The 56,196-nt window shown below is 72.2% G+C and carries 50 protein-coding genes and 1 pseudogene (1 of these 51 only partly in view); 16 read left to right on the forward strand and 35 right to left on the reverse strand.

From position 1 onward, the window contains the following. The first annotated feature begins 118 nt into the window (after positions 1–118). Positions 119–2,633, forward strand: a pseudogene (locus tag ACFYPA_RS34895) (FtsX-like permease family protein). 255 nt (positions 2,634–2,888) lie between these two features. On the opposite strand, the gene hsaA reads toward ACFYPA_RS34895, so the two are convergent. The 4 genes from hsaA to ACFYPA_RS34915 all read right to left on the reverse strand — a co-directional run bounded on the left by hsaA (position 2,889) and on the right by ACFYPA_RS34915 (position 8,204). Then, positions 2,889–4,055 carry a 3-hydroxy-9,10-secoandrosta-1,3,5(10)-triene-9,17-dione monooxygenase oxygenase subunit gene (gene hsaA, locus ACFYPA_RS34900; RefSeq protein WP_389136568.1) on the reverse strand — a complete coding sequence of 389 codons (1,167 nt, stop codon included), beginning with the start codon at positions 4,053–4,055 and terminating at the stop codon, positions 2,889–2,891. A 29-nt stretch (positions 4,056–4,084) separates the two neighbouring features. Continuing rightward, positions 4,085–5,668 carry a FadD3 family acyl-CoA ligase gene (locus tag ACFYPA_RS34905; protein WP_389136571.1) on the reverse strand — a complete coding sequence of 528 codons (1,584 nt, stop codon included), beginning with the start codon at positions 5,666–5,668 and terminating at the stop codon, positions 4,085–4,087. A 76-nt stretch (positions 5,669–5,744) separates the two neighbouring features. Then, positions 5,745–6,539: an SDR family NAD(P)-dependent oxidoreductase gene (locus ACFYPA_RS34910; RefSeq protein ID WP_359315544.1), complete on the reverse strand. Its 795-nt coding sequence runs from the start codon at positions 6,537–6,539 to the stop codon at positions 5,745–5,747. A gap of 105 nt (positions 6,540–6,644) precedes the next feature. Beyond that, entirely contained in the window at positions 6,645–8,204 is a 1,560-nt protein-coding gene (locus ACFYPA_RS34915) for an FAD-dependent oxidoreductase (RefSeq protein WP_359086111.1), read from the reverse strand. Positions 8,205–8,379: 175 nt separating this feature from the next. Between ACFYPA_RS34915 and ACFYPA_RS34920 the strand changes: the two genes are divergently transcribed. Next, a complete protein-coding gene (locus tag ACFYPA_RS34920) occupies positions 8,380–8,991 on the forward strand; it encodes a TetR family transcriptional regulator (protein ID WP_389136575.1) in 612 nt (203 codons plus the stop codon). 36 nt (positions 8,992–9,027) lie between these two features. Here ACFYPA_RS34920 and ACFYPA_RS34925 read toward each other — a convergent pair whose 3' ends face one another. From ACFYPA_RS34925 to ACFYPA_RS34990, 14 genes are all read right to left on the reverse strand, one after another. Next, positions 9,028–9,969: a 3-oxoacyl-ACP reductase gene (locus tag ACFYPA_RS34925; protein ID WP_359086115.1), complete on the reverse strand. Its 942-nt coding sequence runs from the start codon at positions 9,967–9,969 to the stop codon at positions 9,028–9,030. A gap of 98 nt (positions 9,970–10,067) precedes the next feature. Continuing rightward, the gene (locus ACFYPA_RS34930; RefSeq protein ID WP_389136577.1) at positions 10,068–10,883 is read right to left on the reverse strand and encodes a 2-keto-4-pentenoate hydratase; all 816 of its coding nucleotides are present in this window, start codon (positions 10,881–10,883) and stop codon (positions 10,068–10,070) included. After that, the gene (locus ACFYPA_RS34935; RefSeq protein ID WP_389136580.1) at positions 10,876–11,763 is read right to left on the reverse strand and encodes a MaoC/PaaZ C-terminal domain-containing protein; all 888 of its coding nucleotides are present in this window, start codon (positions 11,761–11,763) and stop codon (positions 10,876–10,878) included. Before ACFYPA_RS34935 ends, ACFYPA_RS34930 begins: the two co-directional genes overlap by 8 nt. Continuing rightward, entirely contained in the window at positions 11,760–12,941 is a 1,182-nt protein-coding gene (locus tag ACFYPA_RS34940) for a lipid-transfer protein (protein WP_389136582.1), read from the reverse strand. The genes ACFYPA_RS34935 and ACFYPA_RS34940 overlap by 4 nt, the downstream gene beginning before the upstream one ends. Beyond that, a complete protein-coding gene (locus ACFYPA_RS34945; RefSeq protein ID WP_359086121.1) occupies positions 12,938–13,384 on the reverse strand; it encodes a MaoC family dehydratase in 447 nt (148 codons plus the stop codon). Before ACFYPA_RS34945 ends, ACFYPA_RS34940 begins: the two co-directional genes overlap by 4 nt. Further along, on the reverse strand, positions 13,381–14,499 hold the full coding sequence (locus ACFYPA_RS34950; RefSeq protein ID WP_389136584.1) for an acyl-CoA dehydrogenase family protein: 1,119 nt from the start codon (positions 14,497–14,499) through the stop codon (positions 13,381–13,383). Before ACFYPA_RS34950 ends, ACFYPA_RS34945 begins: the two co-directional genes overlap by 4 nt. Continuing rightward, complete coding sequence (locus tag ACFYPA_RS34955) at positions 14,499–15,470, reverse strand: MaoC family dehydratase N-terminal domain-containing protein (RefSeq protein ID WP_359086125.1); 972 nt, start codon at positions 15,468–15,470, stop codon at positions 14,499–14,501. The genes ACFYPA_RS34950 and ACFYPA_RS34955 overlap by 1 nt, the downstream gene beginning before the upstream one ends. Next, positions 15,467–16,633: an acyl-CoA dehydrogenase family protein gene (locus ACFYPA_RS34960; protein WP_389136587.1), complete on the reverse strand. Its 1,167-nt coding sequence runs from the start codon at positions 16,631–16,633 to the stop codon at positions 15,467–15,469. The genes ACFYPA_RS34955 and ACFYPA_RS34960 overlap by 4 nt, the downstream gene beginning before the upstream one ends. A gap of 43 nt (positions 16,634–16,676) precedes the next feature. After that, entirely contained in the window at positions 16,677–18,332 is a 1,656-nt protein-coding gene (locus ACFYPA_RS34965; protein WP_359354741.1) for an AMP-binding protein, read from the reverse strand. A 264-nt stretch (positions 18,333–18,596) separates the two neighbouring features. After that, entirely contained in the window at positions 18,597–19,358 is a 762-nt protein-coding gene (locus ACFYPA_RS34970; RefSeq protein WP_359315521.1) for an SDR family oxidoreductase, read from the reverse strand. 14 nt (positions 19,359–19,372) lie between these two features. Further along, positions 19,373–20,020 (reverse strand): PaaI family thioesterase, encoded by a 648-nt coding sequence (locus ACFYPA_RS34975; protein WP_359086130.1) that lies wholly within the window; start codon positions 20,018–20,020, stop codon positions 19,373–19,375. Next, a complete protein-coding gene (locus ACFYPA_RS34980) occupies positions 20,017–20,907 on the reverse strand; it encodes a MaoC/PaaZ C-terminal domain-containing protein (RefSeq protein WP_389136592.1) in 891 nt (296 codons plus the stop codon). The genes ACFYPA_RS34975 and ACFYPA_RS34980 overlap by 4 nt, the downstream gene beginning before the upstream one ends. Before the next feature lie 2 nt (positions 20,908–20,909). Next, a complete protein-coding gene (locus ACFYPA_RS34985) occupies positions 20,910–23,096 on the reverse strand; it encodes an acyl-CoA dehydrogenase (RefSeq protein ID WP_389136595.1) in 2,187 nt (728 codons plus the stop codon). Between the two features lie 10 nt (positions 23,097–23,106). Further along, positions 23,107–24,267: a steroid 3-ketoacyl-CoA thiolase gene (locus ACFYPA_RS34990; RefSeq protein WP_359086135.1), complete on the reverse strand. Its 1,161-nt coding sequence runs from the start codon at positions 24,265–24,267 to the stop codon at positions 23,107–23,109. A 508-nt stretch (positions 24,268–24,775) separates the two neighbouring features. On the opposite strand from ACFYPA_RS34990, the gene ACFYPA_RS34995 reads away from it, so the two are divergent. Beyond that, positions 24,776–25,936, forward strand: a complete 1,161-nt coding sequence (locus tag ACFYPA_RS34995; protein ID WP_389136599.1) for a Rieske 2Fe-2S domain-containing protein — start codon at positions 24,776–24,778, stop codon at positions 25,934–25,936. Beyond that, on the forward strand, positions 25,936–26,208 hold the full coding sequence (locus ACFYPA_RS35000; RefSeq protein ID WP_389136602.1) for a ferredoxin: 273 nt from the start codon (positions 25,936–25,938) through the stop codon (positions 26,206–26,208). The genes ACFYPA_RS34995 and ACFYPA_RS35000 overlap by 1 nt, the downstream gene beginning before the upstream one ends. 62 nt (positions 26,209–26,270) lie before the next feature. Here the strand turns inward: ACFYPA_RS35000 and ACFYPA_RS35005 are convergent, their stop codons facing one another. The 8 genes from ACFYPA_RS35005 to ACFYPA_RS35040 are packed head-to-tail and all read right to left on the reverse strand — an operon-like array spanning position 26,271 to position 35,552. Continuing rightward, entirely contained in the window at positions 26,271–27,746 is a 1,476-nt protein-coding gene (locus ACFYPA_RS35005; RefSeq protein WP_359354769.1) for an FAD-dependent oxidoreductase, read from the reverse strand. Further along, positions 27,743–28,672 (reverse strand): VOC family protein, encoded by a 930-nt coding sequence (locus tag ACFYPA_RS35010; RefSeq protein WP_359086142.1) that lies wholly within the window; start codon positions 28,670–28,672, stop codon positions 27,743–27,745. Before ACFYPA_RS35010 ends, ACFYPA_RS35005 begins: the two co-directional genes overlap by 4 nt. A 40-nt stretch (positions 28,673–28,712) precedes the next feature. Further along, positions 28,713–29,897, reverse strand: a complete 1,185-nt coding sequence (locus ACFYPA_RS35015) for an acyl-CoA dehydrogenase family protein (protein WP_389136605.1) — start codon at positions 29,895–29,897, stop codon at positions 28,713–28,715. Between the two features lie 8 nt (positions 29,898–29,905). Continuing rightward, positions 29,906–30,961, reverse strand: coding sequence for a 4-hydroxy-2-oxovalerate aldolase (dmpG, locus tag ACFYPA_RS35020; RefSeq protein ID WP_359086146.1), 1,056 nt, complete (start codon positions 30,959–30,961; stop codon positions 29,906–29,908). 28 nt (positions 30,962–30,989) lie between these two features. Beyond that, a complete protein-coding gene (locus ACFYPA_RS35025) occupies positions 30,990–31,898 on the reverse strand; it encodes an acetaldehyde dehydrogenase (acetylating) (protein WP_389136608.1) in 909 nt (302 codons plus the stop codon). Positions 31,899–31,954: 56 nt separating this feature from the next. Then, positions 31,955–32,992 (reverse strand): 2Fe-2S iron-sulfur cluster-binding protein, encoded by a 1,038-nt coding sequence (locus tag ACFYPA_RS35030; protein WP_389136611.1) that lies wholly within the window; start codon positions 32,990–32,992, stop codon positions 31,955–31,957. Then, the gene (locus ACFYPA_RS35035; RefSeq protein ID WP_389136613.1) at positions 32,989–34,686 is read right to left on the reverse strand and encodes an FAD-binding protein; all 1,698 of its coding nucleotides are present in this window, start codon (positions 34,684–34,686) and stop codon (positions 32,989–32,991) included. Before ACFYPA_RS35035 ends, ACFYPA_RS35030 begins: the two co-directional genes overlap by 4 nt. Then, a complete protein-coding gene (locus ACFYPA_RS35040; RefSeq protein ID WP_389136616.1) occupies positions 34,683–35,552 on the reverse strand; it encodes an alpha/beta fold hydrolase in 870 nt (289 codons plus the stop codon). Before ACFYPA_RS35040 ends, ACFYPA_RS35035 begins: the two co-directional genes overlap by 4 nt. Positions 35,553–35,854: 302 nt before the next feature. Here ACFYPA_RS35040 and ACFYPA_RS35045 point away from each other — a divergent pair, with 302 nt between their 5' ends. Next, positions 35,855–36,418, forward strand: a complete 564-nt coding sequence (locus tag ACFYPA_RS35045) for a flavin reductase family protein (RefSeq protein ID WP_389136618.1) — start codon at positions 35,855–35,857, stop codon at positions 36,416–36,418. Positions 36,419–36,534: 116 nt separating this feature from the next. Here the strand turns inward: ACFYPA_RS35045 and ACFYPA_RS35050 are convergent, their stop codons facing one another. Beyond that, a complete protein-coding gene (locus ACFYPA_RS35050) occupies positions 36,535–37,365 on the reverse strand; it encodes an IclR family transcriptional regulator (RefSeq protein WP_359315806.1) in 831 nt (276 codons plus the stop codon). 252 nt (positions 37,366–37,617) lie between these two features. Here ACFYPA_RS35050 and ACFYPA_RS35055 point away from each other — a divergent pair, with 252 nt between their 5' ends. From ACFYPA_RS35055 to ACFYPA_RS35070, 4 genes are all read left to right on the forward strand, one after another. Then, positions 37,618–38,223: a TetR family transcriptional regulator gene (locus ACFYPA_RS35055; RefSeq protein WP_359086157.1), complete on the forward strand. Its 606-nt coding sequence runs from the start codon at positions 37,618–37,620 to the stop codon at positions 38,221–38,223. Positions 38,224–38,366: 143 nt separating this feature from the next. Then, complete coding sequence (locus ACFYPA_RS35060) at positions 38,367–39,971, forward strand: MDR family MFS transporter (protein ID WP_359315500.1); 1,605 nt, start codon at positions 38,367–38,369, stop codon at positions 39,969–39,971. A gap of 175 nt (positions 39,972–40,146) precedes the next feature. After that, complete coding sequence (locus tag ACFYPA_RS35065; protein WP_389136623.1) at positions 40,147–42,312, forward strand: prolyl oligopeptidase family serine peptidase; 2,166 nt, start codon at positions 40,147–40,149, stop codon at positions 42,310–42,312. A gap of 73 nt (positions 42,313–42,385) precedes the next feature. Beyond that, positions 42,386–42,841: a Rieske (2Fe-2S) protein gene (locus tag ACFYPA_RS35070; RefSeq protein WP_359315494.1), complete on the forward strand. Its 456-nt coding sequence runs from the start codon at positions 42,386–42,388 to the stop codon at positions 42,839–42,841. Here the strand turns inward: ACFYPA_RS35070 and ACFYPA_RS35075 are convergent. After that, the gene (locus ACFYPA_RS35075) at positions 42,825–43,502 is read right to left on the reverse strand and encodes a cysteine hydrolase (RefSeq protein ID WP_389136626.1); all 678 of its coding nucleotides are present in this window, start codon (positions 43,500–43,502) and stop codon (positions 42,825–42,827) included. The two genes, ACFYPA_RS35070 and ACFYPA_RS35075, sit on opposite strands and share 17 nt — an antisense overlap. A 113-nt stretch (positions 43,503–43,615) precedes the next feature. Here ACFYPA_RS35075 and ACFYPA_RS35080 point away from each other — a divergent pair, with 113 nt between their 5' ends. Continuing rightward, positions 43,616–44,092, forward strand: a complete 477-nt coding sequence (locus ACFYPA_RS35080; protein ID WP_389136629.1) for a pyridoxamine 5'-phosphate oxidase family protein — start codon at positions 43,616–43,618, stop codon at positions 44,090–44,092. Between the two features lie 12 nt (positions 44,093–44,104). On the opposite strand, the gene ACFYPA_RS35085 is transcribed toward ACFYPA_RS35080, so the two are convergent. Beyond that, entirely contained in the window at positions 44,105–45,025 is a 921-nt protein-coding gene (locus ACFYPA_RS35085; RefSeq protein ID WP_389136632.1) for a LysR family transcriptional regulator, read from the reverse strand. A 74-nt stretch (positions 45,026–45,099) separates the two neighbouring features. On the opposite strand from ACFYPA_RS35085, the gene ACFYPA_RS35090 reads away from it, so the two are divergent. Further along, the gene (locus ACFYPA_RS35090; RefSeq protein ID WP_389136634.1) at positions 45,100–46,227 is read left to right on the forward strand and encodes a DMT family transporter; all 1,128 of its coding nucleotides are present in this window, start codon (positions 45,100–45,102) and stop codon (positions 46,225–46,227) included. Positions 46,228–46,271: 44 nt separating this feature from the next. On the opposite strand, the gene ACFYPA_RS35095 is transcribed toward ACFYPA_RS35090, so the two are convergent. After that, positions 46,272–47,603, reverse strand: a complete 1,332-nt coding sequence (locus ACFYPA_RS35095; protein WP_389136637.1) for an aminotransferase class I/II-fold pyridoxal phosphate-dependent enzyme — start codon at positions 47,601–47,603, stop codon at positions 46,272–46,274. Between the two features lie 35 nt (positions 47,604–47,638). On the opposite strand from ACFYPA_RS35095, the gene ACFYPA_RS35100 reads away from it, so the two are divergent. Then, entirely contained in the window at positions 47,639–48,334 is a 696-nt protein-coding gene (locus ACFYPA_RS35100; protein ID WP_359354805.1) for a pyridoxamine 5'-phosphate oxidase family protein, read from the forward strand. 57 nt (positions 48,335–48,391) lie between these two features. On the opposite strand, the gene ACFYPA_RS35105 is transcribed toward ACFYPA_RS35100, so the two are convergent. From ACFYPA_RS35105 to ACFYPA_RS35115, 3 genes are all read right to left on the reverse strand, one after another. Then, positions 48,392–49,348 (reverse strand): DMT family transporter, encoded by a 957-nt coding sequence (locus ACFYPA_RS35105; protein ID WP_389136640.1) that lies wholly within the window; start codon positions 49,346–49,348, stop codon positions 48,392–48,394. A gap of 585 nt (positions 49,349–49,933) precedes the next feature. Next, positions 49,934–50,968: a DMT family transporter gene (locus ACFYPA_RS35110; protein ID WP_389136643.1), complete on the reverse strand. Its 1,035-nt coding sequence runs from the start codon at positions 50,966–50,968 to the stop codon at positions 49,934–49,936. Between the two features lie 150 nt (positions 50,969–51,118). Next, positions 51,119–51,652 (reverse strand): Clp protease N-terminal domain-containing protein, encoded by a 534-nt coding sequence (locus ACFYPA_RS35115; protein ID WP_389136646.1) that lies wholly within the window; start codon positions 51,650–51,652, stop codon positions 51,119–51,121. Positions 51,653–51,895: 243 nt separating this feature from the next. On the opposite strand from ACFYPA_RS35115, the gene ACFYPA_RS35120 reads away from it, so the two are divergent. Next, positions 51,896–52,108 (forward strand): hypothetical protein, encoded by a 213-nt coding sequence (locus ACFYPA_RS35120; protein WP_359086179.1) that lies wholly within the window; start codon positions 51,896–51,898, stop codon positions 52,106–52,108. Between the two features lie 60 nt (positions 52,109–52,168). Then, entirely contained in the window at positions 52,169–52,600 is a 432-nt protein-coding gene (locus tag ACFYPA_RS35125; RefSeq protein WP_359086181.1) for an SRPBCC family protein, read from the forward strand. Between the two features lie 97 nt (positions 52,601–52,697). On the opposite strand, the gene ACFYPA_RS35130 is transcribed toward ACFYPA_RS35125, so the two are convergent. Then, entirely contained in the window at positions 52,698–53,306 is a 609-nt protein-coding gene (locus ACFYPA_RS35130; RefSeq protein WP_389136650.1) for a PadR family transcriptional regulator, read from the reverse strand. Between the two features lie 166 nt (positions 53,307–53,472). Between ACFYPA_RS35130 and ACFYPA_RS35135 the strand changes: the two genes are divergently transcribed. After that, the gene (locus ACFYPA_RS35135; protein ID WP_359086185.1) at positions 53,473–54,294 is read left to right on the forward strand and encodes a PhzF family phenazine biosynthesis protein; all 822 of its coding nucleotides are present in this window, start codon (positions 53,473–53,475) and stop codon (positions 54,292–54,294) included. 73 nt (positions 54,295–54,367) lie between these two features. On the opposite strand, the gene ACFYPA_RS35140 is transcribed toward ACFYPA_RS35135, so the two are convergent. Further along, a complete protein-coding gene (locus ACFYPA_RS35140; RefSeq protein ID WP_359086187.1) occupies positions 54,368–55,147 on the reverse strand; it encodes a type II CAAX endopeptidase family protein in 780 nt (259 codons plus the stop codon). Positions 55,148–55,331: 184 nt separating this feature from the next. Between ACFYPA_RS35140 and ACFYPA_RS35145 the strand changes: the two genes are divergently transcribed. Then, positions 55,332–56,196, forward strand: the beginning of a protein-coding gene (locus tag ACFYPA_RS35145; protein ID WP_389136654.1) for a substrate-binding domain-containing protein. The gene runs 923 nt beyond the window's last position; the window shows 865 of its 1,788 coding nt (coding positions 1–865); the start codon lies at positions 55,332–55,334; its stop codon lies off the right edge, out of view.

The raw sequence follows: 56,196 nt of genomic DNA on the forward strand, positions 1-56,196 counted from the left end.
TGCTCTTCCTCACCGACGGCACCTTCGCCGGCTCCCTCGAACACGGCACGGCCGAACAGATCGCGGCCCACATGACCACCCTCACCTCCCGTACCCACGCGCTGGCAGGGGTCGCTGCGTGAGTCGCCTTGCCCCCAACGGCCTGGCCCGTGCGGCCGTCCGCTTCAGACCCGCGTCGTTCGCCGGCACCTTCGTCGCCCTGATGATGGCGGCGCTGATCGTCTCCGCCTGCGGCATCCTCCTGGAGACGGGCGCCCGCGCATCGGTGCCGCCCGAGCGCTACGCGAAGGTGCCGGTCGTCGCGGCGGCCGACCAGTACGCCCGCCTCGTCACGGGCAGCGGCGACAGCCGCTCCGAGTCGGCGAACCCGCTGCCGGACACCGCACGCGTGGACATCGCGCTGACCGCTGACCGGCAGGGCGGCCCGCGTACCGGGCGCGGAGACGGCGGTGCCCGACTTCACCTTCCCGGTGCGCCTGGGCGAGGACGCGCTGACGGGCCACGGCTGGGGTGCGCACGCCTTCACCGGCGCCGCGCTCACTTCCGGAACGGCGCCCGGGACCGGCGAGGTCGTGCTCGACGCCGCCGCCGCACGGGCGGCGAAGGCCGGCGTCGGCGACACCGTCACGCTCGAAACCGCCTCCGGACGAGCCGGCTTCCGCGTCTCCGGGCTGGCGCGGCCCGGAGCAGGCGACGGCGCGGCCGAAGGCGCCACGGGCTGGTTCACCGACGCCCAGTCGCCCGTGCTCGCCGGGCATCCCGGCAGGGCCGACGCCATCGCCGTCCTGGCGAAGGAGGGGGCGGCCCCCGCGGACGACGCGGCCCTCGCCGCCGGCGTGCGGAAGGCGCTCGCCGGCACCGGTGCCGAGGTGCACACCGGCGACGGTCGCGGCGCCGTCGAGGACCACGGCCTCGCGTACGCCAAGGAAACACTCACCGGGCTGGGCGGCTCCTTCGGCGGGATCGCCGCCCTGGTCGCCGTCTTCACGGCATCCGGCACGGTCGCGTTGTCCGTCGCCCAGCGCGCACGGGAGTTCGCGCTGCTGCGCGCGGTCGGCGCCACCCCGCGGCAGATCCGCCGCGCGGTCGCCTCCGAAGCACTGCTCGTCGCGCCACTGGCCGGACTGATCGGCTGCCTGCCGGGGATCGGGCTCGCGCGCTGGTGGTTCGCCCAGCTGAAGGACCGCGGGGCCGTCCCGGGCCCGGTGGACCTGCACGTCTCCTGGATCCCGCTCGTCGTCGCCGTGGGAACGGTGCTGCTGACCGCGCTCACCGCAGGCTGGGCGGCCGGACGCCGGCCGGCCAGGATCAAGCCGGGGCAGGCGCTGGCCGAGGCGTCGGCGGAGCGGCTGCGGCCCGGCGTGGTCCGTACCGTGCTGGGCGTGGGCGCCCTCGTCGGCGGCGGATTCTTCACGGTCTTCGCCGCCCACTCGGCCGGGGACGACGCGGCCAATGCCGCCCTCGGCGTCGTCATGCTCTTCATGCTCGCCGTCGCCCTGCTCGGTCCTCTGGTGGCGCGGCTGTGCGCGGAGCTGTTCGGTCTGGCGCTGCGCGGCAGCGGCGCCGCGGCCGGGCTCGCCGCCGCCAACTCCCGTACCAACGCCCGTCGGCTGGCCTCCGCCATCACCCCGATCGTGCTGGCCATGGCCTTCGCGTCCACGCTCGCCTTCATGCACACGAGCGAGAGCCATGTGGCGGCGAAGCAGTTGCGCGCCGGCGTCATCGCGGACCATGTCGTCACGCACCCCGCCGGGCTGTCCGCCGAAGCCGTGGGCCGGGCCTCCCGCGCCCCCGGCGTCGACGCGGCCGTGGGCCTGCTCGACACGCAGGTACTCGTGCCCGTCGGGTCGGGCGGCGACCGGTGGCTGCAGAGCTCGTCGGCCCAGGGCGTGTCGGGTACCGGCGCGCGACTCGGACAGGTGCAGGACCTCGATGTGCGCAGCGGCAGCCTGGACCGGGTCGGCGAGGGCCGGATCGCCATCGACCGGACGCTCGCCACGTCGGCGAAGGCCGAGGTCGGCGACAAGCTGCCGATGTACCTCCCGGACGGCACCAGGACCAGCCCCGAAGTCGTCGCCGTGTACGGGCGAGGGCTCGGCCTGGCGGCCGTGACCATGGACCGCTCGTCGCTGGCCGGCCATGTGACCTCGGGCTTCGACACGACACTGCTGGTACGCGGCGGGGAGGCCAAGGATCTCGCCACGCTGGGCACGGTCACCGAGGCTTCCGGCTACGCGGTCGAGGAGACCACCGACCGCGAACTCAACGCCTGGGCCAACTACATGATGGCCGGGGTCCTGGGCGGGTTCGCCGCCCTCGCCGCCGCCAACACCCTCGTCATGACCGTTCTCGACCGCCGCCGCGAACTCGGCATGCTCCGTCTGGTCGGCGCCACCAGGCGCCAGGTGAGGGACATGCTGCGGTGGGAGGGCATGCTGGTGGCCGTGGCCGGCATCGTCCTGGGCACGGCCATCGCCGCGGCCACCCTGGTCCCGATGATGCGCGGGCTGACCGGCGAGGCGCCCTACGTGCCCCCGCTCGCGTACGCGTCCTTCGCCGCAGCCGCGGTCGGTCTCTCCCTGCTCGCCGTCACCCTGCCGGCACGTGCGGCGCTCCGCGAAGGGCAGGGCTGACGGGGGCGTGCGGTGCGGGGAAGCTGTCACGGTGGCTGCGGGCCCGGCCCGTACCTCCCGATGGCCGTGACCGGTGTGGCTTGGAATCGGAGGAGTGGAGGAACCCGACCGCGCAACCGGTCGCGCACCTCAGGAGGCCCACCTGCCACGGCACGGTGAGCAGCGTCGACGCGACGAGCATCACGCCCTTCAGGTACGAGTGGGCCGTCAGCTGTCTCGCCGCCCTCACGACATCGGGTTCTCCGCCGGGTCGCCTCAGACCAGGTTGTCCTCGACCGTCAGGCCGAAGGCTCCGCGCCCGTACATGGCGAGGGCGCGCTCCACGTCGTTGGCGACGTGGACGCTCCCCGCGTGGGCGTCGCGCCAGGCGCGCTCGACGGGGTTGCCGCGCCGCAGCGCGTTGCCGCCGGCGGTCTTGAAGAGGAGGTCGATCGCTGCGACGGCCCGTTCGGTCCCCCGGACCTGGTCGCGACGGGTGCGCAGCCGCAACTCCATGGGGATCTCCCTGCCGGCGGCCGCGAGTCCGGACAGTTCGCGCATGTTGCGGTCCATCTGGAGCACGGTCGCGTCGATGTCGGAGGCGGCGCGCGCGATGGCGACCTGGGCGAACGGGTCCTCGGCGAAGCTGCCGCCGCCCAGACTGAGCCGCACCCGCTCCTTCATCCGCGACACGTACGACGCGTAGCCGCCGGAGACGGCCCCGAGCACCGGTGCGGTGACGGCGCTGGTGAAGATCGCGCCGAACGGCAGCCGGTACAACGGCCCCGGGTTGATCTGCTGTCCCGGCACCTTCAGCTGCGCCTGCTCGTAGTTGCGGAGCACCCGGTGGGCCGGCACGAACGCCGACTCGATGACGATGTCGTTGCTGGCCGTTCCGCGCAGCCCGACCACGTCCCACATGTCCTCGATGCGGTAGTCGGTCCGGGGCACCAGGACGGTGAGGAAGTCCACCGGCCGTCCCTGCGCCCCGACGACGAGCGCACCGAGCAGTGCCCATGACGCGTGCTCGCAGCCCGACGAGAAGCTCCACCGGCCGGTGAGCTCGTAGCCTCCGTCGACGGGGGCGAGCCGGCCCACCGGGGCGTACGACGAGGAGACGCGTGTGTCCGGGTCCTCGCCCCACACGTCCTGTTGGGCCTGTTCGGGGAACAGGCCCAACTGCCAGGGGTGGACGCCCAGCACGGACGCCACCCAGCCCGTGGAGCAGCACACCGCGGAGATCTCCCGCACGACCGTGTAGAAGTCGACCGGGTCACCCTCCAGGCCTCCGAACCGGGCCGGTTGGAGCATGCGGAAGACACCGGCCCCCGCCAGCTCGCGCACCGTCGCATCCGGGATGCGCCGCGCCTCGTCGGTGGCGGCCGCCCGCTTCCCGATGGCCGGCAGCAGACCGCGCACCGACTCCAGAACCTCGTTGTCCATCTGTCCGTACCTCCATGCCCCGGTCGGGCTCAGATCGTTCGCAGGGCTGACTTGTCCACCTTGCCGGTGGGGTTGCGCGGCAGGGCCCCGAGGACGACGACCTCACGCGGGACCTTGAAGTTGGCCAGCCGCTCACGACAGTGGCCGATCAGGACGTCGGGGTCGGGCTCGGCGCCCGGACGCGGGGTGACATAGGCGCGTCCGACCTCTCCGAGCCGTGCGTCGGGGACTCCCACCACGACGGACTCGGCGACGGCTTCGTGTCCGGCGAGCACCTGCTCGACCTCGGCCGGGTAGACGTTGAATCCGCCGACGACGAACATGTCCTTGAGCCGGCCGGTGATGACCAGGTTGCCGCGGGCGTCGAGGTGCCCGACGTCCCCGGTGGCCAGCCACCCGTCCGCGTCTACGGCCTCGGAGTTCGCAGCCGGGTCGTCCATGTAGCCGAGCATCACGTTGTAGCCGCGCACCAGGATCTCGCCGTCCTGGCCGGCCGGCAGCACGGCACCGCCGGGCCCTGCCACCCGTACCTCGACACCGTCGATGGGGCGGCCCGCGGTCAGGGCGACGGTCTCGTCGTCGTCGTCGGTGGAGCACGCGGACACGGTGCCGCAGCTCTCGGTCAGTCCGTAGGCGGTGAGTACCTCGGGGAAGAGCTCGGCGCGCAGCCGTCGGACGAGGGCGACCGGTACGACCGCCGATCCGGTGACCGCGAGCCGCAGGGACGACAGGTCGAAGAGGTCCCGGCCGGGCGCGTCCAGCAGTTCGGTGTAGATCGTGGGCGGGCCGGGCAGGACGGTGATGCGCTCGGCCTCGACGGTGTGAAGCGCCCGCTGTACGTCGAAGACCGGGTGCAGGACCATGGTCGCGCCCCGCAACAGGCAGGCGAGTACCCCCGCCTTGTAGCCGAAGCAGTGGAACAGCGGATTGATGATCAGATAGCGGTCGTCGCCGGTCACACCGGTCCGGCTGCTCCAGGCCCGGTAGGTGGTGAGGTTTTGCCGGTGCGTGCTCAGGGCGCCCTTGGCGCGGCCGGTGGTGCCCGAGGTGAAGAGCAGGTCCGAGGGGTCGTCGGGGCGCACGGCGGCAGCGCGGGCGTTGGCTTCCGCGTCGGACACGCGGGAACCGTGCTGGAGGAATTCCTCCCAGGGCAGACTCCCGGAGGACGCGGTGGCGTCGAAGGTCACCACCCGTTCCAGAGTGGCCGGGGGGAGCGCCGCCCCTCCTTCGTCCCCGGTGGCCAGCATGGCCAGGTAGTCCTTGCCGAGGAAGCCGTTCTCGACGAACAGCAGCCGTGCGCCGCTGCGTTCCAGGAGCCGGCGCGCTTCGGCGCCCTTGTAGCGGGTGTTGACGGGAACGAGCACCGCCCCGGCCGAGGTGGCGGCGAGCGCGGCGACCACCCAGTGGTGACTGTTGGGCGCCCACAGGGCGATCCGGTCGCCGGGCCGCGTACCGAGGGCGATCAGCGACTTCACAGCCGACTGGACCCGGGCGCGCAGTTGCCCCCAGGTCAGCCGTACGTGACCGTCCACGACCGCCTCCCGGCCGGGATGCCGGCCGGCGGCGAGACCGAGGGCTCCGGGGATCGTGAGGGGGTGCTCTGTCTCGCTCATCTGCTCTCCGGGAGGGTGCGGGCCGCGCTCAACACGCGCACGGTGGACGGCTACCGATGCGGGCTGCCGATCGGCATCAGGAGGACGGCGGCAGCATCTTCTTGGACGCCTCGTGAGCACCGAGGACCAGTTCGGCGCGGGGGAAACCACTGCGCTTTTGCGCCGCCCCGGCATTGCCGCCGGCCACCAGGACGGGGCCGTCGGCCAGGTGTTCCAGCCCTTCCCGGGCGACGTCGTCGGGCTCCGCGACGCGCAGTCCGGGCAGGTCCATCCGCAGTCCGGCACGCTCCATGGCGGGGGTCCGGGTCACGCCGAGGACGAGCTCCAGGACGTGCACTCCGTACGGCCGCAGTTCGAGCCACAGGCCTTCGGCGAAGACCCGGCTGAAGGCCTTGGCCGCCGAGTAGACGCTGATCTGTGCCTGTCCGAGGTATCCGGAGAGCGAGCCGACCAGCATGATGCCGCCCCGGCCCCGTTCCTTCATCCGGGCGCCGAAGTGGTGGGTGAGGGCGAGCTGCGCGGTGATGTTGAGGTCCAGGACGCCCTGGACCCGCGTCAGGTCTCCGGTCACGAACTCGTGGCCGTAGCTGTTGGCTCCCGCGTTGAAGATCAGCAGGCCGACCTCGAGGCCGTCGGTGACCGCGCGGACGGCGTCCAGGGCCCCGGGGTCGAGCAGGTCGAGTTCGAGGGTGCGGACCTCGACGCCTTTGGCGCGCACCTTCTCGGCGGTCTCGTTCAGGGGGCCCGGCTTGCGGGCGATGAGGACCAGGTTGATGCCGGCGTCGGCCAGCTGGTCGGCGAACGAGGCGCCGACTCCCTCGGAGCCTCCGGCGACGACCGCCCAGGGCCCGTACAGGTTCTTGTCGATCATCGAGTACCTCTCTTGTCCTGGCCGCCGCGGTGCCGCGACGGTAGAGCGCTGTTCCGGGTCCCCGCCCCGGGCATCCCACTGGCCGGGATGCCCGGACCGGACCGGTCAGGTGGCGCCGGCGGGCTGCCCGGCCATGTGCCGGACGGCCAGTGAGGCGAAGACCATGGCGGTGCCGATGGGGACGCCGGGGCCGGGGTAGACACCGCCGGTGAAGGACGCGCCGGTGTTCCCGGCGGCGTACAGGCCGGTGAGCGGGCGGCCCTCGGTGTCCAGGACGCGGGCCTCGGGGTCCGTGCGCAGACCGCCCTTGGTGCCGAGGTCGGAGAGGACCATCCGGGCCGCGTAGTACGGCGCCCGGTCGAGCGGGACCAGGCACGGGTTGGGCCCGGGCGCCTTCCTGCTCGCGAAGAACAGGTCGTACGGGTCCTCGCCGCGGTGGTGGTCCTCGTCGGCGCCGGCGGCCGCGAAGCCGTTGAAGCGGCCGACGGTCTCCATCAGGGCGGCGGCCGGCACGCCGATGAGCTCAGCCAGCTCCGGCAGCGAGTCCGCGCGCGCCCAGGTGCCGGCGGCGAGGTGCTCGGCGGGGTCGCTGGGCGGCACCGTGATGGCGGGCAGGGCGCCGCCCTCCCGGGAGTCGAAGATCAGGTAGGTGGGCGCGTCGGCGCCGCCCGCGGCGGCGATGGCGCGGCCCATGCGGTCGTACGGCAGCGACTCGTTGGCGAACCGCCGCCCCGAGCCGTCCACCATCAGTCCGCCGCGCAGCCCGAGGGTGAACGCGGCGGATCCGTCCGGGAGTTCGGTCCCCGGGCACCACCAGGCCTCGCCCATGAGGCCGGTGGCGGCGCCGGCCGCGACGGCGGCGCGCAGCAGCTCTCCGGTGGTGGCTCCCCGGGGCGCCATGCTCCACGTGGCCCTGCCCGGCACCCCGTGCTCGGCGCGCAGGGGGCCGTCGCCCTCGAAGCCGCCCGCTGCCAGCAGCACACCGCGCCGGGCCCGCACCCGGACCGTCCCCTGCGGCGTCCGCGCCTCGACGCCGGTGATCCGGCCGTCCTCGGTGACGAGACCGGTGACGTGGTGCTCGGTGCGGACCCGCGCGTTGCCGGTGCGGGTGGCCGCGAGGAGGAGGCGGCCGATCAGGGCGCGGCCGGCGGACAGCGGTGCGCCGGCGGGGTGGCCCTTGCCCGCACGGTCCCGGTCGACCGCGGGGCGTATCAGGGGGAGGAGATCGCCGAGCAGTTCCGGCTCCAGGTCGAGCGGGACGATGGAGCGGCCGGCGTCCATCCGGCCGGGCGCGGCGACATAGTCGGGGAAGGCGCGCCACTCGAACTCGATCGCCGGGTCGCGTTCGAGCCGGGCCACCAAGTCGGGGGCGTGCCGCAGGAAGGCGTCCCTGCGGGGCGCTTCGGCGTCGTCGGTGAGGGCCCGCAGGTAGGCGTCGGCCGCTTCGGTGGAGTCGCCGATCCCGGCGCGTTCCTGCACCTGGGTGCCGGGCAGCCAGCAGGCGGCTCCGGAGTAGGCGGAGGTGCCGCCGAGCAGCGCCGTCCGTTCCAGTACGACGGTGTCGAGTCCGTCGCCCGCGGCCATCAGGGCCCCGGTCATCGCTCCCGCCCCGGATCCGACGACGATCACGTCGTGGGTGGCGTCCCAGTCCTGGCCGTCCCGCATGTGGTGCCCCTTCTGCCGCTCGGTGGTGTGCCGCCTCAGCAGACCCTTTCGCGGCCGGCCCGGGCGGGGCCGGTCCCGCTGACCGGTACGCCGGGGCCGTCGCGCCCGACGCGTGGCCGGGCCCGGCGTATGGTCGGTGCAGCTGTAGACACCACCGAGCCCGGGGAGAGAGCGCGTGCCCAGAATCGCCGAGGCCAGGGCCGGGGCCGAGCCCAGTTCGCCCCGGCAGCGCGCACGCCGTCAGAGCATCCTGAAGGTGGCGGCGGACATCGCCGCCTCGACGGGTCTCGAGCGGGTGCAGATGCAGGAGGTCGCCAAGTCGGCGGGGGTCGCCATCGCCACCCTGTACCGGTACTTCCCGTCGAAGACCCATCTGTTCACCGCGTTGATGGCCGACCAGATCGAGGGGTTCGCGGCCCGGGTGCCGGAGCGCCCAGCGGGCACCCGTCCCGAGGACGCCGTGTTCGAGACGCTGGGCAGCGCCACGCGCACTCTGCTGCGCAGGCCGGCCCTCGCCACCGCGATGATCCAGTCGGCGAACGCGGCCCGCGCCTCGACCGTCCCGGACCTGGCGCGGATCGATTCGGGGTTCATCGATCTGCTGGTGCGGGCCTGGGGTGTGGAGGAGCCCACGGACCACCACATCACCCGTCTGCGTTTGCTGATCCTGCTCTGGTACGGGGTGCTGCAGTCGCGGCTCAACGAGCGGCTCACCCCGCAGGAGGCCGATGCCGATCTGCGGATGGCGTGCCACCTGCTGCTCGCACCCGAGCCGGATGCCGGCTGACCCGGCCGGCGGGCCCGGCCGGGGACAGCGCGTCGTTCACCGCGCCTGCTGCGTACCCGTCGTGTCGAGGCCTGCGACGCTGTAGGCGGCGTAGGTCCGGTGCGGGTCGCGGCCCTTGAAGTACGGCGTCAGCTGGGCGTCGAGCTCCTCGGGGCTGAAAGTGCCGTCCGCGGCGGTGAACTTCTGCTCCACGGTGGGCGGGGCGAGCAGGGCGACCATGTCGCCGTAGACGACGAAGACCTGCCCGTTGATCTCGTCGGCGGCCGGTGACGCCAGGTGCCCGACGAGGGTGGCGACGCGCTCGGGGGCCATGATGTCGAGGCCGCCCGGCGTGGTCGCTCCCTCGCCGAAGGCCTCGGCGGTCATGGCGGTGCGCGCCCGGGGGCAGATCGCGTTGGCGCGCACGCCGTAGCGGGCCAGGCCCTGCGAGGTGGCCAGGGTCAGCGCGGTGATGCCGGCCTTCGCGGCGGAGTAGTTCGGCTGGCCGGGGGCGCCGAACAGGAAGGCCTCGGACGAGGTGTTGATCACGCGGCCGTAGACCGGGGCGCCGGACGCCTTGCTCGCCGCGCGCCAGTGGACGGCCGCGGCGCGGGAGACCGCGGCGTGCCCCTTGAGGTGGACCCGCAGGACGTCGTCCCAGTCCGATTCGGTGAGGTTGAACAGCATCTTGTCGCGGAGGACGCCCGCGTTGTTGACGATGATGTCCAGGCTGCCGAAGCTCTCCACGGCTGCCTGCACCAGCCGGTCGCCCATGGACCAGTCGCCGACGTCGCCGGTCACCGCCACGGCCCCCGCGCCCAGGGTTTTGACCTCCGCGACGACGTCGTCGGCCGCCGGGCCGATGTCGTTCACCACCACGTTGGCGCCGAGCGCCGCGAGTGCCAGTGCCTCGGCGCGGCCGAGCCCCGCCCCCGCACCGGTGACGACGGCGGTGCGCCCCTCCAGGGTCTTCACCGAGGGGGTGTGCGTCGCGCTCATGCTGCCTCATTCCGTGTTCCGTCGATCCGCTGGATACGCGGGCGCACCCCGGGCGTCTGCCGCCGGGGTGCGCCACACACACGAAACTAGTATTGATTTCAGTTCTCGGCCGGGCGGTGTCCCGTTGAGTGGACGAAGCCGACGGAGACGGACCCGAGACCCTCGAAGTCGGCCCGGTAGCTCTCCCCCGGCTTGACGTCGACCGCCTTGGTGCACGACCCCGGGAGGATCACGTGGCCCGCCTCCAGCCGCACCCCGAAGGACGCGACCTTGCGGGCCAGCCAGGCGACGGCCTCGGTGGGGTCACCGAGTACCGCACTGGTGTTGCCCCGGGCGATCTCCTCGCCCTCCCGGTACAGGACCGCCTCGATGTCGGCCGGGTCCAGGTCGCCCGGCCGCACCCGGGCGGAGCCGAGGATCACCCCGGCGGACGAGGCGTTGTCGGCGATGGTGTCGGCGAGCCCGATCCGCCAGTCCTTGATCCGGCTGTCGATGAGTTCGAGGCTCGGGACGATGTACTCGGTGGCCGCGAGGACGTCCTCGGTGGTGCAGTCCTCCCCCGGCAGGCCGCGGCCGAGTACGTAGCCGATCTCGAGCTCGATCCGCGGGTAGCAGTAGCGATCGGCCTCGACCGGGGTCTCCTGGGACAGCACCATGTCGGAGAGCAGATGGCCGTAGTCCGGCTCGTCCACACCCATCATCCGCTGCATGACCTTCGAGGACAGACCGACCTTGTGCCCGCGCACGGTACGGCCCTCGGCCAGCTGCCGGCGGATGTTGATCAGCTGGATCTCGTAGGCGTCGGCCGCGTCGATGGCCGGGAAGGTGGTGGTGAGCGGCTCCACGGGGCCGCGGCCCTGCTGTGCGGCCCACAGCACCGCGGCGGCCGCGGCGCGCTGCGCGGGATCAAGCATCGGGGTTCTCCGTCGGGTCGGGGATGGTGGTGCGGAAGCGTGCGCGCCCGCCGGTGAGCACCGCGCGGCCGTCCTCGGCCATCGCCTCGAAGCGCACGGCCCGGTCGCCCGCGCTGTCGTCGCCCGGCATGTCTCGGCCCGGGCTGTCGTCGCCCGGCGCGCCGGCCCAGCCGCTCAGTCCGAGCCGGTCGCCGGGGAACGCCGGCGCGGCGAACCGCGCCTCCAGTTCCGCCAGTTCGGCCGGGTGCACGCCGAGGGCGTCGGCCAGCGGAAACAGGCTCGCGGCGAGCGTGCACAGTCCGTGCAGGAACGGCCGGTCCATCCCGGCCGCCGTCGCCGCATCCGGGTCGATGTGCATGGCGTGCCGGTCGCCGAGCAGCCGGTAGAAGGCCGCCTGCCGGGCGTGCGTGACCACGGACAGGGTGTGATCGGCAGGGCGGTCGGGGCGGCGCGGGACGGAGGGCCCGCGTTCACCGCCGAAGCCTCCGCAGCCCGGCGCGAAGATCGACCAGGTGGCGGTGAAACGATCACAGGACACCTCGACGTCGAAGACCGCGGCGGCCCCCTTGTCCCGTACGGCGGAGACCCGTGCCGTGGTGGTCAGTTCACCCGACGGCTCCAACGGACGGTGCACGAGCAGGCGTTGGCTGCCGTGCACGGCCGTGGTCACGTTGAAGGCGCCGAGTTCCCCGAGCGCGTCCGGCGCCCACTGGGCCAGCGTCAGCGCGAACGTGGGCAGGACCCGCAACCGCTCCTCGTACACGAGGTCGAGCCGGTCGGCGGGGGCGCCGACCGCGAGCGCGTACAGGATGGCGTCCCGTTCGGTCCAGGAGACGGTACGGGTGCCGAGTGCGCGGCCCTCCCATGGGGATGCGTTCATCGGTCGGCTCCCAGGATCAGACCGCTGGTGGGCACGCCGGTGCCGGCCGTGACCATGACGTGGTCGGCCCTGCCCGGCTGGTTCACCGAGGAGCCGCGCACCAGCCTGACGCCCTCGGCGATGCCGTTCATACCGTGCAGGTACGCCTCGCCGAGCTGCCCGCCATGGGTGTTGAAGGGCAGTCGGCCACCGAGCTCCAGATGGCCGTCGGCGATGAAGTCCTTGGCCTCGCCGGGCTCGCAGAAGCCCAGTTCCTCCAGTTGCGGAAGGACCAGCGGGGTGAAGTGGTCGTAGAGCACGGCCGCGTCGATGTCCTCGGGGCCGAGGCCGCTCTGTGCGTACAACTGCCTTCCCACAAGCCCCATCTCGGGGATGCCGGTGATCGTGGGCCGGTAGTAGCTGGTCATCATGTGCTGGTCGGCCGCGAGCCCCTGGGCCGCCGAGCGGATCACCGCCGGCGGGTGCGGCAGGTCCCGGGCGCGTTCGGCGGAGACGATCACCAGGGCCTGGCCGCCGTCGGTCTCCTGGCAGCAGTCGAGCAGCCGCAGCGGTTCGGCGATCCAGCGGGAGTCCCGGTGGTCCTGCAGGGTGATGGGCCGGCCGTGGAACCAGGCGGCCGGGTTGTTCGCGGCGTGCTTGCGGTCCACCACGGCGACCCGGCCGAAGTCGTCGGTGGTGGCGCCGTATTCGTGCATGTAGCGGCGGGCGAACATGGCCACCCACTGCGCGGGGGTGCTCAGCCCGAACGGCGTCATCCAGGCGTACGCCGCCCGGTCGGCGGTGGTGTCCATGGGGCGGGCGGCCTGCCCGAGCCCGTAGCGCTCGCCGGAGCGCTCGTTGAACGCCCGGTAGCAGACGACCACGTCGGCGACCCCGGTCGCCACGGCCATGGCGGCCTGCTGCACGGTGGCGCAGCCGGCCCCGCCGCCGTACCCGATGCGGGAGAAGAACGTGAGGTCTCCCATTCCGGTGTTGCGGGCGACATGGTTCTCGGCGTTGGTCTCCGCGGTGAAGGTGACCAGCCCGTCCACGTCGGAGGGCGTCAGGCCCGCGTCCGCGACGGCGGCGAGTACGGCCTCGCAGGCGAGCTGCAGTTCGCTGCGCCCGGAGTTCTTGGAGAACTCGGTGGCGCCGATACCGGCCACGGCCGCGGCCCCGGACAGCGCGACGGCGCTCATCGGCCCTCCCCCGCCAGCTGCACCGAGACGCTCCCGGTGACATGGGAGCCGAGGCTGTTGGCACCCGTGACCGCGATCTCGACGCGGCGGTCCGCGTCCGACTTCGCGGTGACCGTGCCGGTGAGCACCATCGTGTCGCCGGGGTGGTTGGGGGCGCCGAGCCTGATCCGGATGGCCTTGACGACGGACGCGGGTCCGGCCCAGCCGGTGACGTACCGGTCGACGAGGCCGTTGCTGGTCAGAATGTTCATGAAGATGTCCTTGGAGCCGCGTTCCCGTGCCAGTTCGGGGTCGTGGTGCACGTCCTGGTAGTCGCGGCTCGCGAGTGCGGTGGCGACGATCAGGGTGCGCGTGACCGGGATCGGCAGCTCGGGAAGTACGTCGCCGACGGCCACCGATTCGTAGGTGCGGGACGGCGGGAGGGTGCCCGGGTCCGGGTTCATGAGGCCACCGCCGTGCCGGTCAGCAGGGCTCCGAGGCGTTCGAGGTCGGCGCCCGCGCCGCCCAGGGTGGTGGAGATCTGTTTGCCCCACAGGAAGTGGCGGTGCACCGGGTAGTCGGTGTCGACGCCGATGCCACCGTGCACGTGCTGCACGCGGTGCACGGTGTTCAGGCCCCCTTCGGTGGCCCACCACTTGGCGACCGTCGCGGCCCGGTCGGCGCTCCCCGCGTCGAAGGGCTCCGCCAGTGCGTCCACGGCCTGCCAGAGAGTGACCCGCATCGCCTCGATGTCGATGTAGCAGTCGGCGAGCTGGTGCTGGACGGCCTGGAAGGTGGCGAGCGGGCGGCCGAACTGCTCCCGCTCGCGAAGGTGCCCCGCCGCGTGGGCCAGCGCGCCGGCGGCCACGCCGGTCTGGACGGCGGCCAGGGCGACGAAGGCGTTCCGCACGAGGTGCGCGGCGGCCTCGTCGCCCGGCGTGCCGACGCGCTCGGCCGGGGCGTCCCGCAGGGTGAGGTGGGCACTCATGTCGTGGCTGGTGGTCTCCGCGGACTCCCAGCTCACGCCCGTGGCGTCCGAGGCGACGAGGAAGAGGCCGGGGCCGGACTCGGTCGCGGCGGTCACCAGGACGTGGCGGGCGCCTGCGGGCGCGGGCACCACGGCCTTGACCCCGCTGATCCGCCACCCCGCCCCGTCGGCGACCGCGGCCGTGCGGGGCGTCAGGGGCTCGGCGGGGCCGAACTCCTCCAGGGCGACGGTCAGCCGGCTCGTACCGTCCATGAGCCCCGGCAGCAGCCGGGAGCGCTGCGCCTCGGTGCCGTACGCCGCCACGGTGAGGGCGCCCGTCAGCGCGGGCCAGAGCGGCACCGGCGCCACGCGTCGGCCCTGTTCCTCCAGGAGGACGCAGAGCCCGGCCATGCCGAGCCCCGCCCCGCCGTCCGGTTCGGGCAGGACGGCCGCGAGCAGGCCGGCCGTCGCGAGGTCCGCCCACAGCTGTTCGTCGACGCGGCCGCCCGAGACCTCGACCTCCCGCAGCCGCTCGGGCGTGACACGGTCGGTGAGGATCTCGCGGGCGAGGTCGCGGACCGCTTCGAGCTCTTCTCCCAGGGAGAAATCCATCAGGGCGCCTCCGTCGGGGCGGGCCGGAACACCGGCAGGGTCAGATCGGGGTCGGCGTCGAGCCAGTCGAGGACCACGGCCATGCCGATGGTGACGTCACCGGGGGCGACACCGGTCAGGTTGGTGATGAGCCGGGTGCCTTCGGTGAGTTCGACGACGGCGACGAGGTAGGGGGATTCGAAGGCCGGGTGCCGGGGGTGGTGGTTCACGACGAAGCTGTACACGTGGCCGTGGCCGGCGGCCTCTACGGTGTCCCACTCCAGTGAGCCGCATGAGGGGCAGCACGGCCCCGAGGGGTGCCGCAGCAGGGAGCAGGAGGCGCAGCGCTGGATGAGCAGCCGGTGCTGCGCCGCCCCCTCGAAGAAGAAGGCGTTGTCACGGTTGACGGCCGGGCGCGGACGCGGGGCGGCCGCCGCTGCCGGTGCCTTTTCGGGCGCGGGCCGGAACCTCAGGGTGCGCCACCGCTGGGTGGCGACCGTCTCGCCCTGCCCGTCGGTGTAGGTCTTGAGGGTGGTGACGAACCGTCCGGTGCCGAGTCCTGTCCGCTTCTCCGCCGAGACCGACTCGACGGTCTCGCGGACGGCGATGTGGTCGCCGGGGGCCAGCTCCCGCAGGAAGGTGAACTCCGAGTCGGTCGCCACCACGGAGCTGTATCCGCCCTCGTCGAGCAGGGCGACGAGCTCGTCGAAGCCGCTCGCGCCGCCCTCCGGCGGGGCGACCGTGGCCGCGTATCCGCGCATCGTCCACGCCTGGACCATCGACGCGGGGGCCACCACCGACTCGCGGCCGGTGGCACGGGCCGCCTCGGCATCGGTGTACACGGGGTTGGTGTCCCCCATCGCCTCGGCCCAGTGCCGGATCATCGGCTGGTTGACGGGGTCCTGCGCCGGTGTGGGCGCCCGCAGTTCGCGCCCGGTGAAGGCCTGGAGCCTTTCCTCGTAACCCGGTTGCTGTCCGGACGTCACGGTCATGCGCCACGCCCCTTGCGCGGCAGCCCGAGTCCCTGGGTCGCGACCATGTCGCGCAGGATCTCGTTGACTCCGCCGCCGAAGGTGTTCACGATGCCCTGCCGGGAGAGCTGTTCGATCTGCCCGGCGAGGGCGGCACACGGAGACTCGGGCCGGATGCGGCCCGCGGCACCGAGGATCTGGCTCAGCCCGCGCTGGAGCGCGATGTGCGTCTCGGTGCCGTACGCCTTGGCGGCGCCCGCGTCGGCACCGGTCAGTGTGGAGCCGGCGACGGCGGAGGTCATCTTCCAGTTCATCAGCCGCATCGCCTCCAACCGGGCGTACGTCCGCGCGAACTCCTGCCGCACCCACGGGATGTCGGCCGTGCCGTTCTCCCGGGCCCAGTCCAGCACCCCTTCCCACAGCTGGATCATGCGGCCGCCGAGGGCCGCGAGGCCGATGCGTTCGTGGTTCAGCTGGGCCGTGATCAGCCGCCAGCCGCCGTCCACGGCGCCGATCACGTCGGCGGCCGGGACGCGTACCCCGCTGTAGTACGTGGCGGTGACGATCATGCCGCCGACGGTACGGATGGGGCTCCAGGAGAAGCCGTCGTCGGCGGTGGGCACGATCAGGATGGAGATTCCCTTGTGCTTGGGCACCTCCGGATCGGTGCGGGCGGCGAGCCACACGTAGTCGGCGGTGTTGGCCCCACTGGTGAAGATCTTGCTGCCGTCGACGACGTAGCTGTCGCCGTCCCGGACCGCGCGGGTGGTCAGCGAGGCGAGGTCGGTGCCGGCCCCGGGCTCGGTGTAGCCGATCGCGAAGACGATGTCGCCGGAGAGGATGCCGGGCAGGAACCGCTTGCGGTGTTCCTCGGAGCCGTACGCCATGAGGGTCGGCCCGACGGTGTTGACCGTGACGAACGGGAAGGGCAGGCCCGCGCGTTGCACCTCGTCGAAGAAGACGTACTGGTCCTCGACCGACCGGCCCTGACCGCCGTACTCGGTGGGCCAGCCGATGCCCAGCCAGCCGTCGGAGCCCAGCCTCTTGACGACCTCACGGAAGCGGTCGCCGCCCACCCCCTCCTCGCCGACGCGACGGCGCTCGTCCTCGGGCATCAGTCCCGCGAAGTAGGCCCGCAGTTCCCGCCGCAGCTCCTGGTGCGCGGCACTCTCGCGCAATTGCATGTGTGGTTCTCCTCGCTCGGTGCCATCCGGTCCTGCCGCCGCCTCAGGGAAGGAAACGTGCTCGCCCGTTGGCCTGGAACTCGCCGCGCAGCGCGGCCTTTTCCTCGTCGGTCATCGGCCTGTAGGCGGGGCCGCCCCGGCCGGTCCAGCGGTGGACCGGGTCGCCGGTGCGCCAGCCGTCCAGCTGCATCTCCTTCTTGCGCAACTTGCCGGACGCGGTGGTCGGCAGCGCGTGCGAGACCCGGACGAAGCGGGGTGCCCCCTTGGTGCCCAGGTCCTCCTGACGGCTCAGGAAGCCGGGCAGGTCCAGGTCCTCGAAGCGGGTGCCGTCGGCTATCTCGACGGCGGCCATGACCTGGTCGCCGGAGCGCGGATCGGGTACGCCGAAGACTCCGGCGGCGATGACGCCGGGGTGCCTGCGCAGGACGCGTTCGGTGAGCAGGGCGGAGATGTTCTCGCCGTCGACGCGGATCCAGTCGCCGGAGCGGCCGGCGAAGTAGAAGTAGCCCGCCTCGTCCACGTACCCGAGGTCGCCCGTCCAGTACCAGCCGTGCCGGACGCGTTCGGCGTTCGCCGCCTCGTTGTTGTAGTAGCCCTCGAAGCGGGCGGCGCCCTCGGTGTCGACGATCTCGCCGATGGCCTCCTCCGGGTTGCGCACCCGGCCGTAGGAGTCGAGGACGGCGGGCGGACAGGTGGTCCGGTTCACGGGGTGCACGATGCGGACGCCGTCCCGGGCCGGCCTGCCGAGCGCGCCCGTGGGTGCGTCGGGCACCCGCTTGAGCATGCCCGCGCCCTCGCTGGAGCCGTAGCCCTCGACGAGGCGGCAGCCGAAGCGGTCCAGGAAGCGGGCGGCGTCCTCGGGCGACGCCTCGGTCCCGAAGCCGTGGGTGAGCCGGTTGTCGGCGTCGCCGGGGGCCTCGGGGCGGGCCAGGATGTAGCCGATCGCCTTGCCGACGTACGTGAAGTAGGTGGCGCCGAAGTAGGTGACGTCGGGCAGGAATCCGGAGGCGGAGAACTTGCGGGTGAGGGCGATCGTGGCGCCCGCGGAGAGCGCGGGCGCCCACAGGGCCATCAGCGCGTTGCCGTGGAACAGCGGCATCGGGCAGTAGCAGATGTCGTCCCGGGAGATGTCGTACTTGGCGCTGTTGGTGGCACCGAGCGCGGCGAGCCGGCCCTGCGAGCAGATCGCCGCCTTCGACGCGCCGGTGGTGCCCGAGGTCAGGAGCAGCAGCATCCGGGTGGTGGCGGTGACGTCCGGGTCCGGCACGGGCTCGCGGTCGTGCCGGGCGAGCCGGTCCGCGTAGCCCGGTGCGTCCACGACGAGGAAGCGGTCCGCTTCCACACCGATGTCCAGTCCGTCGAGCAGGGCGGCGCCCGCCCGGTCGGTGACGATCATCTGGCAGTCGGTGTGCCGGACCTCCCGCTCCAGTTCGGCGCCCCGGCGGGTGGGGTTGATGCCCACGACGGTCGCGCCCGCGAGGGCCGCGGCGCCCAGCCAGAAGACGTACTCGGGTTCGTTGTCGAGGAGCACGCCGATGTGGAAGGGCCCGGCGGTGCGCAGTTCCCGGGCCCGGGCGGCGCGGGCCGCGCTCTCCTCGACCACCTCTCCCCAGGTCCAGGACCTGTCACGGGTCAGCAGGCCGGGGTGGTCGTCCCCGGCCCGGGCGAGCAGCTGGTCGGCAATCGTCTCGTGTGGCAACGTCGGTCCCTCTCACCCGGTGGCCGGGTCTGCCGGTGTCGGTACGGGGGCGGGTCGCGCGGCGCGTCCCGCGGTGGTGGCGCGTCCCTTGATGGCGGTGCGCGTTTCGTCGTGATCGCGGCGCGTCTCGTGATGCCGGGGCACGTCCCGTGATGCCGGGGCACGTCTCGTGGTGATCGTGATGCCCGGCGTGGCGACGCTAACCGCGAGCGGGACGGCCCGGACCGGACCGTCCCGCTGACCGGGAGGAGCTGACAGGCCCTGTCAGCCGAAGTTGGCCTGGCCGCCGTCGAGGGGCACGGTGGCGCCCGTCAGGTAGCGGGCGTCCGGGCCGCACAGCATCACCACGGCCCGGCCTATGTCCTGCTCGCAGTCGCCGACGTACCCGAGCGGGATGGACGCGCAGAACGCGGCAGCCTCCTCGGGGTGGGCGGCCTGCCAGCCGGCGTAGGCGGGCGACGTGGCGTGCGGGGCGACGGCGTTGACCCGGATGCCGTCGCGACCCCATTCGTTGGCCGCGGCCCTGGTGAGCGAGCGCAGGGCGGACTTGGCCGCCGCGTAGGCCCCGTACGTACTCAGGTCCCAGCGGACCATGGCGGACGTGACCAGGTTGATGATGGAGCCGCCGCCGTCGCGCTTCAGGTACGGATGCGCGGCCTTCATGAAGGCGAAGGCCGCGAACGGCCCGCTGTCGAAGCCCCTTTGGAACTGCTCGTCGCTGAGCGACAGGAGCGGTCCGTAGCATCCGGTGTAGGCGTTGTTGACCAGGATGTCGAGGGAGCCGAAGTGCTCGGCGGCCTCCGCCACGACGGAGGGGATCCGGTCCGTGTCGAGGACGTCGAGGACGAACGGCTCGGCCCTCGCCCCTCGCGCGCGCAGCAGCTCACAGGTCGCTTCCAGCTTCGCGGCCGTCCGTCCGAGGACGGCCACGGAGGCCCCCTCGGAGGCGAGGGCCAGAGCGATGCCCTGGCCGACGCCCTGTCCGGCTCCGGTGATGACCGCGACCTTGCCTTCGAGGGTTCCCATCGCTCCGCCCTCCCTCAACTCGGCCTGGGAAGCTGCTTGTTGATGAAAAGGCCGTCCGCGGTGACGCAGACCTCCCCGCCGGCCCGGATCTCGCCGACCGTACGGATCCGCGAACCGTCTACCGAGACCTGGCGTCCGGTGACCGTCAGCGGCTCGAACAGCGGTGTGGGCCGCAGATAGCGCAGCGTCAGTTCCGCGGTCATGCCGGAGGGGCCGCCCCAGTGGTTGGCCACACCCAGCGTGTGGTCGAGGAGCAGCGCCGAGACACCACCGTGCACATGACCGGGCGGTCCCTGGTACGCGAGGTCGAGCGTGACGACGCCTTCGATGGAACCGTCGTCCTTGCCGTGCAGGTGCAGCGGCGGTGCCAGGGCGTTCTGCGGACCGGTGACGGGGTCGTACCGGGTGACGCCCTCGCCCTGCCACATCTCGACCAGGCGCCGGCGCGTGGGGAGCGCCTTCTCCGCCAGCCCGTCCGCGACCGCGTCGAGCCGGGCGGCGATCCCGTCCATGTCGGCGCCGGTTCCGTCGCCCGCGCGCAGCAGGGCCGTGACCACCCGGCGGGCGGCGGCGACGGCCGCGTCGACCCCGTCCTTGTGCGGTTCCGCGCTGAGGCGGGGGCCGGTGACCGGTGCGGTGCTCTCGTCGCAAGGGGCACTCATGCCGTCACCGTCGCCGTCGCGTGGGTGAGCACGGGCGCGTCGCCCCGCTCGGGGCAGGCGACGTGCAGCGCGAGCTGCCGCGTGCCGTCGTCGGCCGGTTCCTGGCGCCATACGGAGGTGGCGAGGGTCTCGCCGGGGACGAGCGGGCCGGCGAAGCGCACGGTGAGGCCGGTGAGGCGGCTGACGTCGCCGTCGAGAACGCCGTCGACGAGGGCCTTGCAGAGGAGGCCGTACGAGGCGAGCCCGTGCAGGATCGGACGGTCGAACCCGGCCTGCCGGGCGAATTCCGGGTCGGCGTGGAGCGGGTTGAGGTCACCGTTGAGCCGGTACCACAGGGCCTGCTGGGGGCTGGTGGCGGACGTGAGCACCGTGTCCGCGGGACGGTCGGGTGCCGTCCAGTCCTCCGCCGGGCCCGGCTCTCCGCCGAAGCCCCCCTCGCCGCGGGCCCAGATGCGGGTGGTGGAGGTCCACATCGGTGCGCCATCGGCGTCCGTGGCCATGGACTCCAGCACGATGAGCGCGGCCTTGCCCTTGTCCCGGAGCTCGGCGACGCGCGAGGAGAGCGTGGCGGTGCCCGAGGCCGGCAGGGGCCGGTGGACCTGGAGCCCCTGGCCGGCGTGGAGGACGCGTCGCAGGTCGATGTCGATGCCGGGCAGGTGGAAGCCCGGCGGGTGGGCCTCGCCCGCCGAGATCCCGGACCCGGCCACCATGGCGAAGGTCGGCAGCACGCCGAGGCCCTTCTCGTACGTCAGGTGCAGCTCCGGGCCGGTGGCCGCGTCGGCACCCGCACCCAGGCTCAGGTGGTACAGGAGCACATCGCGGGTGGTCCAGTGGATCTCGTGGACGGACGGGTCCGCCGTCAGCGCCTTGTCACGGTCGATCGGCATGGTCAGCCTTTCCGGGTGGGCTCGGGGTCACGGGGCAGGCCGAGCATGCGCTCGCCGATGATGTTCAGCTGGACCTCCGTCGTACCGCCCGCGATGGACAGGCTCCGGGCCATGAGGAACTGCCAGGTGGCGTCGAAGCGTTCGCCCTCGCCGGTGAGCGCGGCGGAGCCCTGCCATTCCATGCAGGTCTCCCAGACCCGCTGCTGGTGTTCGACGCCGAGCAGTTTGGAGACGGACGCCTCGGCGCCGGGCTGCTGCCCGGAGACGGTGCGCAGGGTGGTGCGCAGCGCGAGGACGGCGCCGGTCTGGGCGTCGCAGAGGTGGCTGCCGAGCGTGGTGAGCTGCTCGTCGTCGAGGCCGTCCGATGCGGCGGCGATCTCCAGCAGGGCCTCGGCGCCCGAGCCGACCGAGTCGTGGGAGAGGGCGACGCGCTCGTTGGCGAGCGTGGTCCGGGCGAGCTTCCAGCCGGCGCCCGGCGCCCCCACGAGCAGGTCGTCGGCGATGAACACCTCGTCGAGGAAGACCTCGTTGAACTCGGCCTCCCCGGTGATCTGCCGCAGCGGCCGGATGTCGATCCCGGGGCTCGTCATGTCGAGGAGGAAGTAGGAGATCCCCTTGTGCTTCGGCACGTCGGCATCCGTGCGGGCCAGGAGGACGCCCCAGTGCGCGTCGCGGGCCATGGAGGTCCACACCTTCTGCCCGGTGATCCGCCAGCCGCCGTCGGCCTTCTCGGCGCGGGTGGTGAGCCCGGCGAGGTCGGACCCCGCGCCCGGTTCGCTGAACAGCTGGCACCAGCGGATGTCGCCGCGCAGGCTGGGGGCGAGGAAGCGCTCCTGCTGGGCGGGGTCGCCGTGGGCGATGAGCGTGGGGACGACCCAGCCGCCGATGATCATGTCGACGGGCGTGAGGTCCGCGGCCTGGAGCTCCTGGGCGATGACGAGCTGGTCCACCGGGCCGGCGCCCTTGCCCCAGGGGGCCGGCAGGTGCGGCGCGGTGTAGCCGTGGTCGGCGAGGTGGGTGAGCCGGTCCTTCCCGTCCAGGGCCGCGGCTGCCCGCAGTTCGGCGCGGATGTCCTCGCGTACGGCTTCGGCCTCGGCCGGCAGTTCCACGCTCAGGGTGCGGCGGGTGCCGTCCAGGGTGAGGCGGGCGACGCGTCGGCGCCAGGCGGCGGCCGGACCCAGGGCGATCCGGAGGGTCTGGGCGCGGCGCAGCGCGAGGTGGGCGTCGTGCTCCCAGGTGAAGCCGATGCCGCCGAGCACCTGGATGCAGTCCTTGGCGGCGGAGAACGCGGCGTCGACGGCGACCGCCGCGGCGACAGCGGCGGCCAGGGATGCCTCCGCCCGGTCCACCACGTCGTGTGCGCGGGCGGCGTCCCAGGCGCAGGCGCGGGCCTGTTCGGCCTGGGCGAGCATGCGGGCGCAGCGGTGCTTGACGCCCTGGAACTGGCCGATGCGGCGCCCGAACTGCTCGCGCACCCGGGCGTACTGCGCGGCGGTGCTCACGCAGCGGTCGGCGAGTCCGGCGGCTTCGGCGGCGAACAGCGTCGCGGCGAGGTCCGGGGGCGTGCGCGGGTCGAGGTCCAGCAGATCGGTGGCGGGGACCGGCACCGACCGTACGGTCACCCGGGAGGAGCGGCGGGTCAGGTCGTGGCTGCGGACGTCGGTGGTGTCGACGGCGGCGCGGGGCAGCACCAGCCAGGTGGTCCGGCCGCCGTCGGACGCGGGCAGCACGAACACGTCGGCGAGGTGTCCGCCGATGACCAGCTCCGAGGTGCCGGAGACCGTGACCGTGCCGTCGGCGGCGCGGGCCAGGGCGAGGGTTCCGGCGCCGAGCCCGACCGCGCCGAGGGTGGTGCCGGCGGCGAGCGCGGCGAGGTAGGTCCGGTGTCCGGCGGCGTGCAGGACGGCCGAGGCGAGGGTTGTCGGCAGGAAGGGCCCGGGGGCCGTGGCGCGGCCCAGTTCCTCGGTGACGACGGCGAGTTCGACGAGTCCGTACCCGGCGCCGCCGTCCTCCTCTGGCAGGTGCAGCCCGAGCAGACCCTGTCCGGCGAGGCCGCTCCAGTGGGCGGGGAGGGTCTCCTTGTCGGCGTCGGCCGCCGCGCGGAGGGTGTCCTCGGTGATGTGCCGATTGGCGAAGGCGCGTACGGCGTCGCGCAGGTCCAGGTGCTCCTGGGTGAGTCCGATGGTCATGGCGCGCCCCTCAGATGCGTTCGATGATCGTGGCGGTCGAGTGCGCGCCGCCGGCGCACATGGTGATCAGCGCGGTGGACTTGCCCGTGCGCTCCAGCTCGTACAGGGCCTGGGTGAGGAGCCGGGCGCCGGTGGAGCCGACGGCGTGACCGAGCGCGATGGCGCCGCCGTTGACGTTGACCTTGTCCATGTCCGCCTTGTGGACCTGCGCCCAGGACAGGACGACGGAGGCGAAGGCCTCGTTGATCTCGACGAGGTCGATGTCGGCGAGCGTCATCCCGGCGTTGCCCAGCACCCGTTCGGTCGCGGCGATGGGCCCGTCGAGGTGGTAGTACGGGTCGGAGCCGACCATGGTGGAGGCCACGATCCGGGCACGGGGGCGCAGCCCTTCGCGCGCGGCGCGCTCCCGGCTCATGAGCAGGACGGCGGCGGCGCCGTCGCTGATCTGGGAGGAGTTCCCCGCGGTGTGGATGCCGTCGGGGAGTACGGGCCGCAGGGCGGCCAGCGCCTCGGGGGTGGTGTCGCGCAGGCCCTGGTCCCGGCTGACGAGGGCGGTTTCGCCGGTGGGCCCCTCGGGGCCCGGTACGGGGGCCTGGATCTCGATGATCTGCCCGGCGAAGCGGTCCTCGGCCCAGGCCCGGCCGGCCTTCTGCTGGGAGACGAGGCCGAGGGCGTCCGCGTCGGCCCGGGTGATGCCGCGGTTGCGGGCGATGCGTTCGGCGGCGGTGAACTGGTCGGGCATGTCCAGGCCCCAGTCCTCCGGTGCCGGGGAGCCGCTGCCGGGGGTGAGCGCGGCGCCGAGGAAGACGCGGCTCATGGATTCGACGCCGCAGCCGATGCCGGTCTCGATGGCACCGGAGGCGATCAGGGCCGCGACCAGGTGCACGGCCTGCTGCGACGAGCCGCAGGCGCAGTCGATCGAGGTGCAGGCGGTGGTGTACGGCAGTCCGGCATGCAGCCAGGCGTTGCGCGTGACGTTGTTGGACTGCTCACCGGCCTGGGTGACGCAGCCCCCGATGACCTGCTCCACGGTGTCGGGGGCGAGACCGGCGCGCGCCAGCAGGCCCTTCTGGGCGAGCCCGAGGAGTTCGGCCGGGTGGAGTCCGGACAGGACGCCGCGGCGCCGGCCGACCGGTGTCCTCGCGGCTTCGACGATGACGGCCTCGGTCATGGCTCTCCAAAAGGTGTGGGGGCCCGTGGGCCCGGAACACTGAGAGCCCAAAACTAGAATTCGTTCTTGAAACAAGCAAGGGTCAGTCCCGCTCAGTGGCCCGGCCCGCCCACGGAAGAGCGGGCGGCGCCGTCAGAGGTGCGATCCGCCGTCGGCCCGGAGTTCCGCCCCGCCGAGCGCGTCGGCCGCCGCCCGCACGCTCTCGATCACCGCGTCCTCGTCGGCGCCGTCGGCGAGGCGGGTCACGATCCGCCCCGGTGAGCAGGACTGTCATGCCGTCGAATCGGTTCATCAGGGGCTCCGTCGCCGTGTCCTGCGGTGGACGAACCGGCGGACCGTACGCACGGCCGACGGCACCACGAAACCCCGGTCCCACCGGCCGGGACCGGCCCTCGACGGGCCCCCGGGGGCCGGTTCCGGTCAGTGGGACTCCCCCGGCCGGGCGCCAATGCACGGGCCTACGGTCCGGGAACCTGGAAACCATGCGTCCTTAAGGGGATGAGAGAACGTGAGCGCAGTCGAGTCAGCTCCCGACGACGTCAGGGCCATCGAAGCCACAGCGGCACCCACGCGTTTCGCGCGCGGCTGGCACTGCCTGGGCCTCGCGGAGAAGTTCAAGGACGGCAAGCCCCATTCGGTGCGGGCGTTCGGCCAGAAGCTCGTGGTCTTCCAGGCCGGGGACGGCACGCTCAGCGTGCTGGACGCCTACTGCCGCCACATGGGCGGGGACCTCTCCCAGGGCAGCGTCAAGGGTGACGAGGTCGCCTGCCCGTTCCACGACTGGCGCTGGGGCGGTGACGGCCGCTGCAAGCGGATCCCGTACTCCAAGAGGGTTCCGCTGCGGGCCCGGACGTCGTCCTGGACGACGCTGGACCAGGACGGCATGCTCTTCGTCTGGAACGACCCGGAGGGCAATCCGCCGCCCGCGGACGTGGCCATCCCCCGGATCGAGGGCGCGACGAGTGACGAGTGGACCGACTGGCTCTGGTACGAGACCACCATCGACGCCAACTGCCGCGAAGTCGTGGACAACGTGGTGGACATGGCCCACTTCTTCTACGTCCACTACTCGTTCCCGACGTTCTTCAAGAACGTCTTCGAGGGCCACACCGCCACCCAGCACATGCAGGCGACCGGCCGCCCCGACGCCCGTCCCCAGGAGCAGGGCGACAAGCCCAGGACCACGGGCAGCGACTCGATCGCCTCGTACCACGGCCCGTCGTTCATGATCGACGACCTGACGTACCAGTTCGACACCGGCGACCAGCAGGTGGTCCTGATCAACTGTCACTATCCGGTCGACGCAGACCGGTTCGTGCTGCAGTACGGCATCATCGTGAAACGCTCGGCGTCGATGGAGGGAAGCCAGGCCGACGACCTCGCGGCGGGCATGGCCCAGTTCATCAGGCTCGGCTTCGAGCAGGACGTCGAGATCTGGCAGAACAAGGCCAGGATCGACAATCCCCTGCTCTGCGAGGAGGACGGCCCGGTCTACCAACTGCGGCGCTGGTACGAGCAGTTCTACGTGGACGTGGCCGATGTGAAGCCGGAGATGACCGACCGCTTCGAGTTCGAGCTGGACACCACGCGGCCCGTCGAGGCATGGCAGAAGGAAGTCGACGCGAACCTCGCCCGCAAGGCTGCCGCCGCCGAGGGCCGGCCGGTCTGATGCGGGTCGACAACCGGCTCACCGACAGCGCGCCGATGCGGCCCCTGACGTGCGACCGGTGCGCGGCGCGGGTACTCGTACGCAAGAGCAGCCTGCAGCAGACGAGTGTCCAGTGGGACGGCCGGGCGGTGGCCCGCTGCGCGGAGCGCGAGGGCGCCGGGGCGGCCTTCGACGGCTGCGGCTCGATGCGTGACACGATCCGCGAGGCCGTGCTGCGGGGCACGATCGAGCTCGTGGACGACGACGGGGGCGGGCCTGCGTCCGGCAGCTGACCCCTGAAGGCACGGCGAAGGAGGCCGGGTACGCGTACCCGGCCTCCTTCACTCGCGCGAACTCAGTTGCCGGCCGCCGCGGCGGCCCCCGCGCGCCGCCCGAAGAACGTCCCGTCACCGAGCGAGGTGCCGCTGATGTATCCCTCGCCGTGGATGCCGGAGGCGGCCCGCCCCGCGGCGTAGAGCCCGGGGACGGGGCCACCGGACAGGTCGAGCACCACACCGTCCACCGTGGTGTGCAGCCCGCCCAGGGTGAACCCGGCAACGCCCGTTCCGGCACCCGCAGGGGGGCGGCCGCCCAGACCTGCCCGCGGATCGACCGCCGCGAACGGCCCGCTCAACGGCCGCAGCCAGCGCGGGTCCTTGTGGAAGTACGGGTCCCGGCCGCTCGCCGCGTGCGTGTTGTACGTGCCGACCGTGGACTCCAGGGCGCCCGGCGGCATCCCGAGTTCGGTCTCCAGCTCCGCCAGGGTCTCCGTGACGAACCGGGGAACCACACCGGCGCGCTCCGCCTCCGGAATCGACTCGTACCCCTCCTCGTCGATGATCACCCAGTAGGGGGCGGGCTGGGTCAGCACGGCGGCCACGCTGAACAGGCCGGGGTACACGTCCTCGTTGATGAAGCGCTGTCCGTGGGCGTTGACCAGCATGCCCCGGGTGACCATCGCGGGAAGCGCGGTCAGTGCCAGTTCGACCACGCCCATCCTCCGGGTGGCGGCGCCCAGCGCGGCGGCCATCCGGATGCCGCTGCCGTCGTCCAGCCCGTCGCTGACCTTGTCGTGGCCGATGAGGTGCGGGGCGTGGTCGGCGAGCATCTCCTCGTTGTCGGCGAACCCGCCCGTGGTCAGGACGACCCCCTTGCGGGCGCGGTACGCCAGATCCTGGCCGTGCCGGCGCGCGGTGACGCCGACGACCCGTCCGTCGTCGTCGGTGATCAGCGCGGTGACCAGGGTGTCGGCGTGTACGGCGGCCCCGGCCCCCTCGGCGGCGGCGACCAGTTTCTCCATCACCAGCCAGCCGCCGAACGCCTCGGTCTCACAGCGGTGGCCGCGCGGCGCCGGACGGGCGATCTCGTTGTACGGCCAGGCGTTCTCGCCCAGCCACAACAGCCCGTCCTCGGTGGTCGGCATCCAGGTCGGCGCGTCCCACAGGGTCGGCCGGAAGGTCAGCCCCCGGTCCACGAACCACTGGAAGTGGTCGGCACTGCCGTCGCAGTACAGGCGCAGCTTCTCCTCGTCGGCGTGCGGCCCGAGCGCGGCACGGAGATAGGCGAACATGTCGTCCGCGCTGTCCTCGAAACCGCACGCCCGCTGCACCGGGGTCCCGCCGCCGAGATACAGCTCGCCGCCGGACAGGGCGGAGGACCCGCCGGGACCACCGGCCCGTTCCAGTACGAGGACGCCGGCGCCCGCCGACGCCGCCTCGTACGCGGCGGCGGCTCCCGCGCATCCGAAGCCGACGACCAGCACGTCGGTCTCGCCGTCGTAGTGCTCGACGGTCCCGGCGGGGACGGGTGTCACCGGCCGGGTGGTGCTCATGAGGCCGACCCGGGCGGGGTGAAGGCCGCGAGCGGTTCGGAGCCGGACCAGTCGTGGCCCCAGTAGCTGTCGGCGGTGATCTCCTCGGCGGTGTAGTGCGTCTCGTCGACGCGCATCCCGTCGTAGCCGTACTCCAGGTCCCAGCCACCGGGCGCGCGCACGTAGAACGACACCATCTTGTCGTTGGTGTGCCGGCCCAGGGTGGAGGAGAGCGAGAAGCCGAGCTTGCCGACATTGTCGAGGGCGCGGCCGACGGCGTCGAGGCTGTCCACCTCGACCATCAGGTGCACCAGGCCGGGTGCCTCGCCGTGCGGGGCGCCGCAGACCGCGAGGCTGTGGTGGCGTTCGTTGACGCCCATGAAGCGCACCCGGCGCGGTGGGGCGTCCGGCGACCGGTCACCGACCCGCATGGCACCGCGGGGCAGGAATCCGAGCACTTCGGTGTAGAAGGCGATCGTCTCGTCGGGGCGGGTGGTGGGCAGGACGATGTGTCCCATCCCCTGGCCGCCGGTGACGAACCGCTGGCCGAGCTTGGTCACTACGGGGCTGTGGTCGAGGATCGGGGCGTAGAACACCTCGACGGGCACTCCCGCCGGGTCCTCGAACGTGAGGGCCTCCTCGACGCCCCGGTCGTCGGCCTCCTCCCGTCCGAGCGGCTTCACCGCCGTACCGGACGCCTCGACGGCGCGGCCGACGGTGGCGAGCGCGAACTGGTCCCGCACCTCCCAGCCGACCGACAGCACCCGGTCGCTGTCGCCGGGCAGGACGACGAGGCGGGTACGGCGCTCGTCCATGCGCAGGTACAGACCGTCCGGGTCCGGACCGGAGCCTTCGGCGAAGCCGAGGGCGTCCACGGCGAGTTCGCGCCAGCGTGCGATGTCACGGGTCTGGACCCGGAGGTAGCCGAGTCCGCGGATCTGTGTCATGAAGTTCCTCTCTGAACCGCTCTGCTTCCGGACGAAATCGTCAGATCATCGAACGCATCGGGCCCTGCGGCGGCTCGATGCCGATCTCGGTGAGGGCCGAGGCGTGGAAGACGGATCCCGGCACGTGGATGGCATGCGTGAGGCCCACGTGCGCGTCGCGCCAGAACCGCTGGATCGGGTTGTCCAGCCGCATCGCGTTGCCGCCGGAGCGCGCGACTGCCTCGTCGACCGCGCGGACCGCCCGCCACGCGGCGGCTGCCTGGGTGCGCCGGCCGACGGCACGGCGCTCGAAGCTGATCTCCTGGCCGACGGCGACCGCGTCGTAGATCTGGCTGATGTTGTCGAGCAGCGCCGAACGGGAGGCCGCGATCTCGGCCGCGGCCTCGCTGATGGCGTAGAGGACGTACGGGTCGTCCTTCACGGCCTGGCCGGTGATCTGCACCCGGGTGCGCTGGTAGTCGAGGTGGTGGGCGAGCGCGCCCTCACAGATGCCGATCACCGCGGCGGTGATGCCGAGCGGGAACGCGGCCGAGAAGGGCAGCCGGTAGGCGGGGTTGGTCAGCCCCGCCTCGACGGCCAGCGAGCCGTCCACCACCTTGTTGAACTCGATGACGCGGTAGTCGGGTACGAAGGCGTCCTTGACGATGACGTCCTTGCTGCCGGTGCCGCGCAGTCCGACCACGTCCCAGGAGTCCTCGACGATCTCGTAGTCGGCGCGCGGCAGGATGACGTGCACGGACCGCGGGGGGTTCAGGCGCTTGCCGTCGGCGTCGGCGAGGAAGCCGCCGAGGAAGATCCAGCGGCAGTGGTCGGTACCGGAGGAGAACTGCCAGCGGCCGTTGAAGACGTAGCCGCCGTCGACGGGCCGCAGCAGGCCCATCGGCGCGTACGGGGAGGCGATCCAGGTGTCCGGGTCCTCGCCCCAGATCTCCTCCTGGACGCGGGGATCGGCCATCGCCATCTCCCACGGGTGGACTCCGACGACGCCGGTGACCCAGCCGGTGGCCCCGTCCAGGGCGGCGATCCTCATGACGGTCTCGGCGAACTCGCGCGGATGCAGTTCGAGACCGCCGTGCGTCTTCGGCTGGAGCATGCGCATCGCCCCGACGTCGCGGAGGATCTTCGCGGCCTGGTCGTCGAGCCGGCCGAGCGCCTCGTTGGCGGGGCCGAGCGCGCGGATCTCGTCGGCGCGGGCCTCGACGGCTTCGAGTACGGGATTGGTCATGGCTGTTCTCACTTCCCCGAGGAGTTCTGGGTGGCCCCGGACCGCTTCTTCGCCGCGAGGGCGACCGCGATCTCGATGAGCTGGTCCTCCTGGCCGCCGACGAGCTTGCGGCGGCCGGCCTCCATGAGGATCTCGGCGCCGGAGACCTGGTAGGTGGCGGCCTGCCGGGCGGCGTGCTTCAGGAAGCTGGAGTAGACCCCGGCGTATCCCATCGTCAGGGAGAGCCGGTCGAGCAGGCATTCGCCGTCCATGACGGGCCGCACGACGTCCTCGGCAGCGTCGATGATCTTCAAGACGTCGATGCCGGTACGGATGCCCAGCTTCTCGGCCACGGCGGCGAATCCCTCGACGGGGGTGTTGCCCGCGCCCGCGCCGAAGCGGCGGGTCGATCCGTCGATCTGGGTGGCTCCGGCGCGTACCGCGAGGACCGAGTTCGCGACACCGAGGCCGAGGTTCTCGTGCCCGTGGAAGCCGACCTGCGCGTCGTCGCCGAGTTCGGCGACCAGGGCGGCGATACGGTCGCCGGTCTGCTCCATGATGAGGGCGCCCGCGGAGTCGACCACGTACACGCACTGACAGCCCGCGTCGGCCATGATGCGGGCCTGCCGGGCCAGCACCTCGGGCGGTTGGCTGTGCGACATCATCAGGAAGCCGACGGTCTCCAGGCCGAGTTCGCGGGCCAGCCCGAAGTGCTGGACGGAGATGTCCGCCTCGGTGCAGTGGGTGGCGATCCGGCAGATCGCGGCGCCGTTGTCGGCGGCCTCGCGGATGTCGTCCTGGAGGCCGAGCCCGGGCAGCATCAGGAACGCGATCTTCGCCCGGCGGGCGGTCTTCACCGCGGCCTTGATGAGCTCCTGCTCGGGTGTGTGACTGAAGCCGTAGTTGAAGGACGATCCGCCGAGGCCGTCGCCGTGCGTGACCTCGATGACGGGCACACCCGCGTCGTCGAGTGCGCCGACGATGGACGTGACGTGGTCGACGGTGAACTGGTGCTGCTTCGCGTGCGATCCGTCGCGCAGGGACGAGTCGGTGACGCGGATGTCCAGGTCGGAGCTGTAGGGCATGGCTCGTGTACTCCTCGGTGAGCGGCGGTCAGGCGCCGGCGCGGCGGGCGGTGATCCGCTGGGCGAAGCCCTCGCCGACCCGGGTGGCGGCGGCGGTCATGATGTCGAGGTTTCCGGAGTACGGCGGCAGGAAGTCGCCCGCGCCCTCCACCTCGACGAAGACCGCGACCCGGGCGAGCCCGCCGCTGACCGCGGTCGGCCCGTCGAACTGCGGCTCGGCGCGCAGCCGGTAGCCGGGAACGTACGCGGCGACCTCGGCGACGGTCTCCTGGATCGAGGCGGTGACGGCGGCCTGGTCCACGTCGGCGGGGACGGCGCAGAAGACGGTGTCCTGCATCAGCATCGGCGGCTCGGCCGGGTTGAGGATGATGATGGCCTTGCCCTTGGCGGCGCCGCCGATCGTCTCGATGCCCCGGCTGGTGGTGAGCGTGAACTCGTCGATGTTGGCGCGGGTGCCGGGCCCCGCGGACGGCGAGGCGACGCTCGCGACGATCTCCGCGTAGGCGACCTCGGTGACCCGCGACACGGCGTGCACGATCGGGATGGTGGCCTGGCCGCCGCAGGTGATGAGGGAGACGTTCGGCGCGTCGAGGTGGTCGCCGAGGTTGACGGCGGGCACGACCGCCGGGCCGATGGCGGCGGGGGTCAGGTCGATGGCCTGGATGCCGAGTTCGGCGTACTTGGGTGCGTTGGCCCGGTGGACGTACGCGGACGTGGCCTCGAAGACCAGGTCCGGACGCTCGTCGCCGGCCAGCAGCACGTCGACGCCTTCGGCGCTCGCGTGCAGGCCGTGATCGGCGGCGCGCTTGAGGCCCGGGCTCTGTTCGTCGATGCCGATCATCCAGCGCGGCTCGATGTCGGGCGAGCGCAGGAGCTTGTACATCAGGTCGGTGCCGATATTGCCGGATCCGACGATCGCGGCGGTCGCCTTGGTCACGGTTCGAACCTCATCCGGGTCGAGTGGGAGCGGAGAACGGGTACGGGGGCGGCGGCTCAGCCGTCGTAGGTGGCTTTCAGCCGGTCGCTGAGCGGGCGGGCCTGGCAGGCGAGGATCAGGCCGTCGGCGAGGTCGGTCGCGTCGAGGACGTCGTTGTGTCCCATCGCCACCTCGCCCTCGGTGAGGACGCAGGCGCAGGCGCTGCAACTGCCCTCCCGGCAGGAGTACGGCGCGTCGATTCCGGCGGCGAGCAGCACGTCGAGCAGCGGGGTGTCCCGGGGCCAGTCGACGGTGTGGCGCACGCCGTCCAGCTCCACCTCGGCCGTGCTGACGGGCCCGGCGGTGTCCGGCCGGGGTACGGGCTCGCGTTCGGCGAACGGGTCGCCGGTCAGTGAGGTGAAGCGCTCCACCGTGATCCGGTCGGGCGGGAGGCCCAGTCCGGTGAGTACGCCGGCCGCCAGGTCCATGAAGGGCCCCGGTCCGCAGACGAAGGCGGGGCGTCCGGCGGAGGGGCGGGCCAGGGCGCGCAGGCCGGTCGCGGTGGGCCGGCCCTGGACGGACTCCAGCCAGTGCAGGACGGTGAGCCGGTCACCGTACTCCCGTGCCAGGTCGGCCAGTTCCTCGCGGAAGATGACGGACCGCTCGTCGCGGTTGGCATAGAGGAGGGTGACCGCGCCGGTCCCCGCGTGCAGGACGGAGGTGAGGATCGACATCACCGGGGTGATGCCGCTGCCCGCGGCCAGCAGCAGGAAGTCGCCGTCGAGCGAGTCGGGGGTGAAGGTGCCCGCGGGGCGCAGCACCTCCAGGGTGTCGCCCTCGGTGACGTGGTCGCAGATCCAGTGCGACGCGTACCCGCCGGCTGTGCGCTTGACGGTCACCTTCAGGTGCTCGTCGCGCACCGGGGAGCTGCACAGCGAATAGCAGCGGGCAGCCCCGCCGGGGCGCTCGGAGGGCACCCGGACGGTGAGGAACTGACCGGGCCGGTAGGTGAACCCGGCCCGGTCCCCGTCCGCCGGTTCCAGGACGAGCGAGTGCGCGTCGGCCGTCTCCCGGATCACCTTGACCACGCGTACGGTCAGCGGCGCCGGGCTCATGGTGTGCCTCCGCCGGCCCGGGCCCCCGGGCAGGCGGCGGCGGCCGCGTGCCGGGCCGCGATGTAGCCGAACACGATGGACGGGCCGATGGTGGCGCCCGGTCCGGCGTACTCGTTGCCCATGACGGCCGCGGAGGTGTTGCCGGTGGCGTACAGCCCGGAGATGACGGAGCCGTCCTCGCGCAGCACCTGGCTGTGCTCGTCGCAGACGAGTCCGCCCTTGGTTCCGAGGTCGCCCACCTCGATCCGGATCGCGTAGTAGGGGGCCTTGTCGAGCTCGTCGAGGTTGGGGTTCTTCAGCGTCGGGTCGCCGTAGTACCGGTCGTAGGCGCTGTCGCCGCGTCCGAAGTCGGTGTCCACGCCCGACCTCGCGAAGCCGTTGAACCGTGTGACGGTGTCGGCGAGCGCGTCCTCGGGTACGCCGATCTTCCGGGCGAGTTCCGTGAGGGTGTCGGCGCGGTGCACGGTGCCGTTCTCGTAGAACGCCTTGGGGAACGGCAGGCCGGGCAGGATCTGCGCGAAGGGGTAGCGGGCACGGGCCTTCGCGTCCATCACGAACCAGGCGGGTGTGTGCCCGCCGTCGAGCTGGTCGTGGACGAAGTTGACGTACGGCGAGGACTCGTTGGTGAAGCGCCGGCCGTTCCCGGAGACGATCACCGACGGGGGGATGCACCGCTCCGAGACGAGCGGGATCGTCGCGCCGGCCGGATGGTGCACGGACGGCATCCACCAGGCGTCGTCCATGAAGTCGAGGGCCGCGCCGAGGGCCTGACCGGCGACGATGCCGTCACCGACGTTCTCGACGACCCCGGCGGAGTGGATGTCCCGGCCGCCCTCCGGCAGGTACTCCTTGCGCATCTGCGCGTTGTGGTCGAACCCCCCGGTGGCCAGGAGGACACCGTGCCGGGCGCCGACGCGCACCGTCCTGCCGTCGCGTTCGACGACGATGCCGGTGACCTTGCCGCCGGCGTCGGTGACGAGCTCGGTCATCGGGCTCTTGAGCCACAGGGGGATGCCTGCGTCCTTCAGTGCCATGCGCATCCGCGCGACCAGGGCCCGGCCACCGGTCGCCATGTGGCGGCGGCGGATCATGTTGGACGAGACCCGCCACGCGGCGGTCAGGGAGGCCCGGCGTCCGCGCCAGGTCCGCTTGACCATGGCGAGGTCCCGGTAGTCCTTCGAGGTGATCCACAGCCCCAGCGGGCCCTTGAGGCTGTTGGGCCGCTGGTACTTCTCGTCCTCGCCGAGCTTGCGCGTGTCGAAGGGCAGCGCCTCGATGGACCGGCCGAGCGGACGGCCGCCGTCGTACTCGGGGTGGTAGTCGGCGTAGCCCTTGACCCAGTAGAACCGCATCCAGCGGCTCCTGCCGAGGAGCTCCATCGCGGCCGGGCCCTGTCCGACGAACGCGTCGAGGCGTGCGCCCGGCACCCGGTTCTCCGTGAGCCGGTCGAGGTACTGGCGGATGGAGGCCGGGCTGTCGTCGTGGCCCTTGGCCCGCAGGGTCGGGTTGTTGGGGATCCAGATGCCGCCCCCGGAGACGGCGGTCGAGCCGCCGTACTTCTTGCCCTTCTCGACCACGACGGTGGTCAGACCGCTGTCGGTGGCGGTCAGGGCCGCGGCCATGCCGCCCCCGCCGCTGCCGACCACGACGAAGTCGAACTCCTCGTCCCAGGCTCCCTGGGCCGCGGCGCTCACGCCGCGTCCTTGCGGGTGAGGAAGGCGAGGACCGCACTCTCCCAGGCGGCCTTCTGTTCGATCATCACCCAGTGCCCGCAGTCGGGGAAGACGTGCAGTTCGGCGTCGGGGATGGTACGCATCGGCAGGATCGACATGTCGATAGGGCTGACCCGGTCGTCGCGGCCCCAGGTGAGCAGGGTCTTCGCGCGGAGCCGGTGGAGCATGGCCCAGTAGGGCGCCTCGTCGGACGCGGCGGCTGCGGCGGAGCGCGCCGCGAACGCCTTGCTGCCGTACATCCGGCGGGCACTGGCGAGCGTCTCCGGGTCGGTGGCCTGGGCCCAGCGCTCCTCGATGAGCTCCTCCGTCACCAGGCCGGGGTCGTACACCATGGAGTGCAGCCAGCGGATCAGCCCCTCGCGGGAGGGTGCGTCGGTGAACTCCGAGAGCAGCTTGATGCCTTCACCGGGCCCCGGGCTGAACAGGTTCCGGCCGATGCCGCCGATCGTCACGAGGCGGCGCACCCGGTCGGGGTGGGCGAGCGCGAACTGCGTGCCGATGATGCCGCCCATCGAGTTGCCGATGACGTCGGCCTGCTGGATCCCGAGCCCGTCCAGGAAGCAGGTCACGGACGAGGCCGCCGTCGCCATGGGGTGGCCGTCGGCCGGGTCGCTGACCCCGAACCCGGGGAACTCCAGGACCAGGCAGCGGAAGTGCTCGGCGAACGTGCCCAGGTTGTGCCGGTAGTTGCGCCAGCCGGTGACGCCGGGGCCGGAGCCGTGCAACATCAGCAGGGGCGGGCCGTCACCGGCCTCGTGGTAACGCAACACACCCTGATCGGTGGCGAGTTCGCGCCGTGTGGAGTCATGGCTCAGCGCCGTCATCATCCCTGCCTCGGTTGACCTCGGTGTCCGGTGGGCCGGCCCGGGCGGTGGTCCTCCGGGCGGCGCGTGGGTGCCGTGTGAACGGTTCCTGGACGGTAACCACGGCCCGGCAGGCCGGGCGGGGGGCGTCTCGGTCAGCGGGATGCGCACGGTCGCCGGAGTGCGGGCGGCCCGCGCCGGCCTGCGGCCCTGAGCCGTTCCACTCATCGGGAACTGCCGCCCGGCCCTTCGGAAAGCTGTCCTACTTTCGGCCCCCTGCCCGGCCCCGGGCACACCACCGCACCGTCCCCGTCGAGGTGAACCCGATGACCGCACAGCCCCTGTCCGCGCCGGAGGCATGCGAGGAGACCGAGCCGAGCCCCGCACGGATGCGGCACACCATGGGCACCTTCGCGTCCGGGGTCACGGTGGTGACCGGGATCGGCCGGGACGGCGTCCCCGCGGGATTCGCGTGCCAGTCGTTCGCTTCGGTGTCGCTCGAACCGGCCCTGGTCCTGTTCTGCGCGGACCACCGGGGGCGGGCGTGGCCGAGGATCAGGGAGGCGGGCCGGTTCGCCGTGAACATCCTGGCGGAGGAACAGACGGATCTCTGCGGCCGGTTCGGCTCGAGCAAGGGCCGCAAGTTCGAAGGGCTGGACTGGGAGGTCTCCCCCTGGGGGACGCCGTCCCTGCCCGGCGTCCTGACCCGGGTGCACGCCGATGTGGACGACGTGCGCGGCGCGGGCGACCACGATGTGGTGGTGGGCCGGGTCCTCGCCCTGGAGACCGTGACCGACCGGCAGCCGATGATCTTCTTCCGCGGCGGCTTCGGTGTCGGCAGTCCCGCGGCGCCCCCCGGCCCGTGGGGCTGGGGCGACCACTGGGGGTGAGGGGCGGCGACCCCGGCCCCTCGTACGAATTCCACCGGGTGCGGTCCACCCGGCCGCAGTACGGGCTTCCCCGGCTGCGGTCCGCCCCGGTCGTATACGGGTTTCCCGGCCGCGGCCTACTGCCAGTCGCCGTACTGTCCCGCGGCGAGCAGGCGGTCCATGGCCTGCGGGGACCACGTCTCCTCCGGCACGGCAGCGGTCCGGCGCGCCGCCCTGACCGGTCCCTCCGACTCGGGGAACAGCTCACGCGACACCTGCCGCGCCGCGTCCACGACCAGCGGGGCCACCTTCTCCAAGGGGGACCAGGCGTCCCCCACCAGGGAAATCGCGGCCACCGGTCCCTCGGGCCCGCGGACGGCGGCGGCGACGCAGGCGATGTCCGGGAAGCACTCGCCGCGCTCGAAGGCGAGGCCGTGCCGGCGCCGGATGCGGTTGAGTTCCTGGTGCAGGGTGTCGAGGTCGGCGATGGTGCGCTGTGTCAGGCGCCCGATGGACTCTGCGGCCCTGACCTCGACGTCCTCCGGTTCGAGCCAGGCGAGCATGGCCTTGCCGAGCGCGGTGGAGTGGGCCGGGGCCCGGCCGCCGACGCGGGAGGGCACGGCCGCCGCGAAGCGGCCACCGACCTTGTCGAGATAGAGCACCTCCGCCCCGTCCAGGACTGCCAGGTGGACGACCAGGCCGGTCTGGATCTGCAGGTGGTGCAGCCGTGCGGCCGCGGCCTCGCGGATCCTGCCGTGCGCGCCGTCCCCGCCGCCGAAGCCGAGGGCGCGGCGCCCGAGTCCGTAACCGAGGGCGGTGTGTTCGAGCCAGCGCAGCCGTACCAGTTGGTCGAGTATCCGGTGCGCCGTCGACCTGGGCAGCTGCGTGGACCGGGCCACTTCCTCCAGCGAGAGCCGAGCCGTCCGCCCCTCGAAGACGTCCATGATCAGCGTCACGCGCTCGACCATCGACGGTGGCAGCTCGCGACGAACCGGGGCATGCACCTGGGGTGCGTCTTGGACAGCCGTCATGGGTGCCTCCAGTCACAGACTGAAATGAATTCTTGTTTTCCGGAATGTAACAGCGCTCCCCGAGCCCAGTGAAGGGATGCGCGCCGCCTCTTTCGCCCGCGCGTGGCGCCGACGGCCCGCGAGCCACCCCTGACCAGCACCTTCAAGAGAATTTTGCCCAGGGAGCAAAATTGCATAGCATGCACCTTCATGAGTGCCGACGACCCGCCCCTCGGGCTGCGCGAACGCAAGAAGCGCGCGACGCGCGACGCCCTTGCCGACATGGCGCTGCGCATGGCCGCGGACCGCGGGATCGAGAACGTGACCGTGGAAGCGGTCACCGACGCGGTCGGCGTCTCTGTACGTACATTCTTCAACTACTTCCCGTGCCTGGACGACGCGATCACCCGCCCCGGTCACGAGAACGCCGAACGGACCCGTCGCGCCGTACTGAACGCCCCCGAACACCTCACGGCACTCGAAGCCCTCAGCGAGGCGCTCGCCCAGGAGCTCGCGCAGATCGAGGAGGACCACGAACGCTGGGCGCTCCAGGCGACGGTGCTCAGGTCGAGCCCTTCCCTGCTCCCGGGATTCCTGGCCGCCCAGGGCGCCGACGAGCGCGCCCTGGTCGCCGTCCTGGCCGAACGCCTGGGCCAGGACCCCGAAACCGATCTACAGCCCCGGCTGCTCGCACACGTGGCGATCGCCGCCGTGCGCGCCACGGTGGAGGTCTGGGCGGCCTCCGGCCGCACCCGTACGTTCCAGAGCCTCTACCGCGAGGCGTTCGCCTCGCTGGCCAGCGGCTTGAAGACCTGACGGCCCGCATCACCGGGACTTCACCCGCCACCGCGGAACCACGCTTCACGGATCCGCTCGGCACAGAAGAGCCACCACAGAACCACCCGCCACAGAACCAGTCAGCACAGAACCAGTCACCAGAGAATGAGGAACGTCAGCCGATGACCGCTGCCGTCACACCCGAAGCCGGTACCGCCGGCGAGCCCGAGGGGCCCGCGTCCGGCATGACGCGCCGTCAGATACTCCAGGCCATGTCCGGCCTGATGGCCGGAATGTTCGTGGCCATCCTGGCCTCCACCGTGGTCTCCAACGCCCTGCCCAGGATCATCTCCGATCTGAACGGCAGCCAGTCCGCCTACACCTGGGTCGTCACGGCCGAGCTCCTCGCCATGACGGCGACCGTCCCGATCTGGGGCAAACTGTCCGACCTGTACGACAAGAAGCTGCTCATCCAGCTCTCACTGTCGATGTTCGTCGTCGGCTCACTCGTCGCCGGCTTCTCGCACAGCGTCGGACTGCTCATCGTGAGCCGCGTCGTGCAGGGCATCGGCGCGGGCGGCCTCACGGCGCTCGCCCAGGTCGTCATGGCGGCGATCATCCCGCCGCGTGAACTCGGCCGCTACTCCGGCATCTTCGGCGCCGTGTTCGCCGTCGGCACCGTCGCGGGCCCCCTCATCGGGGGCGTGCTCGTGGACACCTCCTGGCTGGGCTGGCGCTGGTGCTTCTTCATCGGTGTCCCGTTCGCGCTGCTCGCCATCGTGCTGCTCCAGCTGACGCTGAAACTGCCCACGATCCGCAGGGAAGTCAAGATCGACTATCTCGGCGCCGTCCTCATCATGAGCGGCGTCAGCGCCCTGCTGCTGTGGGTGACCCTCGCGGGCAACCAGTTCGACTGGGCGTCGTGGCAGACCGCCGCGCTCGTCACCGGCGGCGTGGTCCTGCTGGCGACGGCGGTCCTGGTCGAATCCAGGGTCCAGGAGCCGATCATCCCGCTGACCATCTTCCGTAACCGCACCGTGGCACTGACGACGGTCGCGAGCCTCCTGGTCGGCGTCGCCATGTTCGGCGGCACGGTGTTCCTCTCGCAGTACTTCCAGATCTCGCTCGGCAAGACGCCGACCGTCGCGGGCCTGATGAGCCTTCCGATGATCCTCGGTCTGATGGTCTCCACGACCGTGGCCGGGCAGATCATCTCCTCCCGGGGCAAGTGGAAGGGCTTCCTGATCGCGGGCGGCGTCATCATGACGGCGGGCATGGGCCTGCTGTCGACGATCGGCGCCGACTCCTCGTTCGTCGTGCTCAGCATCTACATGGTCGTGCTCGGCGTCGGCGTCGGCATGCTGATGCAGAACCTGGTGCTGGCGGCCCAGAACGACGTACCCGCCTCGGAACTCGGTGCGGCGACCTCGGTGCTCTCGTTCTTCCGCAGCCTCGGTGGTGCGATCGGCACGAGCGCCCTGGGCGCGGTACTCGGTCACCGGGTGGCCCAGGAGATGGAGAAGGGCTTCGGCGGGGCAGCGGACAACGGGGGTACGGGGCACAGCGTTCCCGACCTCAGCACGCTTCCCGAACCGGCCCGGCAGGTGGTCGAGCACGCGTACGGCGTCGCGACCGCGGACGTCTTCCTGATCGGCGCCCCCTTCGCGTTCCTCGCCCTGATCGCGGTGCTGTTCATCAAGGAGAAGCCGCTCAGGACGCAGAGCGGCATGGAGCGGCTCGCGGAGGAGACCGCGGCGGCGAAGGCCGCCGGCGCACCGACGCACTGATCGCTGATCGCTGATCATGGAGCCCCGCACGGCACGCGCCTGTCGCGTGTCGATGCGGGGCTTCGTCGTGACTGCGCCGGTGTCCCCGGGGCTCCGTGCCGCCGGGCGGAGCCCTGCATCATATGGGGTGGGACCGGGATGGATCGAGCGGATTTCGACCTGTCATGGTGTCGCCATGACTCCCGCCTCCGACGTACCCGCCGACGCCTCCGCGACCGCCGCCGAGCGCTTTCCCCTGCAATTCGCCCGCACCCGCCGCTTCTCGCTCGGTGTGCCCCGGCAGTTCACCGTCTCCCCCGACGGCGAACGGGTGCTGTTCGTCCGGACCACCTCGGGCACCGACCCGGTGAGCAGACTCTGGCTGTACGAGAACGGCGCGGAGCGCCTGCTCGCCGATCCCCTCGGGCCGGGCTTCGCGGACGACACCCCGGGCGAGGTACCGCCCGAGGAACTGGCCCGACGGGAGCGGGCCCGCGTGACCTCGTCGGGGGTGGTGTCCTACGCCACCGACGCCTCCGCCCGGCTGGTCGCGTTCGCTCTCCGGGGCGTCCTCTGGGTGGTGCGCACCGGCGACGGCGCCCCGCACCGGGTCACCACGGCCGGCCCGGTGGTCGATCCGCGCCCCTCCCCCGACGGCACCCTGATCGCGTACGTCTCCGGGGGTGCGCTCCGGACGGTACGGGTGGACGGGACCGACGACCGGCCGCTCGCCGAACCCGACGGCGAGCACGTGACGTACGGGCTGTCCGACTACGTGTCGCAGGAGTCGATCGGGCGCTCGCGCGGCTACTGGTGGTCGCCCCGCGGCGACGCGCTCCTGGTCGCCCGGGTGGACACGGCGGAGGTCCGGAAGCGGTACATCGCCGACCCCTCGGACCCGGAGCGGCCGCCCCGGGTGGTGGCATACCCGGCCGCCGGCACGGCGAACGCGAAGGTGTCGCTGCATCTGATGCGGGTCTCCGGGGAGCGGATTGATGTCCGCCTGCCCGAGGAGGCGGGGGACGGGCACCCTGAAGACGTGTGGACGGACCGGGCGTTCGAGTACGTCGTGGCGGCGGGCTGGGACGGTCACGGGCCACTCGTCTCCGTACAGACACGGGACCAGCGGTCGGTCCACGTCCTGGAGGTGGACGAGTCCTCGGGCGCGACCCGCACCGCGCACCGGACCCACGATGCCGCCTGGGTCGCCCTGCGTCCGGGCACACCGCTGCGCCTCACCTCCGGAGCGCTCGTCGTTCCGGCACGGCCGGGCGGCGACACGCAGGGGCTGAGCGTCGGCGGCGCCACGACACCTCCGGGCCTGGAGGTCCGCGAGGTGATCGGCGCGGCGGGCGGGCGGGTGTTCTTCACGGCGGGCGAGGAGCCGACCGAGATCCACGTCTGGTCGTACGCCACCGGTGATCCGGACGGGGGCCTCGCACGCGTCAGCAACGCGCCCGGTGTGCACACGGCGGCGGTCGGCGGTGCGACGGTGGTCCTCGACAGCAGGACGCCGGACGGCCACACGGTCACGGTGCTCCGCGCCGGCGTGCCGACGGGCAGCATCGCGGTCCTGGCCGAGGAACCGCTCGTCGCCCCGCGGCCGCTGACCTTGAGCCTGGGCAAGCGGGAGCTGCGCAGCAGGCTCTACCTGCCCTCCTGGCACCGGCCGGGCGACGGGCCCCTGCCGGTGCTGCTCAGCCCCTACGCCGGCCACGGCATGCAGGTCGTCCTGGAGGTGCGGGCCTGGTGGACCGCGGTCGCCCAGTGGTTCGCCGAGCAGGGGTTCGCGGTGCTGGTGGCCGACGGACGGGGCACACCGGGGCGCGGGGAGGCGTGGGAGAAGTCGGTGCACGGCGACCGGTTGACGGCTGTGCTGGAGGACCAGATCGACGCGTTGCACGCGGCGGCCGCCCTGCACCCGGACCTCGACCTGACCCGGGTGGCGATGCGCGGCTGGTCGTTCAGCGGGTATCTGGCGGCGGCGGCCGTGCTGCGGCATCCGGAGGTCTTCCACGCGGCGGTGGCGGGCGCGACCCCCGCCGACCGGCGGCTCTACGACACGCACTGGGAGGAACGCTTCCTCGGCCACCCGGACGTGCAGCCGGGGAACTACACCCGCAATTCGCTCCTGGACGAGGCGGCGGCACTGACACGGCCGCTCATGCTCGTGCACGGACTTGCCGATGACAATGTGGCCGTGGCGCACACGCTGCGGCTCTCCGCAGCGCTGCTCGCGGCGGGCAGACCGCACACGGTCCTGCCGCTGTCGGGCGCCGGCCACCTGGTCGGCCAGGAGCGGACCGCGAGCAATCTGTTGCTGCTGGAGCGGGACTTCCTGAGGAAGTCCCTGGGGCTTTGAACACAGATCACCGGCCGCGCGTACCCCTGGACGAAGCGTCGGAGCCGAGAACACCGTGGAAGGAAACACCAGCATGAGCGCATCGCAGGACCACGAGGTCGCCATCGGACGCCGGACCGTCGTCACAGCGGCCGGCGCCGTCTCCGTGGCCGCCGTACTGACCGCGTGCGGCGGCTCGAAGGAGGCGGCCGGTGCCGGTGCCGTCAAGCAGGCCGACGACGGCGGGGACGGCGGCGGGGGCCCCGTCATCGCGAAGACCGCCGACATCCCGGAGGGTGGTGGCAAGGTCTTCGCCGAGCACGGGGTCGTGGTGACACAGCCGGCGGCCGGTGAGTTCAAGGCGTTCTCGTCGAAGTGCACCCACGCGGGGTGCGCGGTCTCCAGCATCTCGGACGGCGCCATCAACTGCCCCTGTCACGGCAGCAAGTTCGACGTGGCGACGGGTGCGGTCAAGGCAGGTCCCGCGACCACCCCGCTGCCCGCCGCCGCGATCGCGGTCGAGGGCGACTCGATCAGCCTGGCGTCGTAGCGTCCCGGCTGTCCTGCCGCCTCGTGGCCCGTCCGCCCAGCCAGCAGCCGAGCAGGTCGTCGGTCGCGGTGACGGTGGCGACGAGGGCGAGGGTGTTGCGGATCATCGCGGGGGTGTACGCGGCGGGCACCCCCGCGATGGCGTCGGACGGCACCACGGCGGTGTACCCCCGGTTCACCGCGTCGAAGACCGCGTTGGGAATGGCCACGTTCGCCGATACACCGGTGATGACCAGGGTGCGACAGCCGAGATTGCGGAGCAGGGCGTCGACGTCCGTACCCGCTATCGGCGAGAGCCCGTGCAGCCGGCGCACGACGAGGTCCTCGTCCGCCACCTCGATGGGATCGGCGATCCTGACCGCCGTGCTGCCGGAATGCTGCTGTACGGGGAGCCGCCCCGCCGCACGGAAGAGACGGGCGTTGTTGTTGGCGCCGCGGCCGTCCGGGCGGCGTTCGGCGACCGCGTGCAGGACCTGGACGCCCGCCTCGTGGGCGGCCGACACCAGTCGTGCGACATTGTGCAGGGCGCCGGACGACCTGGCCTCCTGGGCCAGTTCGGGCAGCGCGCTGCTGGGCCCCACCACACCCTGCTGGCACTCCACCGTCAGGAGCACGGTGGTGGCCGGATCGGTCTGTTCGGCTAGCTGTTGCCTGGACGGCACGACTGCCCCTCTCGGTGACGGACCGGGCGCGCGAGGCTAACCGCCATTGCGTGATGAAGGAAGAGGCCCCATGATTCCTGCCACCTAGTCAGCCAACGGGAGAGGGGCTTGCCATGGCCGTCAGTCAGCGGCGGGGCCGCCGGATCATGATGACGGACGAGGAGCGGGACGCCTACCTCGCCGGACAGCGCACGTGCCGGGTCGCCACCGTCGCCGCGGACGGGCGGCCGCACGTCGGCGCACTCTGGTTCTGCTGGGACGGCACCTCGTTCTGGCTCTACTCCATCACCCGGAGCCTGCGCTGGTCCCAGCTGAGCCACGACCCGAGGATCTCCGTGATCGTCGACGACGGGGTGGAGTACGGGGAGTTGCGCGGCATCGAGCTCGCGGGCGAGGCCGTCTTCGTCGGCGAGGCCCCGCGCACCGGCGATCCATGCCCGGAACTCGCCGTTCCCGAGCGGCTGTTCGCGGCGAAGTACTTCGGCATGGAGACGATGCCGCACGACGGCCGGCACGCGTGGATGCGGCTCACCCCCGACACCATCGCCTCCTGGGACTTCGGCAAAATGGCCGGGCCCGCCGGCACGTGAGCACCCGGGGAGCTACTCCTGCCCCAACGGGTCGTCCAGCTCCCGCCCCGCCACCCGGAGCGCCGCGACCGCCGCCCTGATCGACGGACGCCGGTCCGCGTCCGCCCGCCACACCGCGTGGACGTGCCGTCGCATCTTCTGCCGCACCGGAACCAGCCGCACCCCCTCGGGTACCGGACCCCGGCCCAGCCGGGGTGCCACACAGACGCCCATTCCCGCTGCGATCAGGGCGAGTTGGGTGTGGTGTTCACCGGCGAGGTGGGCGATGCGCGGCTCGATGCCCTTGGAGCGGAGGGTGAACATCAGCCAGTCGTAACAGAATTCGCCCTCGGGCCACGACACCCAGTCGTCGTCGGCGAAGTCCTCCAGGTCGACCGCGTCCCGCTCCGCGAGCGGATGACCGGCCGGCATGGCGATGTCCGGTGCGTCGTCGAGCAGTTGCGCGCGGGTGAGACCGCCCGGGACCGGCAGCCGTTTGTTGCTCCAGTCCAGGACCACGGCCAGATCGATGTCGCCCCTGAGGACCGCCCGGATACCGTCCTCCGGTTCCAGCTCCTGCGTACGCACCCGGAGTTCGGGGTGGTCCGCGCGCAGGGCGAGGAGCGCCACCGGGAAGAGTCCCCGCGCGGCGGTCGGAAACGCACCCAGCCGGATCTCCCCCACCACCTCGCCCCGCTGGGCCTCGATGTCGGACTGGGCGAGCTCGACCTGCGACAGGATGCGGGCCGCGTGGTCGGCGAGCAACTGCCCCGCGTCGGTGAGCCGGATGCCGCGCCCGTTCCTGGCCAGCAGTTGCTGGCCCACTTCCCGCTCCAGCTTCGCCATCTGCTGGGAGACGGCGGATGTGGTGACGTGCAGCCCCTCGGCGGCGCCGCTGACCGAACCGAGCCGGGCGAGGGCATCCAGGGTTCGCAGGCGCTCCAGGTTCAACATGTAAGCAATGCTACGTGGACACCGACACAAAGTCTCACTTGTGCTAAGAGATTGTTTTGCGCATCGTTACTCTCATGAGCGCACCGCCCGCACCGGCAAGCCCGGCCACCTCGACCTCGGACAGTGGACGGACACCTCCGGCGTCCTCCCCCGATCCCACCGGGTCCATTGATCCCGCAGGGTCCGCAGGGTCCGCAGGGTCCGGCGGGTCCGGCGGGTCCGCTGATCCTGCCGACCGTCCCACGCTGGACTGGCGGCTGCGCTTCGCGGCGCTCTCGCTCATCTGGGGCTTCAGCTTCCTCCTGATCAAGGTCGGGACGCATGGCTACGCACCATTCCAGGTCACCCTCGGCAGGCTGCTGTCGGGGACCGCGGTCCTGGCCGTGGCCATGGTGGTGAAGCGGGAGCGGCTGCCGCGCACCGCCCGCACCTGGGGCCATCTGGCTGTCGCCGCCTTCCTCCTCAACGCACTGCCGTTCTCCCTGTTCGCCTATGCGGAACTGACCATCCCGTCGACCCTGGCCGGCATCTGCAACGCGACCTCCCCCCTGTGGGGCATGGCGCTGTCCCTCGTCGCGCTCTCCGAGGACCGCCCGACCCGCCGCCGCGTCGCCGGTCTCGGGCTCGGCTTCCTCGGGGTGCTGACCGTACTGGGAGCGTGGCAGGGCTTCTCCGGTCTGGACGTCAGCGGTACGGCGATGGCGCTCCTGGCCTCCCTCAGCTATCCCATCGGCTGGATCTACGTCCGCCGGACCCTGGCGGGCAGCGGTTCCTCGGCCCTCTCCCTCACTGGCAGCCAACTCTTCCTCGGTACGGCGCAGCTCGCCCTGGTGACCCCGCTCTTCACTTCGGCCCCGGACGGATTCCCGCTGTGGCCCACCCTGGCCGTCGTCGCCCTGGGGGCCCTGGGAACGGGGCTCGCCGTGCTGCTCCAGTACGGCCTGGTGACCGAGGTCGGCCCGACGACCGCGCAGATGGTCACCTATTTCATCCCGGTGATCGCCACCGCCGCCGGAGTCGCCGTCCTCGGCGAGCAGCTGAGCTGGAACACCCCGGTCGGCGCCCTCGTCGTCCTGGCCGGTGCCGCGCTGACCCGGAGCAGACCCCGCGCCGCGGGAGCGCCGGCCCCGCCGGGAGGCGCTCCGCCGGAAGCCGCCCTGCCGACACTCGCTCCGAAGCGGCGGCGCCGGAAACTGTCGTAGCTCATCGGCAGCCCGTCAGCCGTCCACCGGCAGCCCCTCGCGGCTCATCCGTAGCTCAGCGGATCCGCGGGCCCCGCCGCTGCCGCCACCGCCTCCGCGAGCGGCCCGATGTCGGCGTCGGCGAGGGGCGACACGGTGAGCCGTATGCCCGGCGGTGCGGCCATCCGGAAGCGGGCTCCGGGTGCCACCGCCCAGCCCGCGTGCAGCAGCCGCGCCACGGCCCCCGTCTCATCACTGACGGGCACCCACACATTCATCCCGCTGCGCCCGTGCGCCTCGACGCCCCGGCCCTCCAACGCCCGGACGAGTGCGTCCCGGCGGCGCGCGTACGCCCGGGCAACCTCGCGGGTGTCGACCGCGCCCGTCGTCCACAGGTGCACCACCGCCCTTTGGAGCAGCCGGCTGACCCATCCGGGCCCCAGCCGCTGCCGGCCCGAGACCCGGTCGGCGGTGACCGCGTCCCCGGTCAGCGCGGCGACCCGCAGGTCCGGCCCGTACGCCTTGGCGACGGACCGGACGAACGCCCAGCGGTCCGTGGCACCGGCCAGGGGGTACAGCGGCAAATCGACGATGGCGTGTCCGTGGTCGTCCTCGATCAGCAGCACGCCCCGGTATCCGGCGAGGACCGCCCGCAGCTCGGTCGCACGCCCCGCACCGATCGCCGCCCCGGTCGGATTCTGCGCCCGGTCCGTGATGACGGCCGCACGCGCGCCCGCCCTGAGCGCGGCGTCGAGGGCGTCCGGCAGCGGACCGTCGTCGTCGACCGCGACCGGGACCGGACGCATGCCCAGCGCCGGGACGAGATCCAGCAGACCGCCCCAGCCGGGGTCCTCCACCGCGACCGCGTCGCCGGGTCTGAGATGGGCGACCAGCACCCTCTCGATCGCGTCCAGCGAGCCCGAGGCCGCGATCACCGGCCCAACCGGCACACCGTCCGCATCGAACCCCGCGCGCGCCAGCGCGGCGAACTCCGGGTCCACGGGCGCCTGCGCATACATGCCCGGCGCCTGCGCGTACGCCTCGGTGACCGCGGCGAAGGCTTCCCCCAGCGCGGGCAGCAGCGCCGGGTCGGGATTGCCCTGCCCCAGATCCCGCACCCCTGGCGGCGCCTCCACCCGCAACGACCCGCGTGCGGTACTCGCCGGCCGGGGCCGGACCCTGCTGCCCCTGCGCCCGGCCGTCTCGATCACGCCCCGCTCCCGCAGGGTGCGGTAGGCGGCCGCCACCGTATTGGGATTGACCTCCAACTGACTCGCCAACTCCCGCATGGGAGGCAGCACTTGGCCGGGTGCCAGCTCACCCGAGCCGACCGCCCGCTCCACACTGGCGGCAATTTCCGATGCACGCCGCCCACTGATCCGATACTCTCCTAGCACAAAGTCAAGTATGCACTAGTGCAATGGAGTACGCAATGCCGGAGACCGAACTTCAGCAGACCACGGACCCGGACGCCGCAGCCTCGTACGACCCGACCGGGCGCACGGTGCCCACCCGCTCCCGCGACCGGGCCTCGTACGACCGTGAACAGGTCCACTCGATACTCGATGAGGCGTACGTCTGCCACCTCGGCTTCGTCCGGGACGGCGCCCCCGTCGTCCTTCCCACGCTCTTCGGCCGGGTCGGCGAGCGGCTCTACGTACACGGCTCGACCGGTTCTCGCCCGCTGCGGACGGCGGGCGGCAGCGAGGAAGGTCTGGCCGTCTGTCTGACGGTGACGCACGTCGACGGGCTGGTGCTGGCCCGCTCCGCCTTCCATCACTCGCTCAACTACCGTTCTGTGGTCGTCCACGGCGTGGCGCACACGGTGACCGACCCCGAGGAGCGGCGCGTCGCCCTCGACGCGATCGTGGAGCAGGTCGTGCCCGGGCGGTCCAAGGACACCCGGCCGGCCGACGAGAGGGAGTCGGCGGCCACCGCCGTGATCCGGCTGGACCTGCGCGAGGTCTCCGCGAAGATCCGCACCGGTGGCGCGAACGACGACGAACGGGATCTGGCACTGCCCCACTGGGCCGGCGTCGTCCCCCTCACACGCGGATATGCCGAGCCGGTCCCGGCGGACGGCCTCGACCCCGCGATCGCCGTCCCTGACTACCTGAAAGCACTCTGAACCGGCGCCGGGCAGCGGGGCCGTACACCCGGCACACCGCCCCGCCACCCGTGCCGGTCACGCGGGAACGGCTGCTTCCCGGCGGGCGTTCGCGGCGCCGCGCGTCTCGGCGACGGCCAGCCCCACCACCGCGGTGAGCAGCAGCAGCGTCCCGGCGACCGTGGCCCGCGTCAGTTGCTCGTGGAGCACGACGACGGCGATGGCCGCCGCGCTGACCGGTTCGAGCAGCATGATCACCGACACGGTGACGGCCCGCACCACCGCGGCGCCCGCGAAGTAGAGCGCGTACGCGAGCGCGGTCGGGATCGCCGCGACGTACACGAGCAAGGTCACCACCTGCGCCATGTGCTCCGTCCGCGGGACGAGTCCCTCACCGGCCGCCATCGGCAGCAGGGCCACCGCGGCGATGGCGAACGCCCAGGCGCTGGTGGCGAGGGCGTCCGCGCCGCCGCCGTCGCGGCCGAGCCACCGGGTGAGCAGGGTGATCGCGGCGTATCCGGCCGCGGAGAGAAGGGCGAGCGCGATCCCGGCGGGCCGCACCGTAGTCGCGTCGCCTCCGAGCACCAGCACGGCGAGACCGGCCAGCGCTCCGGCGACCGCGGCGAGTCCGCCGAGACCGAGCCGCTCCCCCATCGTCAGCCGTGCGCCGACGGCGATGAGGACGGGGCCCGCCCCGAGCGTCACCACGGTGCCGACCGCGAGGCCGGTGGCCTGGACGGCCGCGAAGTACGCGGTCTGGAACACAGTGAGGCCGGCACCGGTGCCGACGATGCGCAGCAGCCGCCGGCGCCCGGACTCGGCGACGGCCACAGCCCGGCCCGGCCGCAGCGCGAGTGCGGCGAGCAGGAACACGAGGCCGCCCGCACAGCGCCAGAACGACAGGGCCAGAGGGCCGAGATCGCTGGCCTCGAAGAGCAGCGAGGCGGCGGCACCGGCCGTGCCCCAGGCCACACCGGCGATGATCAGATAGCACAGGCTCCGCCCGACGGGCAGGCCGGAAACAGCGTTCGACACGTGACTTCTCCAGAGGAAGACAGGAAGGTGGTCGCTCGGCTCCGCACGCGGGCAGCGACGAACCGCTCGGGGACTGCCCGAGCCCGGTCTTCGTCAGGAGTGGCTGCCCGCGCTAGACGGCAGGCGGCGGAAGTACGGTCAAATGCATGAGCGCCACCTTACGACCTGGTGCACGATAGCGAGCGGGCTCCCGGCGTCCTGCGACTCCGCCTCCGGCGTTGTCGTCAGTCAACGATGCTCCGCATCGCTTCCTTCCTCCGCCTTGGATGCGAAGCCGCAGGACGCCGCTCGCTGATCCGCTCTCTGTCGTGCACCAGGTCGTTAGTGCGTATGCCGAAAGTCCCGCCCGCCCCGCCGCGTTCGGCGGACTGCGCTGTTTTCGAACGCGCCTAAGGGCTGTCCCGTAATCCCTGGTGGATCAGCGCGCGGCGTCAGATGCGGTGCATCGCAAGGCGGAGGGGCGTCCGCATACTGGATGTATTCGGGCGTTCCGACAACGGAGGGGGTTCCCCCGTGCCGTTGAGGCTACGGGGGAGAGGTGCCGTAGCTGTCGTCGCGCGCCCGCCAGGGATTACGGGACAGCCCTTAGGAGGCGGCCCGCCCGGCAGGCAACTCCCCGTCGGCCGTTGCCTGCTCCGCGCCCGACCCCTCGGCCGCCGTCCGCTCCGCGCCCGACCCCTCGGCGACGGGCCCGGAGCGGGCCTTGGGCGTGGACGACTGCGCGATGAAGGCGCCGGTCAGCACGAGCGCACCCCCGATGAGCTGCGGGGCGGCCAGATGCTCGCCGAGCAGCACCCACGCCAGCACGGTGGCGATGACGGCTTCCAGGCAGGCGACGACACCCGCCACCGCCGGCGACAGCAGCCGCACCGAGATCACGCCGGTCACATACGCGATGACGGTGGCGAGCAGCACGATCCAGACGAGGAGCAGCCACGCGGGCACTTCCGAGCCGTTCATGGACGTGTGGCCGGCGAGCACGGACCAGTCCATGCCCCACGGCCGTGCCACGACGGTGAGGACGGCGGCCCCGATCAGCAGCCCGTAGGCGATGACTCCGACCGGATGCGGCGGCTCGGCGCCCTCGGCCGAGTCCGCGCTCCCCTGGTCGGAGAGGACGAAGTAGCCGACCTGGCAACAGGCGGCGCCGAGGGCGAGCAGGAGCCCGACGGCGTCGAAGCTCAGCCCGGACCACACCTCGACCACGCAGGCCAGGCCTCCCACCGCAAGAACGACGCCGACTGCGGCGGCCCGTGTCACCGGCCGGCGCTGGACGAAGCGCACCCAGCCGAGGACGAGCGCCGGCGCCAGGTACTCGACGAGCAGCGCGACGCCCACCGGGATGCGGGAGATGGCGGCGAAGTAGCAGGCCTGGACGCCCGCGACGGCAAGGAGTCCGAAGCCCAGCAGCAGTACCGGGCGGCTGCGGACCAGGGCCCGGTGGCGCCAGGCCACGGGCAGCATGACGAGCGCGGCGCCCGTCACCCGGAGCCACACCACATGGAGCGGGTCGAGCCCGGCTTCGATGAGCGGCTTGGCCGCCACTCCGGAACCGCCGAATGCGAAAGCCGAGGCGAGGGCGAGTCCCAGGCCGGCGCTTCTTCCCTGAGACGCGTGCATCGGCACATCATGGCAGCTGGTGACAGGAGCGTCATCCCCGTGACGCCTGACGCGGGTCACAGGGCGCCGTGTTCTCCGGGACGGCTCCGCCGACAGCACCTCCGCCCGGCCACGCACGCCCTCGCGCGGCCGTCCTGCCGAGTCCGGCGCTCACTCCCGGCCGAACGTCTCCGCGATCCGGTCGGCCAGCAGCGCCGCGTCGACACCCGCCCGCTCCAGCACCTCGACGGCCCGGCAATCCCGGTCGGCGGTCAGCGCGGCGAACAGGTCGAGCCCCTCGGCCCGTTCGCGTCCGCGGTCTCCCGCCCCACGCGACGCACCCGCCATGGCGGACGCCGCGGAGGGTGACCAGCCCTCGGCGTCCGCGTCCGTCACGACCCGGACCGCACCCGTGTCCTCGACCGCTCCCTGCCAGCGGAGCCCGTACCCGATGCTGCGCTGGACGAGGTAGCCGAGCACCCTGGCCAGCTGTGGACCGCCGTCGAAGGCCGTACGGACCGCGGGGTCCGACTCGATGAGGGAGTGCAGCAGATGGGCCGTGTCGATCTGCCGGTCGCCGTCCCGCAGGGCGCGCCTGCGTGCGCTCGTCACCACGGCGGCCAGCTCCTCGGTGAGTCTGGCGTCGAACTCAGCACGGTGGTTCGGTGCGGGCTGCTGGGGGATCCGCGGCGTCCGGTTCTGCACATTTCCACCCCATCAGCCCCGATGGGCCGAAGCGTCCCCGGGGAGTCCCATTGCCGCATCCCACCCGAGTTGGGCACAGAGGAGCGAGACCTCCTCCTTACGGATGAGATCGCGCCGTTCCGGGGCCGAATGCACGCTATCGGCGCGCGCCGCCTTGCTTCGCGCTTCCGGAGCAACCGGAAGCCTCCCCGTACACGTCTCACAGCCGGGAGCACTGTTGCGGCGACGGGAGGGGTGCCGGAGGTGAGCTGGCTCGTCTCACTGCCGGCACTCGACGGGCGCGACTACGTCTACCGGGTCCACGCCCCGTCCGACGCGCTGCGCGCGGATCTCTTCTGGGCGGCGTTCCACTGCCATGACGACGGACCGCATCCTCGCGCCTGCGACCGGTTCGACGCGGCCCTGATCTGGCGGACCGGAACCGGTCCAGCAGATCTGACACCTCATCAGTATTGAATGTTCTCGCCGCTGCGGCTACGTTCCGCGACACCGTAACCCGTCGAGAAGGGGTGTCGCATGGCCGAAGTCAGTGCAGAGGCGCGCATCGAGGCGCCGGCCGGAAAGGTCTGGGCCCAGCTGACCGACTTCAGCACGTACGGGGAGTGGAACGCCACCCACACCAGCTTCCCCAAGGGCGGCCCGGCCACCCTCGAACTCGCGGGCACCTATGAGGAGAACATGAAGCTCATGGGGTTTCCCGCCGAGGTGACCTGGACGGTGTCGGAGCTGGAGGACGGCCGGCTGCTGACCACCACGGGGAAGGGCCCGATGGGCGTCAATCTGAGGATGAGCTACGTACTGACGCCGGACGGGGACGCCACCACGATGCGCATCGACGGCGAGTTCACCGGGGCGGCGGTCTCCTTGATGGCCGGCAAGCTGAAGGACTCGGCCACCGCGGCCCTCGTCGAATCGCTGCGCAAACTGGACGGCCTGATCGTCGCCTGACGCCCCTGCGGCGACAGCCGCCGCGCACCGGCAACACGAAGGGCCCCGCGACGGCGGGGCCCTTCGGCGCATCCCTCCTCAGCCACCACCGTCCGGCTCAGTGCTCGTCGGCGAGGATGAGGTAGAGCTTCTTGCGGGCGTCGTTGATCACCGCCAGCGCCTTCTCGCGCTGCTCGGGCGAGCCGGTCTTCCAGACCTGCCCGAACGCCTCCATCATCCCGAATCCGGCCTGCCGGACCTCGTTCAGGCTTTCCCAGTCGACACCGCGCCCGGCTTCCTCCCAGGGGGCGTCCGCCCCCGACTCCGCCTCGGTGCGACCGGCGTCGGTGAGGGTGAACAGCTTCTTGCCACCCTCGCTCGCACTCACGATCAGGCCCTCGTCCTCCAGCAACTGAAGGGTGGGATACACCGAGCCCGGACTGGGCCGCCAGGCCCCGCCGCTGCGCTCGCCGATCTCCTGGATCATCTCGTAACCGTGCATCGGCCGGTCCTTCAGCAGCGCGAGGATCGACGCACGTACGTCACCGCGGCGCGCCCTCCCCCGGCCGCCGCCGCGGCCGCGCCCTCCGCCGAAGGGGCCGCCGCCACCGAACGGCGGACCGAACTGCCCGAAGGCCGCCCGACGCCCCTCGAAGTCGCCCCGCTCGCGCTGACCGGACCCCCCAGGGCCGTGTCCATGTCCGTGCTCATACCCATGTGAACGCATGACCGTACTCCTTCTCGCATTGATCGTTTATTTATCGCTGTACTGTCGCGATGCGTCAACGATATATCGGAATCGATCGCCTGACAAACCCCTTGCGCCGTTTTCCGAGCCGCCGACCCGGAATTGGCCTTGGCCTGCGGCTTCGCGCCGCCCCTACGGTCGGTCCATGAGGATTCGTATCGTCGACGCGTTCACCGACCGCCCCTTCTCCGGCAATCCCGCAGGGGTCCTGCTCCTGGGCCCGGAGGGCTTCCCCGATGACCGGCGGCTCCAGCAGATCGCCACGGAGCTGAACCTCTCCGAGACCGCGTTCGCCCACCCGCTGCCGCCGGGCGGCGCCGCCGACTGGGCCCTGCGCTGGTTCACCCCGTCCACCGAGGTCGACATGTGCGGCCACGCCACCCTCGCCACCGCCCACGTCCTGCACACGACCTCGACCGCGAGCGGCACGGTCCGCTTCGCCGCCCGGTGCGGAGTACTCACCTCCACCGCGGCCCCGGACGGGTCGATCGCACTCGACTTCCCGACCGCGCCCCTGACCCCCGAAGCACCCCCGCGGGGGCTGGCCGCCGCCCTCGGCGCGGAGCCCGTATCCGTACACGACACAGGTCCGCACATCGGCGATCTGCTCGTGGAACTGGCCGACGAGGCCGCAGTACGGGGACTCTCACCGGACTTCGCGGCGCTGACCGCCCACTCACGGCGTGGCGTCATCGCCACAGCGGCAGCCGCCTCCCCCGACTGCGGCTACGACTTCGTCTCCCGCGGCTTCTTCCCCGCCGTGGGCATCGACGAGGACCCGGTGACCGGCAGCGCCCACACCGCCCTCGCCCCGTTCTGGTCGGCCCGGCTCGGCCGCGACGAGCTGACCGGCCTCCAGGCGTCCGCCCGGTCGGGACTGGTCCGCACGTCGCTGCGCGGCGACCGCACCCTGCTGACAGGCCGCGCGGTGACGGTCGTGGACGGCGAGCTGCTCGTCACCCTGTGATCACGGCGGACGACAGGAGGGGGCGTGCGGCGATTCCCGCACACCCCCTCCCGTCACGCCCCTCCCGCCGGCCTCACGGGGTCGGCAGCCAGCCCACCTTCCCCGCGAGCAGCGCGTACCCGACGAACGCGCCGATGTCGAGCAGGGCATGCGCGGCGACCAGCGGCCCCACCCGCTGCCAGCGGCGGTACAGCAGCACGAAGACGACGCCCATCACCATGTTGCCGATGAAGCCGCCGATGCCCTGGTACAAGTGGTACGAGCCCCGCAGCACCGAACTCGCCACCAGCGCGGCCATCGGGCTCCAGCCCAACTGCCCCAGCCGGCGCAGCAGATATCCGACGACGATCACTTCCTCCACCACGGAGTTCTGGATCGCCGACAGGATGAGGACGGGGAACTTCCACCACACGTCGGGCAGCGACTCGGGGACGACCGTGAGGTTGAATCCGGCGGCCCGGACGACGAGGTAGAACGCCAGGCCCGCACTGCCGATACCTGCCGCGACCAGCACCCCGCGCCCCAGGTCGGACCACGGCCTGGTCCGGTCGAAGCCGATGGCTCGCAGCCCGGCGCCCTCCCTGATCAGCAGGTGCGCCACCAGGGCGACCGGCACCAGCGCCGTCGTGATTCCGAAGAGCTGCCAGGCGAGATCCAGCCATGGACGTCCCGGCGCGTAGGAACTGTTGAGGGTGGCCGCCTGATCCTTCAAACCCCCTGGTTTCGTCAGGGATCCGACAAAACTGATCAGGGCAGAAACCCCGCTGGCCCCCAGCGAGAGAGCCAGTACCAACACCGTCTCGGACCGCAGAATCCGTCGTGACACGGCCTCCTGGGGAAAAGAATCAGCCACGCGCCCCGCCTCCACCTGTACACCTGCCCTCAGTTGTGCATTCACGTCCCATGCCACTCCCCACCCCGCTAGGGTCTCGAATGCAGGTACGAAGATCATGCGCGACAGGCCGGGGGGCGAGCACCATTGCCGAGGGTGTGGTCCCCCATTTCCTTGTTCATCCTCAAGGAGGGGCACCACCGACATGGGACGTCACAGCTTGCCCGACGACTACGCCACCGACGGAAGCGGGGACCGTCCACCGCGCCGCCGTCGCACCGTGGTCATCGCCACCACGCTCGTTCTCGCCGTGGCCGCGGGAACGGCGGTAGCGGCACAGGGCGGCCTGCTGTCGTTCTCGGAGTCCTGCGAGGACACCGCCGTACACCTGTCCATGATGACCTCACCGGATATCGCCCCGGCCGTGCGTGCCGTCGCCGACAAGGCGCGCGAGGACAATCTGAGATCCGACGGCCGCTGTCTGGACGTGGACGTCGTGGCCCGCGACTCGTACAAGGTCGCGGACGCGCTCGCCCGCGGCACCCGTGCACCGGACTACCAGATGTGGCTCCCCGACTCCGATCTCTGGCTGAACAGGGCGAAGGGCACGGGAGACGCCATCCCGATCACCCCGGGCGATTCCGTCGTCTCCTCACCCGTCACCCTCGCCATGGTGCCCTCCGCCGCCAAGAGCCTCGGCTGGCCCCGGAAGAAGTACTCCTGGGCCGAACTGACGGCCGCGGCCATGGAGTCCGACAAGGTACGGCTGGGGTCGGCCGACCCCGCGCGCAGCGCCACCGGGCTGCTGGCGCTCACCTGCATCGGAATCTCGTCCGACAAGCTGGGCGGGGACAGCGACACCCGGGCGGCGGCCACCGCCAAACTGCTCGCCCAGCGGATGTCGGACGGCGACGCCCAGGTCGTCGAGACGCTGCCACAGGACAGCTCCGGCGCGGAGCAGGGAAATCCGGCGCGCAACCAGGCGGTGCTGCTCTCCGAACAGGCCGCGTTCGCCCACAACGCCGAATCGAGCGGGGGCGGCAACCTCCAGCTCTTCTACCCCGAGGACG

Origin of the sequence: Streptomyces sp. NPDC005775 (genome assembly GCF_042871565.1) — a bacterium.
Lineage (GTDB): Bacteria > Actinomycetota > Actinomycetes > Streptomycetales > Streptomycetaceae > Streptomyces.

Bases quoted from the DNA above. Each gene is read 5' to 3' on its own strand.
- hsaA (WP_389136568.1), bottom strand. From the start codon at position 4,055: ATGGACAACGAGGTTCTGGAGTCGGTGCGCGGTCTGCTGCCGGCCATC.
- ACFYPA_RS34905 (WP_389136571.1), bottom strand. From the start codon at position 5,668: ATGAGCGAGACAGAGCACCCCCTCACGATCCCCGGAGCCCTCGGTCTC.
- ACFYPA_RS34910 (WP_359315544.1), bottom strand. From the start codon at position 6,539: ATGATCGACAAGAACCTGTACGGGCCCTGGGCGGTCGTCGCCGGAGGC.
- ACFYPA_RS34915 (WP_359086111.1), bottom strand. From the start codon at position 8,204: ATGCGGGACGGCCAGGACTGGGACGCCACCCACGACGTGATCGTCGTC.
- ACFYPA_RS34925 (WP_359086115.1), bottom strand. From the start codon at position 9,969: ATGAGCGCGACGCACACCCCCTCGGTGAAGACCCTGGAGGGGCGCACC.
- ACFYPA_RS34930 (WP_389136577.1), bottom strand. From the start codon at position 10,883: ATGCTTGATCCCGCGCAGCGCGCCGCGGCCGCCGCGGTGCTGTGGGCC.
- ACFYPA_RS34935 (WP_389136580.1), bottom strand. From the start codon at position 11,763: ATGAACGCATCCCCATGGGAGGGCCGCGCACTCGGCACCCGTACCGTC.
- ACFYPA_RS34940 (WP_389136582.1), bottom strand. From the start codon at position 12,941: ATGAGCGCCGTCGCGCTGTCCGGGGCCGCGGCCGTGGCCGGTATCGGC.
- ACFYPA_RS34945 (WP_359086121.1), bottom strand. From the start codon at position 13,384: ATGAACCCGGACCCGGGCACCCTCCCGCCGTCCCGCACCTACGAATCG.
- ACFYPA_RS34950 (WP_389136584.1), bottom strand. From the start codon at position 14,499: ATGGATTTCTCCCTGGGAGAAGAGCTCGAAGCGGTCCGCGACCTCGCC.
- ACFYPA_RS34955 (WP_359086125.1), bottom strand. From the start codon at position 15,470: ATGACCGTGACGTCCGGACAGCAACCGGGTTACGAGGAAAGGCTCCAG.
- ACFYPA_RS34960 (WP_389136587.1), bottom strand. From the start codon at position 16,633: ATGCAATTGCGCGAGAGTGCCGCGCACCAGGAGCTGCGGCGGGAACTG.
- ACFYPA_RS34970 (WP_359315521.1), bottom strand. From the start codon at position 19,358: ATGGGAACCCTCGAAGGCAAGGTCGCGGTCATCACCGGAGCCGGACAG.
- ACFYPA_RS34975 (WP_359086130.1), bottom strand. From the start codon at position 20,020: ATGAGTGCCCCTTGCGACGAGAGCACCGCACCGGTCACCGGCCCCCGC.
- ACFYPA_RS34980 (WP_389136592.1), bottom strand. From the start codon at position 20,907: ATGCCGATCGACCGTGACAAGGCGCTGACGGCGGACCCGTCCGTCCAC.
- ACFYPA_RS34985 (WP_389136595.1), bottom strand. From the start codon at position 23,096: ATGACCATCGGACTCACCCAGGAGCACCTGGACCTGCGCGACGCCGTA.
- ACFYPA_RS34990 (WP_359086135.1), bottom strand. From the start codon at position 24,267: ATGACCGAGGCCGTCATCGTCGAAGCCGCGAGGACACCGGTCGGCCGG.
- ACFYPA_RS35000 (WP_389136602.1), top strand. From the start codon at position 25,936: ATGCGGGTCGACAACCGGCTCACCGACAGCGCGCCGATGCGGCCCCTG.
- ACFYPA_RS35005 (WP_359354769.1), bottom strand. From the start codon at position 27,746: ATGAGCACCACCCGGCCGGTGACACCCGTCCCCGCCGGGACCGTCGAG.
- ACFYPA_RS35010 (WP_359086142.1), bottom strand. From the start codon at position 28,672: ATGACACAGATCCGCGGACTCGGCTACCTCCGGGTCCAGACCCGTGAC.
- ACFYPA_RS35015 (WP_389136605.1), bottom strand. From the start codon at position 29,897: ATGACCAATCCCGTACTCGAAGCCGTCGAGGCCCGCGCCGACGAGATC.
- dmpG (WP_359086146.1), bottom strand. From the start codon at position 30,961: ATGCCCTACAGCTCCGACCTGGACATCCGCGTCACCGACTCGTCCCTG.
- ACFYPA_RS35030 (WP_389136611.1), bottom strand. From the start codon at position 32,992: ATGAGCCCGGCGCCGCTGACCGTACGCGTGGTCAAGGTGATCCGGGAG.
- ACFYPA_RS35040 (WP_389136616.1), bottom strand. From the start codon at position 35,552: ATGATGACGGCGCTGAGCCATGACTCCACACGGCGCGAACTCGCCACC.
- ACFYPA_RS35045 (WP_389136618.1), top strand. From the start codon at position 35,855: ATGACCGCACAGCCCCTGTCCGCGCCGGAGGCATGCGAGGAGACCGAG.
- ACFYPA_RS35050 (WP_359315806.1), bottom strand. From the start codon at position 37,365: ATGGTCGAGCGCGTGACGCTGATCATGGACGTCTTCGAGGGGCGGACG.
- ACFYPA_RS35055 (WP_359086157.1), top strand. From the start codon at position 37,618: ATGAGTGCCGACGACCCGCCCCTCGGGCTGCGCGAACGCAAGAAGCGC.
- ACFYPA_RS35060 (WP_359315500.1), top strand. From the start codon at position 38,367: ATGACCGCTGCCGTCACACCCGAAGCCGGTACCGCCGGCGAGCCCGAG.
- ACFYPA_RS35065 (WP_389136623.1), top strand. From the start codon at position 40,147: ATGACTCCCGCCTCCGACGTACCCGCCGACGCCTCCGCGACCGCCGCC.
- ACFYPA_RS35070 (WP_359315494.1), top strand. From the start codon at position 42,386: ATGAGCGCATCGCAGGACCACGAGGTCGCCATCGGACGCCGGACCGTC.
- ACFYPA_RS35080 (WP_389136629.1), top strand. From the start codon at position 43,616: ATGGCCGTCAGTCAGCGGCGGGGCCGCCGGATCATGATGACGGACGAG.
- ACFYPA_RS35085 (WP_389136632.1), bottom strand. From the start codon at position 45,025: ATGTTGAACCTGGAGCGCCTGCGAACCCTGGATGCCCTCGCCCGGCTC.
- ACFYPA_RS35090 (WP_389136634.1), top strand. From the start codon at position 45,100: ATGAGCGCACCGCCCGCACCGGCAAGCCCGGCCACCTCGACCTCGGAC.
- ACFYPA_RS35100 (WP_359354805.1), top strand. From the start codon at position 47,639: ATGCCGGAGACCGAACTTCAGCAGACCACGGACCCGGACGCCGCAGCC.
- ACFYPA_RS35110 (WP_389136643.1), bottom strand. From the start codon at position 50,968: ATGCACGCGTCTCAGGGAAGAAGCGCCGGCCTGGGACTCGCCCTCGCC.
- ACFYPA_RS35125 (WP_359086181.1), top strand. From the start codon at position 52,169: ATGGCCGAAGTCAGTGCAGAGGCGCGCATCGAGGCGCCGGCCGGAAAG.
- ACFYPA_RS35130 (WP_389136650.1), bottom strand. From the start codon at position 53,306: ATGCGTTCACATGGGTATGAGCACGGACATGGACACGGCCCTGGGGGG.
- ACFYPA_RS35135 (WP_359086185.1), top strand. From the start codon at position 53,473: ATGAGGATTCGTATCGTCGACGCGTTCACCGACCGCCCCTTCTCCGGC.